Raw genomic sequence first — 55,948 nt, 5'->3', positions numbered from 1 at the left:
TCTCGCCCGGGGTGGCTTCGAACATTTCCAGCACTGCCCGGGCCTCGTGCTCGTTGACCACCAGCGGGTCGGCGGCCAGCAAAGCGTCGTGGTTGACAGGCACCACCGGCGCGAGGTTGACCACCACCCGCCCAGTTGCCGCGGCCACCGCGGCGCGAAAGCCCGAGGCGGGGATCTCGCCTTGCACAAGGACAATGTCCGCCGCGGCGATGGCCGCCGCGTTTTCACCCACGCGAACATCGTCGATGGCGGCATTGGCCCCAGGCACCACAATGATGGTGTTTTCCCCATCATCGGACACCGTGATCACAGCTAGGCCAGTCGCGCCTTTTTCCACCGCCACCGCAGCAAGATCCACCCCACAGCAGCGCAAGTGTTCGAGTGCGGCATCGGCATACGTGTCATCGCCGACAGCGCCGATCATGCGCACATCGGCGCCCAGTAAAGCGGCGGCGACGGCCTGATTCGCTCCCTTGCCGCCGGCGGACACCCCACCAGCGCGGCCGATGAGCGTTTCCCCGGGGATCGGGTGGCGTCCCACTAAAACAAACAGGTCCGCGTTGATAGATCCAACCACGGTAATGGATTGCATGTCAGATAATCTTTCTCTCCCGCGCCTTGTCCACCGCCGCGGTGCGGTTGTCCACACCCAGCTTGGAGTAGACGTGGATCAAATGGGTTTTCACCGTCGCCTCCGAGATGAATAAACGGTTGGCGATCTCCCGGTTCGACGCCCCCGTCTGCAGCGCCTGCAGGATCTCAATTTCGCGGGAGGACAACGCTTCCTCAGGGCGCATCACGCGCTCAGCCAACACACCCGCAACCTGGGCAGACAGTACCCTTTTGCCTTGGGCGGCGGAGAGGACGGCGTCATGTAGTTCGCTTTCGGGCGCGTCTTTGAGCAGGTAGCCCAACGCGCCGGCCTCCACGGCGGCGACAACATCGGCCTGCGTGTCGTAGGTGGTAAGGATGAGCACCGGTGGCCCACCGGCCTGACTCAAGCGCGCAGTCAGGGCGATACCGTCCGCGCCGGGCATCTGAATGTCGCTGACCACAACGTCTACATCTTCAGGCACCTCGACATCGCCGGAAGCGCCTTCAGCTACGACTTCAATGTCACCGAAGGAATCCAACACGGCGCGCAGACCGGCGCGCACGACCGGGTGGTCGTCGATAAGCATCACGCGAATCATTCAGCGCTCCTTGAGAGGAATCAACGTCTCCCAGCATATCCATCAGGCTGGTGATTGCTAAGCGGCAAAGATGCCGAAGTGAGCCCACAAAGCCGTCACCCAAGGTTTTCGGGTGCAACAACTAGCGCTCCATGAGCGGGATCGTCGCGGCGAGCACATTGCCTTCCACTGTCAGTTCGCCGCCCGCTTCCTCGACACGTGCGCGCAGGCCCTTAAGGCCGAAACCTTCAGGCCCGGTAATGCCACGCCCGTTGTCAAAAATGTCGACGGTGACTACCTCGCCAAGCTTATCTACCGTGACCACAGCCTCGGTGGCGCCCGCGTGCTGCACCACGTTGCTCAAACCTTCGCGCACGACGCGCTCGCTTATCGACGCCACCGGCTCCCCCACCTCCACCACACTAACGCGCACCCGCAGCGGCGCCCCAAGGGCACGCTGGCGCTCCTCCGCCGCCCGAGCCAACCTCTCAACACGCTGCGGTAGCGGCTCGCGGGGCCCCGCGTTGACGGCGACGAAGCGACGCGCCTCCGCCAAATTGTCAGCGGCGACTTGGCGGATAGTATCGAGGGTCCGCCGCGCAGCATCATCCGTAATCTGCTTGTCCAGCGCGCGGCCAAGCAACACGATAGAGCTCAACCCTTGGGCCATCGTGTCGTGTACCTCGCGCGACAGCCGCGCCCGCTCCTGGTTTACCCCCGCTTCATGCTCCGCAGCGGCAAGTTCGAGCTGTGCGGCCTGGAGCTGGTGGGCAACCTGCTTGTAGTGCTCAGCTTCGCCGCGCAACGCCTTGTACGACAGGACGATGAACACCGCCAGAATCGTGCCGATGCTCGGCCCGATCACCCCCGCCGTCGAGCTCAGCGGGAAGGTAATGGAGGCTGTGAAAGCCAAAATCGCCACCGAAACAAGCACACCGGGCACGAGAGGCAACAGGTAAATCGACACGATGACCAGGGGAAACTCCAGCCAGACGAAAGCCGGCGAAGCCACAGCCAGCGACACCCACAGCGCGCACACAACCGCCAGCCACAACCAGGCAGCGGCCCTGGTGTACGGACGGTTCTCGTTGTGCCACACCGTGCCCGCCAGGTACACCGCCGAAAAGACACCGGCGACGACGATCAACCACGGGGTGGTCCACGCCGAGTACAGACCCACCACAAGCAGAACCGCGACGAGCACGTGCAAACTGACCCGAAGGAAAATGAGGATGCGGCTGGTGTGTGTCATGGGTTCTACGGTAGTGCCCGCACAGTACACGGCTTCGTGGGAGCTTTCACCACCCCCGAATCAACCGAACGGTTGATCCGAACTTCAACCGCCCGCCCGATGCCTCAAACCCCAGTTCAGGGCCACAATTGAGGCATGTTCGTAGGAATCAGAGAAATCACATCCGCCAAGGGGCGCTTCAGCCTCATCGTTGGCGTCGTCGGGCTGATCACACTTCTCGTTGTCATGCTGACGGGGCTGACCGCTGGTTTGGCCAAGCAAAACACGTCCGCTCTCGAAGCACTCAACCCGCAGTCCGTGACCTTCCAGGACATGGACGAGCCTTCGTACACCACCTCACGTGTCGACGCCACCGCAGGTGCGACCCCGCTGGGCACTGGGCAAACACTCATGCGCAAGGCTAACGGTTCTGAGGAATCCGTTGCCGTGCTCGGCCTGCCGGAGGGAACCACACTGCCCGACGGGCAAACGCTGGGCAGCGCGGCTATCGCCTCGCGCGGCCTGGACCTTACGGAGGGTGACAAGGTGGAAATCGGTGGGGCGTCGACAAGCATTGATGCGCTTGCCGACGACCTCTACTACTCCCACTCCCCCGTCATCTGGGTGCCCACCGCAACCTGGCAACAGGCAATGCACACTGATGCCGACGGCACAGTGCTGCTAAACACCGATGATTCGGGGATGAAGCTGAACCAATCCTTCAACGCACTGCCGGCCTACGGCTCCGAGCAAGGATCCCTGCTGATGATCCAGGGCTTCCTCTACGTCATCGCCGCCCTCGTCACCGTCGCTTTCCTCACCGTCTGGACAATCCAACGCACCCGCGACCTGGCGATTTTGAAGGCCATCGGCGCCTCGAACTCCTACCTGCGCAAAGACGCGCTCGGCCAAGCTGGGCTGATCCTCGCCGTGGGTGTCATCGGAGGCGGGGTAATCGCCCTCGGCTTGGGTCTCGGCGCCGCCAACGTCGCACCGTTTAGCCTCAGCCTGCTTTCCATCATCGGGCCGCCGCTGGCCCTGTGGGTCCTCGGCATGGCTGGCGCCTGGCTGGCCACCCGCTCCATCACCAAAATCGAACCGCAGCTCGCACTCGGAGGTATCGCCTAAATGCTCACCATGAACAACGTCACCGTCACTTTTCAAGACGGCCAAGAGCGCCTCACGGCGCTGGATAACATTTCATTTACAGCCACACCAGGCCACCTGACCTTCATCCTCGGCGAGTCCGGTTCCGGCAAATCCACCCTGCTGTCCGCCGCGGCTGGCCTGCTCACCCCGGATTCCGGCGAGGTGCTAGTCGGTGGCACCGAAGTCAACGACCAAGTCCGGCTGGACAAAATCGGCATGATCTTTCAACAGGCCAACCTGATCGGCTCCCTCAACGTGCGCGATCAGCTCCTCGTCACCGACCACATCCGCGGAATCAAACCGCGCCGCAAGCGCGCCGACGAACTGCTGGCCACTGTCGGCCTCGACGGGCTGGGAGACCGCAAGATGCAGCAGCTATCCGGCGGCCAGCGTCAACGCGTCGGCATCGCCCGTGCGCTCATGGGTGATCCGGTGTTGATCCTGGCCGACGAGCCGACAGCGGCGCTTGACTCGGAGCGCTCCCACGAAATTGTCGCCCTGCTGCGCAACCTCGTCACCGAGCGCGGCATCGCCGGCGCCTTCGTCACCCACGACCGTTCCCTCATCGCCTCAGAGGACCACGTGGTGGGAGTGCGCGACGGTAAGGTAATGGAGCTAGAAACGGCCACCGTGTAACGCCACGCACAAGCAGCCGCGCCTGCCCCTTCAGCACCAGATACCAGCCGTCTCATCCGCCCCGGATCGTGGGTGCTGAGACGGCTGTTTTTCAGTGAGCAACGCGGTCGCCTCCCGGATGTGTGCGGCGATGCCGCTTGCACAGGTCGGCGCCGGCCCAAACTTTGTCTCCGCCGCCAGCTTCGCCGCCAGACCGTGGACCTGAACGGCGTGGAAGATGGCGTCGTCGGCATCCGCGCCCATGACTGCCGCACGAGCCAACCGCGCCCCGGCCACCCCAGCGAGCACATCGCCCGAACCAGGAGTTGCCGCCCAAGAATTGCCCGCATCCACGACATAAGAAGGCCGGTTGCCGGCCCGCGCAATGATGCTTGCACGACCCTTGCGCACAACAGTGCAGTGCAGAAGATCTGCGAGCTGTTTAGCTTCGGTGAAACGGTCGGAGGCAATCACACCCGCAGACTCCCCGAGACGTGCGGCCTCCCCGTCGTGAGGGGTTAACACCGTGTAACTCTCACGCTGGCGAAGCCTGAGCCGCAGGTGTTCGTGGCGGGCCAAAAGGCTAATCCCGTCGGCGTCGATAAGCAAAGGCTCACGGCGCGCCAAGAGCCACTCAAGCTCGCTGGCCCCATCCCCGGCGCCGGGGCCGTACACCCAAGCATGAACCCGGCCTGTGTCCTCAAGCCTCGACGCCACCACAATCTCGGGATGGGCGCGGACGACCTCAGCAGCCTGCGGCCCGGCGTAGCGCACCATGGCCGAAGTGGCAGCCACCGCTCCCGCAGCGCACAACACCGCGGCCCCCGGGTAGGTGCTGCTGCCAGCGCGGATGCCCACCACCCCTCCCGTGTATTTGTCATCGCGCGCGCCGGGCTCAAGCGAACCCGAAATCACTGGGCCCAGGGCAGTCAGCCCGAAAGACTCGGCGGGCGCGGTGGCGCGTGAAATCCAGGTCGGCTCGTAGCCATCCATCACCAAAGGGGGAATGTCAGCCAACAAAGCAGTGCCGCATTGCGCAGCCAGGGCGTGGGCCAAACGCCACCCGCCGAAGGTGACGGTGACATCCGCACTGATATGCACCGGCGCCGCCTCACCTGTGTCGGCGGCGATCCCGCTGGGCACATCCACGGCGAGCACCTTCTCGGCTAAATCGCCGATCCCAACGAGTGACTCAGGCAGGCTGCCCGCTGCGCCGAGGCCCACAACACCGTCGATGAGGAGGTCGGCGGGGAAACGGGGGGCGTCGACAAGCGTGCCGCCCGCGTCGGAAAAAGCCTCAAGCGCGCGGGAGTGCGCTGCGCCGAACACACACCACGCCTCCACACGGTGGCCAGCCAAGGCCAACTCCGCGCCCGCGTACAGCGCATCGCCGCCGTTGCCGCCTTTGCCCGCGAGCACAACAACGCGCGACGGGCCTTGAAGCATCGCCTCGGCCACGCGCGCCACCGCGTGGGCGGCGGATTTCATCAACGTGTCGGAGCCGTCAAGCAGGGGCTTCTCCGCCGCGCGGATCTGTTGAGCTGTGTACGCCTTATGCACCATGGGGCCATGCTACGTAGGCTGGCAGCGAGGACACCAGAACAAGTTGCGGCCCTCCATTTGACGCACGGCAATGGGACTAAAGCACACGTGGCACGGCTCTCCAGCGCGGCGATAGACGTAGACCTCACCGCCATGGTCGTCGGCGCGCGGGTCACGCCCCATCGCCTCCGGCAAATGTTCAGGGCGCACCGTGTCGATTCGGCCGTGCTCCACCCCGTAGTTCATCAACTCCACCAGATCCGCCCACAGCGCCTCGAACTGATCGCGCTGCAGGTCACAACCGGGTAGAAAAGGTGATATACCCAAGCGAAACAGCGGCTCGGCCCGGTAAATGTTGCCCACCCCGGCAAAAAGTCGCTGATCCATGAGCAGGGAGCCGATGGGGCGTCGAGAAGCGTGCACCTTGTCCCACACCCGCTGCGGGTCCGCGTCTGCGCGCAGCGGGTCCTCCCCGGTGCGCGCGAGGATTTCCTCCACCTGAAACGGCGAAAGATACCGACAAAACTGCGGCCCCCGCAAATTCGCGGCCTCACGCCCGTTGTTCACGCGCAACCGGATCTGCCCCCACACGTGATCGGTCGGCTCGAAACGCAGCGACCCGATTAAACCCAGGTGGACGTAGACAATGTCGCCCGTGCTGAAGGTGAGGAAAAGATGCTTACCTGCAGCCATTGCACCCTCAAGGCGGGAAGCGGCGATGGGAGAAGCGTCGAAACGTCCCTGAGGGGAGGAAACCTCCAGGTCGACGCCGCGGTAACGGGCGTTGAACTCGCGGGCAAGCCGGTGCAGAACGTGACCTTCGGGCATGCCCCCACCTTAGGTGTGGTCGATGGGCTCCGGAGTGACCACGATGCCGTCGGCATCAGCGTAGAGGAAGTGGCCCGGCAGGAAATCCACCCCGCCGATGGCGACGCGGGTGTTTTTGGAACCGGCCCCGTCCTTGGCAGACTTGCGCGGGTTGGTGCCTAGCGCCTTGCAACCAATGGGCATCTTCGCCACTTCTGCTGAGTCGCGGATTGCCCCGTTGATCACCACGCCCGCCCAGCCGTTGTCCACGCCCGCTTGGGCAATCATGTCGCCCATCAAGGCGGTGTGGACGCTGCCATGGCCATCAACGACGAGCACCCTGCCCTCACCTGGGGAGTTGAGGGTCTGCTTGACCAGGCCGTTGTCCTGGAAACACGTGATGGTGACAATCTCGCCGCAAAATGCGGTTTTGCCGCCGAAGTCGATGAATTGGGTGTCGCAGCTAGCTAGCTGCTCCTGGTCGCCGTACAGGTCGGCAATGTCTGCTGTTGCCATGCAGGAGGGCATTGTGTTTCTCCTTGTGGGGGTGGGAGTGGAACGCAAAAAGGGGAAACCCGCGGGGGCAGGTTTCCCCTTTTTGTGCTGAACGCGAGCTGTTAGAACTGGGCTTCTTCGGTGGAGCCCTTCAGCGCAGCGGTGGAGGTGTTCGGGTCCACGGTGGTGGCGATGGTGTCGAAGTAGCCGGCACCGACCTCACGCTGGTGCTTGACAGCGGTAAAGCCACGCTCCTCGGCGGCCTGGAACTCGCGGTTCTGCAGGTCGACGAAGGCAGTCATGCCGTCGTTGGCGTAGCCCTGGGCCAGGTCGAACATGCCGTAGTTGAGGGCGTGGAAGCCGGCCAGGGTGATGAACTGGAAGGTGAAGCCCATGGCGCCGAGCTCCTTCTGGAACTTCGCGATCTCCTCGGGGGAGAGGTGCTTGGACCAGTTGAAGGAGGGGGAGCAGTTGTAGGACAGCAGTTGGTCCGGGAACTCGGACTTGACGCCCTCGGCGAACTTCTTGGCCTGCTCGAGGTCCGGGGTGCCCGTCTCCATCCAGATCATGTCGGCGTAGGGGGCGTAGGACTTCGCGCGGGCGATGCAGGGCTCGATGCCGTTCTTGACGTAGTAGTAGCCCTCGGCGGACTTCTCGCCGGTGAGGTAGGGCTGGTCGCGCTCGTCGACGTCGGAGGTGATCAAGGTGGCGGCCTCGGCGTCGGTGCGGGCGATGACGACGGTCGGGGTGTTGGCGACGTCAGCGGCGAGGCGGGCGGAGGTCAGGGTGCGGATGTGCTGCTGGGTCGGAATGAGGACCTTGCCGCCCAGGTGGCCGCACTTCTTCTCGGAGGCCAACTGGTCTTCCCAGTGGGTGCCGGCGGCGCCGGCGGCGATCATGGCCTTTTGCAGTTCGTAGACGTTGAGGGCGCCGCCGAAGCCGGCTTCGCCGTCAGCGACGATCGGAACGAGCCAGTTGTCGACGGAGTCGTCGCCCTCGACGCGAGCGATTTCGTCGGCGCGCAGCAGTGCGTTGTTGATGCGGCGGACGACGTTGGGCACCGAGTTCGCCGGGTACAGGGACTGGTCTGGGTAGGTGTGGCCGGAGAGGTTTGCGTCACCTGCGACCTGCCAGCCGGAGAGGTAGACGGCCTTCAGGCCGCCGCGGACCTGCTGCACCGCCTGGTTACCGGTCAGGGCACCGAGGGCGTGGATGTAGGAGCCGTCTCCCTTGGAAACGCCCTCCCACAGGATCTCGGCGCCGCGCTTTGCGAGGGTGTGTTCCTCAACGACGGTGCCCTGCAACTTCTCGACCTGCTCGGCGGTGTAGTCGCGCTGGATGCCTTGCCAGCGAGGGTTCTCGTCCCAGTCCTTCTGGATCTCGGCTGCGGTACGTGCCTTACCGGTGTTCGTCGTCATAGTGCAGTAGCCCCTTTCGGTGGACTTCCGTGCCTGAATACACTTCAGGATCGTGCTTGTGATGTTCGCCACTTAGCTTTGGCGTTGGTAGCAAGTATCTCGGTTTGGGGTGTGGTAGTCAATGTCTGGTGCCTCTCGGGTGCCGGGCGGGGGTGGCTTCGGATATTGCTAGTTTTGCAAAACTATGCTATTCTACCTCTTTGTCCTACTTAGTATTTATGCTGGTCGACGCTCTTTTGAGGGCGCATCAGCCTAGCTCGTTTCGGCGCAAGGAGCGGTATCGGGGCGGGGGGCCCGGTTTTGAAGGGGGTAGTTTCGCGCGATTGATTCACAAAGCCGTTTACTTACGTGACGGTCATCACTAAGGTCTATCAGCTAGGACGCATTTAACAACACTTTGCGCGTAGCGACGTCCTTTACCCGCCGCGGCGACAACCTCCCCGAAAGGATCGAGTCACATGACGACACCTCAGTTTCAAGACCGCACCCAGCGAGTTGAGGTGGCAGGCCTTCAGGTGGCCCAGCCACTGTACGACTTCGTCACCAACGACCTCGTGCCCGTCATCGGCCTCAACGCCGATGAGTTCTGGACCAAGGCCGCCGCCTACTTCGCCGAGCTGACCCCGAAGAACAAAGCGCTGCTCGCCCGCCGCGACAAGCTGCAAAGCCAACTCGACGAGTATTACCGAGCCCACCCCGGCCAACCCGACCCGGCTCAGCACGAGGCTTTCCTCCGCCAGATCGGCTACCTCGTGGACCAGCCGCGCGAAGCGCAAATCCGCACCGCAAACATCGACGCTGAGTTCTCCGAGGTCGCCGGCCCGCAGCTCGTCGTGCCCATCACCAACGCCCGTTTCGCGATCAACGCCGCGAACGCCCGCTTCGGCTCGCTTTACGACGCCCTCTACGGAACCGACGTCATCTCCGAAGAAGGCGGTGCCGAACCAGGAGATAGCTACAACCCGGTGCGCGGCGACAAAGTAATCACTTGGGCGCGCGACTTTTTGGACAAGGCAGTCCCCTTGGACGGGGCAAGCCACAAAGACGTCGAGAAATACTCCGTCACCGGCGGTGCCTTCTCCGCGACCGTGGGCGGAAAGGAATTCGCCCTGGCCTCCCCCGAGGTCTACGTCGGCTACCAAGGCTCCGAGGACGCGCCCAAGGCAATCGTTTTGCGCCACAACGGGTTGCACATCATCATCCAAATCGACCCGGAGCACCCAGTCGGCGCCAGCGACAAAGCACACGTCAAAGACGTCGTGTTGGAGGCGGCCGTAAGCTCCATCATGGACTTCGAGGACTCCGCCGCCGCCGTCGACGGCGCTGACAAAGCCGCCGCCTACGCCACCTGGTTCGGCCTCAACAAAGGCGATATCTCCGAGACGGTGAGCAAGGGCACGAAAACTTTCGAGCGCAAGCAGTCCGACGACTTGATCTACACCGCCAAAAACGGCGACGAGGTGCGCCTGCATGGCCGCGCCATGATGCTGTGCCGCAATGTGGGACACCTCATGACCACCCCGGCGATCCTCGTCAACGGTGAGGAAGTGCCCGAGGGGCTGCTCGACGGCCTTATCACCGTCGCCGCCGCCATCCCCGGCCTGCGGGAGGACAATCCGCGCCGCAACTCGCGCACCGGCTCGATGTACATTGTGAAGCCGAAGCAGCACGGACCCGAAGAAGTCGCCTTCACCAACGAGATCTTCGACCGCGTCGAGGAAATCCTCGGCCTGCCGAAGCACACCGTCAAGGTCGGTGTCATGGACGAGGAGCTGCGCACCACCGTCAACCTGGACGCCTGCATCGTTGAAGCGGCTGACCGCCTGGTGTTTATCAACACGGGCTTCCTTGACCGCACCGGCGACGAGATCCACACCTCCATGTACGCAGGCCCCTTCCTGCGCAAAGCGGACCTGCAGACCGCCCCGTGGAAGCAGGCCTATGAAAACAACAACGTCGACGCTGGTATTGAGCACGGTCTGCCGGGCCGCGCACAGATCGGCAAGGGGATGTGGGCGGAGACCGAACACATGGCCTCCATGGTGGAAAAGAAGATCGGGCAGCCGAAAGAAGGCGCGAACACCGCATGGGTTCCTTCTCCGACCGGTGCAACGCTGCACGCTACCCACTACCACCAAGTTGACGTGAAGGAAGTGCAAGACAAGCTGCGCGCCGCCGGGCGCCGCGACTCGTTGAAAGACATCCTCACCGTGCCGGTTGCCGAAGGCGACATCTGGTCGGATGAAGAAAAGCGCGAGGAGGTGGACAACAACTGCCAGTCCATTCTCGGCTACGTCATCCGCTGGGTCGAACAGGGCGTCGGTTGCTCCAAGGTGCCTGACATCCACAACGTCGACCTCATGGAGGACCGCGCCACCCTGCGTATCTCCTCGCAACTCCTGGCGAACTGGCTGGTCCACGGCATTGTGACGCAAGAGCAGGTGCTGGAATCTCTGGAGCGGATGGCGAAGGTCGTCGATAAGCAAAACCACGGTGATGCCGCATACCTGCCGATGGCTGTGAGCTACGAGCAGTCCATCGGTTTCCAAGCCGCGAAGGACCTCATCTTCAAAGGCACCGTGTCGCCATCCGGTTACACCGAGCCGATCCTGCATGCTCGCCGCCGCGAGTTCAAGCAGGTTCACGGCTTGTAAACCGACGCGCTACACTGGCTTGGCGTTGTAAAACGCTAGGGCGAAAGGGAGCCGACATGCCGTACTCGATTGGATTCGACCGGGAAAAATACATCCAGATGCAGTCGGAGCACATCAGTGCACGGCGCGCAGAAATCGGCGGCACACTCTACCTCGAAATGGGTGGAAAGCTGTTCGATGACCACCATGCCTCCCGCATCCTGCCCGGTTTCACCCCGGACAACAAGATTGCGATGTTGGAGCGCATCAAGGATGAGGTCGAAATCATGGTGTGTGTCAACGCTGTTGACATTGTGCGCCAGAAGGTCCGCGCTGACCTCGGCATCACCTACGAAGACGACGTGCTACGGCTCATCGACGCCTTCCGTGACCTCGGCTTCCTCGTCGACAACGTTGTTGTCACCCAGGTTGAGGACGGAACGCCCCAAGTGGAGCAGTTCATGGACCGTCTGCGTCGCCTTGGCCTGAAGGTGTCCCGCCACCGCGTCATCCCGGGCTACCCGAATGACACATCGCGGATTGTTTCGGAGGAGGGCTTCGGGCTCAACGAGTACGCGGAGCCTTCCCGCGACGTAATTGTCATGACGGCGCCCGGGCCGGGCTCCGGCAAACTGGCGACGTGCTTGAGCCAGATCTACCACGCCCACAAGCGAGGTGTTCCGGCGGGCTACGCCAAGTTTGAGACTTTCCCCATCTGGAACCTGCCTCTTAGCCACCCCGTCAATCTGGCTTATGAGGCGGCCACCGCTGACCTCGACGACATCAATGTCATCGACCAGTACCACCTGGAGGCCTACGGGGAGAAAGTCACCAGTTATAACCGTGACATTGAGGTTTTTCCGCTGCTTAAATCGCTGCTCAAGGAGGTTACGGGCGAGGAGCCGTACCAGTCACCGACTGACATGGGTGTGAACATGGCCGGCTACTGCATTTCCGACGACGCTGCCTGCCGCCACGCCTCCAAGCAGGAGATTGTGCGCCGTTACTTCAAAGCGCTTGTCGACGAACGCCGCGCCGACGCCGACTCCACCATCTCTGACCGCGTCGCCACCGTCATGCGCAAGGCTGAGTGCAAGGTCGACGACCGCGTTGTGGTCGCCCCGGCCCGCGAGGTTTCTGCGTTTACCGGCAAGCCTGGCGTGGCACTAGAGCTGCCTAATGGGCGCATCGTTACCGGCAAGACCTCGGATCTGCTTGGCCCTTCAGCCGCGGTACTTCTCAATGCCCTGAAGGAGTTGGCGGGGATTTCCGACGAGGTCCATTTGCTCTCCCCTGAGGCCATCGAACCGATCCAATCCTTAAAGACCACCTACTTAGGCTCGCTCAACCCCCGTCTGCACACTGACGAGGTGCTGATCGCCTTGTCTGCTTCGGCCGCTGACAATGCGGAGGCGGAGAAGGCGCTTGAGCAGTTGCCGAAACTGCGTGGGTGCGATGCCCACGCAACAACAATTTTGGGTTCCGTGGACGAAGGGATTTTCCGCAGTCTGGGGGTCATGGTGACCTCGGAGCCCGAGTATTGGAAGAAGGCGCTGTATCACAAGCGTTAAGGCGCAACGAGAGCCATAGTGATGAATCTCACTCAGGGGTTCGTGCGGCTCAGTTAAAGGTATAACCACTGGTGGGGCAGGGGTGCGCCCCGCTGCCGGGGCGCGGCCGACTTGCCTCAACTGCACCGCCATAGCGTTGCCCTTATAGTCGGCCATATGGCTATCACAAATGTCACAGTTCTCGGCGCTGGTGTTCTCGGCGCCCAAATCGCTCTCGTCACCGCCAACCGCGGGTTCAACGTCATCTCCTGGGACATCAATGAAGAAGCCCTTCAAGCCGCGACCAAACGCTTCGACACCTTCGGCACGCGCATGGTTGCAGACTTGGAGGACACCACTGAAGAGTCCATGGCCCAGGCCCGTGGCCGTCTGACCCAAACCACTGACCTAGGAGAGGCAGTACGGGAAGCTGACCTCATCATCGAAGCCGTCCCAGAACAGATCGAGATTAAAAAGGACGTATGGCAGCGCGTCGGCAAAGCAGCCCCAGCCGAAGCCATCTTCGCCACCAACACCTCTACCCTGCTGCCCAGCAACTTCGCTGATTCCACAGGCTCGCCCGAACGCTTCCTCGCCCTGCACTTCGCCAACCACATTTGGGTACAAAACACCGCCGAGATCATGCCGCACGCCGGCACAGATATGAAGTATGTAGACATCCTCAGCGAGTTTGCGGAGCAGATCGGCATGGTGCCCGTGAAGCTGAAGAAGGAACAACCCGGCTACATCCTCAACACCATCCTCGTGCCCTTCCTCACTGCCGGCCAGTACTTGCTCGCCAACGAGGTCGCAGACCCAGAGGACATTGACCTTGACTGGCGCAACTCGACCGGCTCGCCGCGAGGCCCCTTCGAAGTTATGGACATCGTTGGGTTGCGCACCGTTTTGGCGGTGGGCAAGCTCAAGCCCAACCCGGAGGAGTGGGAGAAGAAGTTCCAAGGACTACTCGAAGAAATGATTGCCGAAGGGCGCATTGGCGTCGAAGCCGGCCGCGGTTTCTTCACCTACAACGAGCACGGCCAACGAGTCTCCTAGGGCCACCGCTTTCCCGGGCGGCGCGCTTCTCACGCGCTGAGCCCGGCAGCTTGAGCCGCTTAAGCCCGCAGCCAATTCGAGCACCAACGTGATTTTTCCCGCTATGACTATCCTGGGGTCAGTTGACGAAGGAGCAGGGGCACAACCGCTAAGAAGTAAAAGCTATGCAACCCATCGAATTGACAGCCCAAGACCGCGTACTTGCAGTGGTGGCTCACCCGGACGACATGGAGTACGGCGCGTCCGCGGCCGTGGCCAAGTGGGTCGACGACGGAGTTGAAGTCCACTATCTGCTGCTGACCCACGGCGAGCACGGCATCGCCGGCGCAAAGCCCGAGGACACCGCGCATACCCGCGCGCAGGAGCAGCGTGAGGCGTGCCGCCAAGTGGGAGTAAGCGAGCTAAACATCCTTGATTTCCCCGACGGGAACCTGGTCTACGGCCTTGAAATGCGCAAGGCGATCGCCCGGGAGATCCGCAAAGTCAAGCCCACAGTTGTGCTGACCCAAAACTTTGACGTGGTGGCGCCGTGGGGCCTGAACCAGGCAGACCACCGCGCCACCGGCTTAGCGGCCGTCGACGCGGCGCGCGACGCCGGCAACGAGTTCGTCTTCCCCGACGCAGGCGAGCGCCACCAAGCCAAACTCCTGTTGATCGCGAACCCCAGCGAACCTGACCGAGGAGTCATCATCGAGCGCAAGCACGTCGACCAGGGCATCGCTTCCCTGGAATCGCACAAGCTCTACCTCGAGGCGCTACCTGACCACCCCAGTGGCGAAGACCTTGTCGGAGGCAACGCCCGCGCAGGCGGGGAGGCGATGGGCACCGACTACGCCATCATGTTCAAGGGATACGACCTGTAGCGCTTAAGATTGTTGGCATGACCAGCAAGATCCTCCTGTACTACAAATTCCAGCCTATCGCCGACCCGGAGGCTGTCCGCCTCTGGCAGCGCGACCTGTGCGAAGGACTTGGTTTGCACGGGAGGATCATCATTTCGGAGCACGGCATCAACGGCACCGTCGGCGGCGCCATCGACGCCTGCAAAGCCTACGCCCGCAAAACACGTGAGTACTTCCGTGGTATCGAATTTAAGTGGTCCGAAGGCGGCAAGGAAGACTTCCCCAAGCTGAGCGTTAAAGCGCGTGAGGAAATTGTTTCTTTCGGGGCGGCGGGCGAGATCAAAGTCGACGAGCGCGGCGTTATCGGCGGCGGCACCCACCTCACCCCTGAGCAGGTCAATGAGCTTGTCCACACCAAGCCCGAGACCGTTTTCTTCGATGGGCGCAACGCCCGCGAAGCCGAGATCGGCCGGTTCAAAAACGCCGTCGTTCCTGATGTGGAAACCACCCACGACTTCATCGCTGAGCTTGACAGCGGCAAGTATGACTGGATGAAAGACAAACCTGTCATCTCATACTGCACCGGCGGTATCCGCTGCGAAGTGCTGTCCAGCCTGATGAAGAATCGGGGCTTCAAGGAGGTCTACCAGATTGACGGCGGGATCGTGCGCTACGGGGAGAAATACGGCAACGATGGCCTTTGGGAGGGCTCCCTCTACGTTTTTGACAAACGCATGCATACCGAGTTTGGTGCGCCCGACGACCCGAACTACGTACAGCTCGGGCACTGCGTGCACTGCGGAGAGGGGACGAACCAGTTCTACAATTGCGCCAACGAACCCGAGTGCCGCACCCAATACTTGAGCTGCGAGAACTGCCGTCAGGTGCAGCATTTGTGTGGTGAATGTGCTGCTAGTGCCTAGTCACGGTGCGTCCCTTCGTTGAACTCCTGCAGGGTCAGTGCGGCATCGTTGCGTTCAGCCAACCCGTGGGCGTAACTGACGTAACGGCTCCCGTCGGGGAACAGGAAGTGCACATCACCGCCGTCTTTCAAGATCCGGATGTAGCGGTCGCTGACTAGGCTGTGGCACGCGGAGCACAACGGCAAGAGGTTGTCCAAGTCCGTCGGCCCGCCGTCTGCCCAGTCGGTGATGTGGTGCATTTCCATGAAGCGTGAATGTTTGCAACCGGGCATGGCGCATTTGCCGCGCCACATGAGCATCAAGGCGTTGATCTGAGCGTCGGTGGCTAAGCGGAATTTGCGTCCCGTGTTGAGCACCAGGCCAGTGTCATCGACCTGGTTGATGCGAAATTGGGCGTTGCTGAGGAGGTTTTTTACCGCATCCGAGGGGGCGCCAGGGTTGTGCGGCAGGTAGGCCCGCCCGTCTGTGGTCATCACGACGTTGACGTGCGCTCCAGGTGCGCGGAGCGGGTTCTTTGGTTTGGTCAACGCTATATTGACCAGCCCCATAAACGAGGTCAGGAGGGCTTCGTCGAGAGGCAGCCCGAAGGCAGAGACGCTTGTCGACGCCCCCTCCAACCCGTCAAGCTTGCCATCAAGTGCAGCTTCATCGATTGTGCCATCAGCCGCGCGGAGACGGTTCAGGTCACAGTCATGCCAGGCGACCTCACCAACTTTCATTGCAGCCATCACCTTCGCACCCTCGGAGGCGTTGAAGTTTCCCCACAGTTTGATTCGCCCGTCATCGCAGGTTTTCATGCGTATGTAGGACTTGCGTGCCGGCGCAGATTCCTTCTTTCGATACTTCATCAACGCTAACTCGAGCTCGTGGTATGTCATTTTCTCGGCCAAGGAGACCAACTCCTCCTCATTGTCCGAGTTCAACAAGGACAAAAGGAGCCGCACTTTCGAATAATTGATCCGACCGGCGGAAAAGGACTCGCCCAGAATGGAAAACGCCAGAAGCGAACGGGCAACGTGGACGTACTCGTGAGCCGAAGAACTAGGCACTGACAGACTGCGGATGAGCCAACTAGCGGTCGTCCGTGCCCCTACCTGCGGAGCGAGAGCGAGGGCGTCGAAAAGCGCGATGGCGTGGAGGATGGTGGCTTTCTGCCGCGTCAACGAGCCGAAACCCTTTTCAATCAAGCTGATGAGCTCGCTCGGTGTCGCGGAGCTGAGGTTAGTTTCAATGGTTGCTGTGGTCATGTTTCCCCCTGCGAAGAACTATTCGAATTAACGTTCTAAGTGGACAATAACAAGGGGTTCGGACATGGAGGGCAAAAGCGCTATTTAGCTGCGCAAATGATGATCTATAGCGTCCTTTATGGCAAAGGTTGCAGGGGGGAGAAAAACTCCGCATTGCGGACTTTTTTCGAGTCGGAAGGAAGGCGAAAAACTCCGCATTGCGGACTTTTCCTCAAAAAATGTCTACATGCTGTCGATCGCCAAGATTCCGATGGTCACGGTGAGCCACCACATGGTGAAAGGCACGATAGGCAGCCAAAAAACGCCCATCCATGGCATCCAGCGTTCGTAGTGTTTGAGTTTGCGCACCATGATGATGGCACACCCGAGCAGGCTGATGACGGGCGGGAAGCTGTTGATTAAGGCCCACCACCAGCGGGCGGTGCTGGTGCATAGCCAGGTGGCGGTGCCGGCGTCGCATAGTGGTCCGCCTTGTATGCGGAAATAGGCACCAGATATAAGCCCGATGAGTGCCGTCAAGGCGACGGTTGCAGCGGCGTAGAGGAGTGCTTCGCGGGTGGAGCGCTGGTTGCGCTGCGCTTGGGCAACTGGGTCAGGCATGTCGGCCAGCTCGTCGAAATTCCGGGGCTCGGGGCGCAACAGGTTGGGGCGGTCGGCAGCTGAGTCGGGGAGGTTTTCTGGATGGTCGCGCATAGTGTCCACCCTAGGCTTCAAGTCGCGGAAAAATCATGACGGGGGCTGGGGCGTGGCGCAGTAGTTCGCTGGCGCGGGAGCCGATGAAGACTTGATGGCCTTGGGCTTTTGGTCGGGAGCCGAGGCACATAAGGTCGCCGCGTTTCCATTTCAAGGAGTCGACCGCCTTGTCCCAGCCACCGCCGTAGGCGAGTGCGGTTTCGACTTCGAGGTTTTCGGCGGCTGTGGGGCTCAATTCGGCGGCGTAGCGCAAAGCTTCATCGCGGGCGCGGTCGAGTAATGCCAGGGAGGATTCGTACCAGTCGCGGGCGGCGCCGACGGTGTGGACGAAGGTGTCGAATTCTTCGGCGTCGGGAAGTTCAGGAAACATTGACACGAGCCGTAGAGGCACGCTTATCGACGTCGCCGTGCGCACCGCATCACGCAAACCTGAGGAATCCCGGTCCCGGTCGGCGTAGAGAAAGAGGTAGTTGACGCGGGTGACGCCCTTCTTTGACAGTTTCAGACCCTTCGGCGCGAGGCCGAGGGAGATGGGGGAGGAGTGCAGCAGTTCGGAGGAGTAGGGCGATGCCATGAACCGTGCCTTCTTCGGCTTTACGGAGGTGCCGAGGATGATCAGGTCGGCGTCGCGGTCCTGGGCTGCGTTCATGAGTGCGGCGGGCTCATCGAAGGCGTCGATAAGCGTAAACGGCGGCGCGCCGAACTGCGCAGGCGAGAGGTGCTCGTTGAGCACTGCGCTAGCTTTGTCCGCGTACCTGCTGGCTTCGGCTTTCAGCCACTTTTTGTACTTCTTCGAGGACAGCGATTTAGTCCAGGAACGCGGCACAGTGGAGATCACACTGACCTCGACGGGCATGGACCTGCCGAGCCAGGCGGCCAGGGCAACTCCGTCGGAGCTGTTTTTGTCCCAGCCGACCACGATCCGCAAGGGTTGTCCGTCGCGGGAGGCAGCGACCGCGTCGAGGCGGTGATCATCAGAAGACATGCGCAATCAAAGGTTTGGGAAAAGTTAACCCAGATATTATTGCGCCTTAACCTAAGTTTTGGCTAAATGCCTTCACCTTTTTCGCTGTGGCCGTAAGTATCAGCAAGAGAAATGATGATCTCGGTGAGGTCGACGGCCGTGCGAAGCTGCTCCTCGCTAAGCGTACTGATCATGTCCGCGAGGTACTTCGTGCGCTCCTCGCCCACACGGGTGAGTTCCTCGTCGCCCTTCTCCGTCAGCTCGACGCTGACGCCGCGACGGTCCGTTTCATCCCGGGTGCGTCGGACCAGCCCGCGCTTTTCTAGCTGGTTAATGGTATTGGACGCCGTCGGCATGCGCACGCCTTCTGTCTCAGCGATCTGGCTAATACGCGACGGGCCCCCCTCTTTCAGTCGAGCCAAGATGGACAGTTGCGGACCCGTTAAGGCCGATTGCTCAGCGGTGCGGAAGTACGTCACGTAGAGACTCGTCATCGCGGGGCGGATCTTCTTCGCGATTTCGAGCGGATCGGGCGTTGTGCCCTCCTTGAATTCCTCGGTCATTTCCTACCTTCTTACCATTGCAAAACTAGTTTTCCATGCTACCACCGCATAAGCTGGCGCCAATGTTCGCTTACAGCCAAGAGATTTCCCACGAATGGCAGCGACGTGTCACGCTCAGGGATTATCGCCGGGGCAACATCTCGCGAGAGGAAATTTGCGACGCCGATTTCCTCCTCTGCGCCGCTGCCGAGCACCACGGGGCTGAATCGGCACGGCCCTGCCCGATCTGCGGGAAAACGATGCGTGTAGTGACGTGGGTCTACAGCGAGAAGCTGGGGCGGCGCTCCGGGACTGCGCGCCACGACGAGGAGATCGACGCGCTGGTCACGGAAGTGGGACCCATCACTGTCCATTTCGTTGAGGTGTGCAGCCATTGCAGGTGGAACCACCTATTAAAGGAAGTCACAGCCTCACCAGTAGTGTGATTTGGCGTTTAAGGAAGTAGGGTGTCACCTAGTAATCCAGCGTGCTTGCCTCGAGAATCGAGGCAAGCACGGGGACGGGAAGCTTTCCGCCTAGCGGCAAGCGCCCTGTACCGCGCAGATAACTATCCAAGGGAAAACTCGTGACAAACAAGGACGACCGACCCCAGAAGGGCACACAAAGCGGCGAAAGCAGCACTGTGGAGAAACAGGGCCGCAAGCCCCGCAGCCGCGCGGCTCAATGGATCCTCGCATTCTTGCTTGGCATCTTCCTGGTGGCACTGGTTCCCTTAGCTTGGTTCGGCATCCAGTACGCACGTGCTGACATTCCCGAGCCGGGCGAGATTGAGACCGCCCAGATTTCCAAACTGTATTTCAACGACGGCCAAGCGGAGCTTGCCCGCGTGGTTCCCCCGGAGGGAAACCGTGTGCAGATCCCACTAGAACAAGTCCCTCTGGAGGTCCAGGACGCGGTCCTCGCCGCTGAAGACCGCGAATTCTGGTCCAACTCCGGCTTTTCCTTCACCGGTTTCGGACGCGCCGCGATCGGCCAGTTGACCGGCAACTCCTCCGCTGGAGGCGGTTCCACGATCACCCAGCAGTACGTTAAAAACGCCTTAGTGGGAAACGAACATTCCTACGAGCGCAAGGCCAAGGAGTTGGTTTACTCCATTAAGATGACCAACTCTTGGAGCAAAGAGGAGATCCTCAAGGCCTACCTAAACACGGTGTACTTCGGCCGTAACGCTTATGGCATTGAGGCAGCGGCACACGCCTTTTTTAATAAGCCGGCCAGCCAACTGACCCCAGAGGAAGGCGGTGTCCTCGCGGCCTCGATTCAACTGCCCAGCCAGCTTGACCCGTGGAACAACCCGCAAGGGGCGCGTGAGCGCTGGAATTACGTCATGGACGGTCTTGTCGAAATGGGCAAGATTTCGCCGCAGGAACGCGTGAACCTTGTCTACCCCGAAACCCGGGACCCGAAGGGCTACTCCGCATACACCGAGGCCACCGGCCCCAACGGGTTGATTAAGAACCAGGTAATGGAGGAGCTCAAGCGCATCGGAATTACCGAAGATGACCTGACCAATCGCGGTCTGCAGATCACCACCACGGTCGACGCGAGGGCACAGGGTGAAGTTGAGCGCATCTCTAAGCAGCGCCTGCAAGCATTGCAGGAAGACGCCCGCTCAGCTGTAGTCGCGGTTGAGCCGAGCACCGGTGCGGTGCGGGCCTACTACGGCGGTGATGAAGCTAGCGGTTGGGACTACGCCAATGCTGGTTTGCAGACCGGTTCGACCTTTAAGATCTTCGCCCTCGCGGCCGCGTTGCAGCAGGGCATCCCCTTGACCGCAGTTTTCGATTCTTCGCCGGTGCGACTGCCGGGAGGTATCACTGTGACCAACTGGGACGGGGGCGGCGGCGGCATGATGTCAATGTCTGAGGCGACCCGGGTGTCTTCCAACACTGCATACATGCGCATCCAACATGAGCTAAATAACACCACTCAGGACACCGCCGACATGGCGCACGCTCTGGGGGTGGCCCGCTCCATTCCGGGTATCCCGGTAACGCTGCGTGAAAATGGCGGCCAGCCTTACGAAGGTATCGTGCTGGGCCAGTACCAGTCCCGCGTCCTCGACATGGCCGCAGCTACCGGTACCTTGATCAACCGAGGTGTGTATAAGCCGACCCACTTCGTGGAAAGGGTCGTGGATGGAGCTGGCAACGTGCTGTACGAAAACGACCCGGAATACAAGGAGCGCCGCGTCGCAGAGCAGGTGGCCGACAATGTGATCCAGGCGATGCAGGGTGTTGTGCCTTATTCCAACGCCGTGCTGGCCGGTGGGCGTCCCTCAGCGGCCAAGACCGGTACCGCGCAGCTTGGCAATACCGGCAATAACAAGGACGCCTGGATGGTCGGCGGGACTCCGCAGCTATCCGTGGCCGTGTGGGTGGGCACCGCCGACAACACCACCGCCATCTTTAACGAGTGGGGCGGCAACATGTTCGGCGCGAACACGCCCACCAGCATTTGGAAGGACGTGCTTAACTCCGTGCTCGACGGGCAGGAGTTCCAAGCCTTCCCGCAAGCTGCCCCGGTGAATTGGGGCGTCAACGCCTACAAGGGCGGCATTGGCCTGGGTGGCAGCTACAGCGCGCCGTCGTATAGCACCGCGCCTTCCACCAGGCCCACCGAGAGCCCCGAGGAGGGGCAAGCTCCAGGAAATGAGCTGGTGCCAGGACTGCCAGCGCCGGCTGAGCCGCCCGTGCCAGTTCCACCGCAACCTCCGGCCCTGCCGCAGCAGCCGCCGCCGCAGATTCAGGACGCCATCGACGCGATCGGCGATCTCTTTGGGCAGTAAGCGCATGACGACGACAAATCGTGTCTCCCCTGCTTTGACGGAGCCTTCGGCCCGGGGCTGGATTGAGTTTCTTGGCGGGCCGATGGGCCGCTTCGCCCAGATTGGGCGTGCCCGGTTTTGGACACCCTTGCGCACCATCTTCGCTGTGGCTTGGACTTTCTTGTTCTTCGGCGCCCTGTCGAAGGCGAACTGTGCCAGGGGAGTGCTTGACGACGCCGGTGTGCTCCAGCTCAACTGGTCAGGCGGGCGGCAGTACACCTCGTTTTGCTACAACGACATTGTCCCGCTCTACGGCGGGCGCGGCTTGGACCAGCCCGGATTCGTCTACGACTTTTCTTGGGTAGAAGACGGCGTGACTCGCTACATGGAGTACCCGGTTTTGGCTGGGCTGTTTCAGTCGCTGTTAGGTTTCATCGCCCGCAACACTTACTTTCTCGCGGAGCGTGTGCTTCCGGAAGTCGGTTGGTACTTCTACCTCACCGCCCTTGTGATGTCGGTGATCTGGGTGGTCACCGCCCGAATGGTCGCGGAGCTGGCCGGTAACCGTATCTGGGATACGTTGCTGGTCGTGGGCAGCCCGCTTTTGATCATGCATGCCTTTACCAACTGGGACATTCCTTCGATATTCTTCCTCGTTGCGGCGCTGCTCGCGGCCCGCAACGAAAAGTTCTGGCTGGCGGGAGCCATGATCGGTTTAGGTGCTGCCTTCAAGATGTGGCCGATCTTTGCGCTCGGTGCTTATCTCACTGTGGCGCTGCGCAAGCGGAAGATGGTGCCTTTTGCGAAGATGGCTGCTGCTGCGGCCTTGTCGTGGATTGTGGTCAACGCACCCATTTACCTGCACAATCCCGCCGCCTGGGGCGAGTTTAACCGCCTCAACACGGAGCGTTCCTGGGAGTGGACAACCATCTATGCGGTGTTTTCGCGCGCTACCGGCTGGGGCGGTTTCGACGGTGAGGGCACTCCCGTTATCTTGAATGCTCTTACGCTCTTTTTGTTCCTCTCCGGGTGCGTGTTTGTGTTGGTGCTTGGTTTGAAGGCGCCGAACATGCCGCGGGTGGCGCAGTTGTTGTTTCTCATCGTTGCGTTCTTCCTGCTGTTTAACAAGGTGTGGAGCCCCCAGTATTCGATTTGGTTGATTACTCCGGCGGTGCTTGCGTTGCCGCATTGGCGGCTGCTGATGGCATGGATGACAGTGGACATGTTGGTGTGGCCGGTGCTGATGTGGCACATGCTCGGTGAGGACAACAAGGGTGTGCCGGGCGAGTTCCTCAACCTTGTTATTCTCGGCCGCGATGCGCTCATCGTTTTCATGATGGTGCTGGTTGTGCGTCAGATGCTGGGCAAGGGCCGAGATAAAGTGGCCGAAGCTCACGGTGGACGCGACCCGCTTATCGACGCCCCCTTGAAGCTGTAAATGGATACCGCAACGATCGTCGGGATCGTCTCCGTCGTCATCGGCTTCGCCTTGTTCGGTTTGGCCTTTTGGGTCACCGCGAAGCTCCGAAAGATTTCGCTGGCGGTGGGCTTGGGTATAGCGGCCTTTTTGTTCATCACCGTGATACCGGTGTCTTTGGCTGTCTTTGTTGCGGTGCCGAACCCGCAGTAGGGCGTCGACAAGCATTTTGCCTCCTAAGACACCTGGGGTACGCTGGAGGGGTTGCTTGACGCAACGACCCTCCTGCCATCGCATGGTGCGGTGGCCGAAACTACAATTTTTCAGACCATAGGAGGTGATGAGGTCCGTGCGTCACTACGAAGTAATGATCATCCTCGATCCGCAGCAGGATGAGCGCACTGTCGCCCCGTCCCTGGATAAGTTCCTTGAGACAGTCCGCAAGGACAACGGCACAGTGGAAAAGGTTGATGTCTGGGGCAAGCGCCGTTTGGCCTACCCGATCAACAAGAAGGAAGAAGGCGTTTACGCTGTGGTCAACCTCGAGTGTGAGGCTGACACCGTGGCTGAGCTCGACCGCGTTTTGAGCCTGAACGACAACATCTTGCGCACCAAGGTTCTGCGCACCGACAAGTAAGAGCGGATAGGCTCGTTTCCAGTTAATCGAGCAGCTTGCGAGGAAGGTAGAAGAACATGGCACAAGGCGACACCCCGATCACCGTGATCGGCAACCTGGTTGCTGATCCCGAACTGCGTTTCACCCCCAGCGGTGCCGCAGTGGCGAATTTCCGCGTCGCCTCCACTCCCCGAGTTTTCAATCGTGACTCGGGACAGTGGGAGGACGGCGAAGCTTTGTTCTTGACCTGCAACGCGTGGCGCCAAGCAGCCGAAAACGTGGCGGAGTCCCTGAGCAAGGGCATGCGCGTGATTGTCAATGGTCGCTTGAAGCAGCGTTCCTTCCAAACCCGTGAGGGCGATAACCGTACCGTCTTCGAAATCGACGTCGACGAAGTCGGCCCGTCTTTGAAGTATGCGACCGCTTCCGTGACCCGCACGCCGCGTGAGGGCGGCCAGGGCGGCTACGGCGGCGGACAGCAAAACCGCAACTCTGGTGCCGGCAACTTCGGTGGCCAGCAGCAGAACTCGCAAGGAAGCAACCAACAAGCTGACCCGTGGAACTCCGCCCCGCCAGCGGGTGGATTCGGCGGGATGGATGACGAGCCCCCGTTCTAAAACCCCAAGTATTTTCAAGCACAAGGAAGGTTAGGATTTATGAAGCTGATCCTCACCGCTGCCGTTGATAACCTTGGCGAACCCGGCGATGTTGTCGAGGTCAAGGGCGGCTACGGACGTAACTTCCTGCTCCCGCGCGGCCTGGCTATCCCGGCCACCCGCGGCGCAGAGAAGCAGATCGAAGACATTAAGCGTGCCCAGGCTGAGCGCCAGGTCCGCGACCTGGATCACGCTAAGGAGCTGCGCGACCAACTCGACCAGCTCAATGGTGTTCAGGTTAAGGTTCGCACCTCCAACTCGGGCAAGCTGTTCGGTTCCGTCAAACCGGCCGACATTGCTGAGGCGGTTCGTGCCGCAGGCGGCCCGAACCTGGATAAGCGCCGCATTGTTGTGCCCAAGGGTCACATCACCAAGACTGGCGGTTTCCAGGTTAAGGTCAACCTCCACGACGACGTGGAGGGCAAGGTGAACTTCGAGGTTGTGGGCGTTTAAGCACTCCACAACGATCTAGATTCTAGGTCCAACGACAACAGCTTTGGCGCGGGTCCCACTGTGAGGGGTGGGGCCCGCGCTTCGTTTTTGCCTGTGGATAACTAGCGTTCGCGGGGCTTGCTGTCAAACCCCCTGGTGGGCAACTTATTCACCTTTATGCACTTCAGTTGGAATGTGAATATAAACCGATTGAACTGGGGGTACGCTAAGTAATGCAATGGGTTGTCCACAAATTGTCCACAGCCCACCTGCGGGGTTGTCGCCGCATTTCACAGCCCCTGTGGATAACTGCTGTAGTGCGGGAAGATCGCAGGGTACGATGAGCCGAGGGAGGCAGATATGGCAACAAATTTGGGCGCAACAAGCTTCGACGACGGTGACTACACACCCCCGGAAGAGCCGCCTGCAAGCGGGTACAGCACATTCGACAACAAGCGGGCGGACCTCAAGGAGTACCGCAAACCACCGCACGACGAAAGGGCAGAACGCGGCGTGCTCGGAGCTATGCTGCTTAGCCCAGACACCGTCGTCGACGTGGTAGAAAACCTCCAGCCGGATGACTTCTATTACCCCTCGCACCAAACGATCTACCGCGCGATACTCGACCTGTTCGCGCAAGGCAGCGACATCGACGTGCTCATCGTCGCCGGGCGTTTGGACCGTTTGAACGAACTAGAGCGGGCAGGCGGCGCGCCGTATCTGCATACTTTGATCTCCGAGGTGCCCACCGCGGCCAATGCGCGTTACTACGCGCAGATCGTTGAGGAGAAGTCGCTGCTGCGCCAGCTTGTCAACGCAGGCACCCGCGTGGTGCAGTACGGATACGAAGGTGATGAAGGCTCCGAGGTCGAGCAGATCGTCGATCGGGCTCAGCAAGAAGTCTTTAAAGTTGCCAAACGCCAGGCTGGTGAGGACTACAAGCCACTCAAAGACCTCCTTAAACCCACCGTCGACGAGCTTGCCTCCATTGAGCAGGGAGGCGGGCTCGAACAGGGCGTGCCCACGGGTTTTATCGATCTAGACAGGCTCACCAATGGCCTGCACGGCGGGCAGATGGTCATTATCGCCGCCCGACCCGGAGTGGGCAAATCCACACTCGCGCTGGATTTTATCCGTTCGTGTTCAATTACTCACGGCAAAACCTCCGTCATCTTCTCCTTAGAGATGAGCGCCTCCGAAATCATCATGCGCATGCTCTCGGCGGAAACCGAGATTAAGCTGTCCGCGATGCGCTCCGGGCACATGGACGAAGGAGACTGGGAAAAACTCACCTATCGGCTGACGGAAATCCAGGAAGCGCCGCTGTTTATCGACGACTCCCCGAACCTGACCATGATGGAGATTCGTTCCAAGGCGCGGCGCCTCAAGCAGACACACGGGCTGGACTTAATCGTGCTCGACTACCTGCAGTTGATGAGCTCCGGGCGCAGAGTTGAATCGCGCCAGCAAGAAGTGTCGGAGTTTTCCCGTCACCTGAAACTGCTGGCAAAAGAACTTGATGTGCCGGTCATTGCGATCTCGCAGCTCAACCGTGGCCCCGAGTCCCGCACCGACAAGAAGCCGCAGTTAGCGGACCTGCGCGAGTCCGGCTCCCTGGAGCAAGACGCCGACATGGTGTTTTTGCTTTACCGGCCCGACTCGCAGGATCGTGATGACGTGCGTGCGGGCGAGGCTGACATCATCGTGGCCAAGCACCGCGGTGGCCCGATAGATACGATTTCGGTGGCGCACCAACTCCACTACTCGCGCTTCGTCAACATGGCGCACGACAAGTAAGGGTAGCCTTGGCAACGATGAAAACTCTCTCAGCTGCCTTTATCATGGCAGGCACATGAGAGGAGGAGCCGTGACGGTACGATCCATTAAAGCGTCCGAGCCGTGCGCTAGCACTTTCGCCCGGCTTGACGGCGCCATCACAGTAGCCAGGACCGACAACGCGACGGTCCTATACAACCTGCCCCGCGATATCGGGGACATCGACAGCAGCGCTGGCCGCCCCGGCGGAATCGCCGAGCGACTACGTTCACTTTTCCGCTAGTAGCTTCAGGGCAATGCGACGCCGCGCTGCTCAGGAAGTGTAAACGCGGCGACGCACGCGATAGCAAACGACGCCGCAAATATCCCGAACACCATGCTCGTTCCCCCAAAACTCAGCGCCAGTGGGACGGCGATCGGAGCAAGGATTGAGCCGATGCGCCCGAACGCTGCGCCAGCGCCCGTGCCGGTGGCGCGGATGTCAGTGGGGTAGAGCTCTGGGCCAATGGCGTAAAGAGCGCCCCACGCGCCCAAGTTGAAGAAGGACAAGCAACAGCCAGCGGCGATAATTTGCCATTGCGAGCCAGCCAGCCCGAAAAGCAAAGCGGAGATCGCCGAACCAGCCAAAAACACCGACAAGGTAATGCGGCGGCCCCAAACCTCAATGAGCCAGGCAGCAGCGGCGTAACCAGGCAACTGCGCCAAGGTGATGATCAGCGTGAAGGCAAACGAGCGCACCAAGGTGTATCCCTCCTGGACCAGCAGCGAAGGAATCCAAATGAAAGCCCCGTAGTAGGCCAGGGAGACACAAAACCACACCACCCAGAAAGCCAACGTGCGGGGAGCTAGCTCTGCACCCCAAATTCCGCCGGTGACGGCGGGTTGTTTGGGCGCGGGGGTGTCGTCGTAAAGCGAAGGATCAGCGGCGGCCTCGAAGGAGCGCACGACAGCTTCAGCTTCCTCCTCACGGCCCTTCGCCTCGAGGAAGCGAACCGACTCCGGCAAACCGAGACGGACGTAAATGGCGTAGAGAGCCGGCACTGCACCCAAGGCGAGCCCCCAGCGCCAACCGTTTTCTCCTTGCGAGACAACAAAGGTGCCGATCAGGGCCGCCAGAATCCAACCAATCGCCCAAAAAGCCTCAAGAAGCACAACCATCCGGCCGCGCACCCGCCGCGGCGAGAACTCACTGACCAGGGTCGAAGCCACGGGTAGTTCAGCGCCGAGACCCAAACCGATCAGAAAACGCAAAACCATCAGGACGGCGACCGAACTGGCCAAAGCACTGGCCCCCGTGGCCAGGCCATACACCAGCAGTGTTGCGGCGAAAACCTGACGACGCCCAATCTTGTCCGCGAGCAAGCCGCCGAGCGAAGCGCCGATCGCCATGCCGACGAAACCCACCGACGCGATCAAAGACGAGGTCGCCGGGGTTAAATGCCAGTGGACGGCGAGCGCGGCGATGACAAAAGAAACCAGACCAATGTCCATCGCATCAAGTGCCCACCCAATGCCCGAACCGACAAGCAGTTTGCGGTGCTTTGGAGTAACGGGGAGCCGGTCGAGCCGTTCAGAGCGAGTCAGGTCATTCATGACGGAGAAGTTTACGCAAAACGCGGGCGAAACCCGCGCAGGCGCAGAGAATTCGACACCACAAAAACCGAGGAAAACGCCATGGCGATGCCGGCAAGCATCGGGTTGAGAAGACCTATCGCGGCAACCGGAACGAGGACGACATTGTAGGCGAAGGCCCAAAACAGGTTGCCCTTGATGGTGGCGAGTGTTTGACGTGACAGGCGTATTGCATCAACCGCCGAACCCAACGTACTGCGCATCAAAGTAATGTCGGAAGCCTCAATGGCCACGTCGGTGCCCGCGCCCATCGCCATCCCGAGGTCTGCTTGGGCAAGGGCGGCGGCGTCGTTGACACCATCGCCGACCATGGCGACGATTCTGCCCTCGCCCTGCAAGCGCTTGATTGCCTCCACCTTATCTTCCGGAAGCACCCCTGCCGTGACGTTGTCCTCCGAAATACCCACCGCGAAAGCGACCGCTTGAGCAGCCCTGGCGTTATCACCCGTCACAAGGTGCGGGTTTAGCCCCAGCTCCTTGAAAGCGGCGATAGCCTCCACCGAGTCTGCCTTGATGGTGTCACGCACCGAGATCACCCCAGCGAGCTGCCCGTCAACCTCGACAGCCACGGCGGTGCCACCCTTGTCTTCGGCAGCGCGGAAAGCGCCGGCGAGAGAACCGAGCTTTGCGTTCGGGCGCCCCACGTAAACGCGGTGGCCCTCAACATTGGCTGTCACACCCCAGCCGGCGCGGCTGCTGAACTCGCTGGCTGTGGGGTGAGATGCAACGGCGCCGGAGATGGCCTGCGCAATCGGATGCACCGAACCTGTCTCCGCGGCCGCCGCGAAAGCAAGAACCTCCTCCTCGTTGAAACCCGCGGCTGCGCGGACATGGTCGACGCTCATCTCGCCGCTGGTGATAGTGCCAGTCTTGTCAAGCACCACTGTGTCGGTACGGCGGGTGTTTTCGAGGATCTCCGGGCCTTTAATCAGCAGTCCGAGTTGAGCGCCGCGGCCAGTACCCACCAGGATCGCGGTGGGCGTGGCCAATCCAAGTGCGCAGGGGCAGGCGATGATGAGCACTGACACCGCGGCGGTAAACGACGGCGCCACACCGAAGCCCAAAGCAAGGTGGACACCAAGCGACATCAGGGAGATTGCAATGACCAACGGCACGAAGATCCGCGAAATGCGGTCGACGAGCCGCTCGACCGGAGCTTTGCCGGCCTGAGCGTTGCGCATCAGTTGGCCCATTTGAGCCAAGGTCGTCTCGGAGCCGACGCGAGTGGCTTCCACTAGGATGCGGCCCGTCAGGTTTAAGGTCGCGCCCGTGACCAAAGAGCCTTGTGTCACCTCGACGGGGACGGACTCGCCGGTCATCATGGATTCGTCGACTGCCGTAGAACCGCTGACCACCCGGCCGTCGGTGGCGATCTTCTCGCCAGGGCGGGAGACGAAAACATCACCGACGGCGACGCGCTCAATAGGTACGCGCACTTCTCGGCCATCGCGGATCACGGCGGCGTCTTTGGCTCCCATGTTGAAAAGCTCGCGCAAGGCTTGGGAGCTGTGCCCCTTGGCGCGTACCTCAAACCACCGGCCCACCAGGAGAAAGGTGATGACCACGCACACGGTTTCCAGGTAGATCTCGTCCATGCCGGCGCGCGATGGCAAAAGGTGCATCTCCATGCGCATGCCGGGTGCGCCGGCAGCGCCGAAGAACAAAGCCCAGATAGACCACAGGTACGCCGCGGTCGTGCCCAGGCTGATCAGGGTGTCCATAGTCACCCCGCCGTGGCGTAGGTTGGTCAAGGTGGCGCGGTGGAAAACGGAACCTGCGGAGAAGAAAACCAGCGTTGTGGCGGCCAATGCTGCCCACTGCCAGTTCGGGAATTGCCAGGCCGGGATCATAGACACCAACACCACCGGCGCGGACACACACGCCGCCCAGGTGGTCGTGTATTTCAGATGTTCGGCTTCGCGGTCGCGCGCCTCGTCAAGGCGGGAGGTCGTTGGCGGGGCGGCCGGTTCGTTCGCGGTGGCGTCGGCAAGCTTAAAGGCGTCGTATCCCGCGCCACGGATTGTCTCGATGAGTGATTCCGGGGTGGTTTGCGCCGGGTCGTAGTTGACGGTGGCTGTTTCGGTGGAGAAATTCACCGTGGCATCCACACCGTCGAGCTTGTTGAGCTTTCTTTGGACGCGTGAGGAGCACGACGTGCAGGTCATGCCGGTCACGCCGAGCTCAAGGTGCTCCAAGGATGGTGTAGTCATACACCCAACTATACCCCTTGGGGGTATAGGAATCTAGGCTAAGGAGTAGCCGGCTTCCGCGATGGCCTTCGCGACGTCTGCGGTGGTAAATCCTTCGCCGGTGACCTCGACCAAACCGGTGATGTGGTCGGCGGTGACACTTTCAACCCCGGTGATTTCGGAAATCTCCTCTTTCACACTCATCTCACAGTGGCCGCAGGTCATCCCCTCGACCGTGAATTGACGTGTTGCCATGATGATCCTTTCCTAGGGGGCCAGGTCGTCGTCGAGCGTGAAACCAGCCGCTTTGACGGCTGCAAGGATGTGTGCATCGGAAAAATCCACGCCGGTGACGGCCATGACGCCCTTCTCGGCCTCTACTTCGACACCTTGGGTGCCTTCGACAAGATTAACCTCGTCGATCAGGGAGTCAACGGCGGCCTCGTGCGTTGGGCCGCTGATGTGGTAGTTCTTTCGCATTTACATTCACCTGTGCGCTGTTGTCCAAGGCTTTAAGCCGGGTCTTTGCGCCGCTTGGAATGAACAGACGCTCGCTATTGTTGTTACCCACAGACAAGCTAACAGACATATTAAGGAGAATCCCCAATGAATACCATCGACGTGACCGATGACACCTTTCAGGAAACTGTTGAGGCCGACGGCATTGTTTTCGTTGACGCGTGGGCCGATTGGTGCGGTCCGTGCAAGGCTTTCGCTCCAACCTATGAGAAGGCCTCCGCGGACCACCCCGATGTTACCTTTGCCAAGCTTGACACCGAGGCCAACCAGATGACCGCTCAGATGCTTGAGATCCAGGCAATCCCGACCTTGATGGCTTTCCGTGATGGCATCTTGCTCTACCGCAACGCGGGCGCTCTGCCCCCGGCCGCTTTAGATGATTTAGTCAAGCAGGTAAAGGCGCTGGACATGGAGGAGGTACGTCGCCAGGTCGAGGAGCAGAACAAGGGCCAATAAGCTTTTCGACGCCTCCCTGTAGCGCTCACCAGTTGGTGGGCGCTTTTTGCGTACACTCACGCGTTAAGACACCCACATGAATTCCGAAGGAAGGTCTTAACCCATGCCGAACCCGTTCAATAAGGGCTGGAAGTATCTCATGCAGTCCCTCGACGCGAAAATCGAAGAAAATGCCGACCCGAAGGTTCAGGTCCAGCAGGCAATTGCAGAGGCCAAACGACGCCACAACGAAATTACTCATCACGCTGCCCACATCATCGGCAACCGCAACCAGCTCCAGATGAAGCTTGAGCGTCTGCTGAAGTCGCAGGAAGACCTGCAGGGCAAAGCCCGCGCCGCCCTGCAAGCCGCCGACAAGGCAACGGTAGAAGGTGACACCCACAAGGCTGGGGAGTTCAATCAGACTGCCGAGATGTTTGCCTCCCAACTTGTCTCCGTCGAGCAGGAGATCGAGCAGACCAAAGGCGCCTTCCATGCCGCTGAGCAGGCCGCCGCCGAAGCTCAGCAGAAGCAAAAGCAGTCGGAAGCGCGCCTGCAGGAGCAACTCGGCCAGGTCGCTGAGCTGGAAAGCCAGATCGAACAAGCACAGATGCAGGAGCAGACGGCCGCCACCATGGATTCAATTAACCAGTTCGGCGGCAATGACAACGTGCCTACTCTTGATGCGGTGCGTCAAAAGATTGAGCGCCGTCACGCCACCGCGCTCGGCGCGCAGGAACTGGCGCAAAGCTCGCTGACTCCGCGCATCTCAGAGATTGAAAGCGGCAGCAACGACTTCGCCGCCTCCGCCCGCCTCGCCGAAATTCGCGCCTCGATGGATAACGCAGGCGAGCTTGAGGCGGGGAAGTCCGCTGCCGAAAACGCACACGACACCGTGAGTGTTGACGCTGACGACGAGGCCCCGAACAACCTCGAGGAAGACAACCTCGAGGAAGACAACTAAGCCCTGTCCTTAGGTGTTCGATTTGCGGATGTTGATGAGCACTCCGCGAATACCCGAGTGGAAGCCGTCGCGCAGGTTGACGCGCTGGGTTTCGCTCAGGGTGTATTCGTGGAGAGTTTCGCAGGCGAATTGCAGAAGTGGCCGGTCGATCTCCGGTGGCAGCCCGCCACCGGAGAGCATGTGAGCTTTGTCGCGCTGCTCTGAGGAGGCGGCGTTTTCATACCACCAGGTGGCGTATTGCTGGCCGACGTCGTAAGGCGTTTGGAATCCTGCCGAGGTCCACACCTCCTCCGGCAGGGGCACGTAGCGGGAACGAAGCTTGCGCCGTGGCGCCATCATTGACGGTTTCGGCGCGGGCTTCGGGCCCGCATTGTTTTGCCGGTTGACCTCGGCCTCCGCCTCGGTTGGCTCGACGTCTTCACAATCATCGTCTTTCGGCGGTTGTTGCGCGGCTGCGGCGAGTGTCGCCGGTGAGGGAGTGGCCGGATCGGGTTCCTCAGTGAGCTTTTGCTCAGTGAGCTTTTGCTCCGCCGTGGGCCTTTCCTCTTCGGCGGTGTCGGCCTGGAGGGGGTTGCCCAGCGGAATGGGGGCTGGTCCCGTGTCGGCCTCGAGCGGTTCGGCGTCGTTAAGCGGCCGCTCACGGATCGACGGTGGCAACGGGCCTTCTAAAACCTGTAGCTGCATGGCGTCGGCGAAGTCCTCGCGCGGGTCGAGCACCGTGGTGGTATCGCACGCGTGGCGCAGCGCCGAGGACATTGAATCCCAGCCGAAGCCGTAGAGGTGGACGCGGACGCCGTGGTTGCTGGCCTCCTCGACGCCGGGGATCATGTCTGCGTCTCCGGTGACGATGACGAAGTCGCTGAACTGGCCGCGCGTGGCGTTGAGGACCACGTCGGCGACGAGGCGGGTGTCCACTCCTTTTTGGGTGCGGCGCTCGCCCAATTCGATGAGTTGTCCGGTGCGTAGCTGCACACCGTCGCAGCGACGTAGTGTGCGTTGGTAACGGTGTGGACCCGATTCGGGGATGCCGTCGTACCAGTATTGGCGGTGGACGGGTTGGTTGAGTTGCTGGCCGATCATGGTGTGGAGGGTCGCCACAACTTCCGGAAGGTCAATTTCTAACTGTGAACGTGCTCCGATCTCCCACGAGTTGTAAAAGCTCGCAAGCAGGTATGAGGTATCGACGAATACAACTGTGCGCTCAAGCATGGCTCCTAAATTCCGTATCTATTGTTTCTAAAAATTGTTCGTTGGACGTTTCCCAGTGTGCACTACGTTTCCTCGTTGAGTCACGGTGTGCTGGGGAATCGTTACAACAACTGTACGTAAAAGGTCAACAAGAAACCTTGCTGGTTTCTTCCACCTCTTATACGGTTGGTTACACAAGTAACTAACCAGAAATTTTCAAAACAATGAACTCGGAAGTTGAGCCGCTCTTCAGTCAGGTGGCGACGTATGTCGAAGACCTCATCCTCGAAGGCCACCTCGCACAAGGTGCCCGCGTGCCCTCCACCAACGAGTTGGCAAGTTTCCACGGAATAAACCCCGCCACCGCCCGAAAGGGCCTCGCCATACTTGTCGGGGCCGGGATCATTGAAACTCGCCGGGGTATCGGCAACTTCGTGGCAAGCGGCGCGCGCGAGGAGGTTCAGCGTCGCCGCCGGCAGCATTTTCCTGCGGCCTTCATCGCACCGCTTATCGACGAAGCCCTCAGACTCGGCTACGACAAAGGCCGCCTCCAAAACCTCATAGACCGCGTCGCAGCAAGCCGCGGCATGTATAAATAGCATCTAGAATACCCGCTTTGAGCTGGGGATTTGGTGTTGTTGGTGGGGGTGTGTAGCTTTATGTCGTGTCAGCAAGACCGACAGCGCCCCGCTAGCTGTTTAGGGTTGGTGTGTTAGGCGGTTAGGAAAACGATTGTTGGCGTGACATGAAGCAATCGAGTTTTGATGCACTTGTGCCGGGTTTTGACTTGGTGGGTGTGGTTGTGTAGTGTTGTTCAAGCCGCTTTTCATGCTTGGCCTGTGTGTGGGTTGGGTGTGGGGGTGTGCGTGTGTTGTTTGAGAACTCGATAGTGTGCCAATTCAAGCATTTTTTGTTTGTGTTCATGGTTGTGTTTGTTTGGTTGTGTGCCGTGTGTGCCTGGCTGCTCTTTGTGGGTGGTGGGGTGCGTGCCGGTGGGTGGTGTCTGAACCAATGATTGGATGCTGCTTCACGTGACGTTTTTGCGTGGTGCATGGTGGATGAATGTTTCGCTGTGAACTATTTTTTGCCAATCTCCTGTTGTGCCCCGTCGGGTGTGGGGGTTGGTTGCAGTAATTTTTGGATTGCCAGTTCATCGCATGTTGTGTGTGGTGGTTGGTTTGTTTTTTGTTGGGTTTTGGGCTTTTCACGGCCTGTTTCGCTTTTGTGTTGAAACTTTTTTGTGGAGAGTTTGATCCTGGCTCAGGATGAACGCTGGCGGCGTGCTTAACACATGCAAGTCGAACGGAAAGGCCAGTGCTTGCGCTGGTACTCGAGTGGCGAACGGGTGAGTAACACGTGGGTGATCTGCCCTGTACTTCGGGATAAGCCTGGGAAACTGGGTCTAATACTGGATAGGACCGGCATGTAGGTGTGTTGGTGGAAAGCTTTTGCGGTATGGGATGAGCTCGCGGCCTATCAGCTTGTTGGTGGGGTAATGGCCTACCAAGGCGTCGACGGGTAGCCGGCCTGAGAGGGTGTACGGCCACATTGGGACTGAGATACGGCCCAGACTCCTACGGGAGGCAGCAGTGGGGAATATTGCACAATGGGCGCAAGCCTGATGCAGCGACGCCGCGTGGGGGATGAAGGCCTTCGGGTTGTAAACTCCTTTCGTCAGGGACGAAGCTTTTGTAAGTGACGGTACCTGGATAAGAAGCACCGGCTAACTACGTGCCAGCAGCCGCGGTAATACGTAGGGTGCGAGCGTTGTCCGGAATTACTGGGCGTAAAGAGCTCGTAGGTGGTTTGTCGCGTCGTTTGTGTAAGTCCATGGCTTAACTGTGGGACTGCAGGCGATACGGGCATAACTTGAGTGCTGTAGGGGAGACTGGAATTCCTGGTGTAGCGGTGAAATGCGCAGATATCAGGAGGAACACCGATGGCGAAGGCAGGTCTCTGGGCAGTAACTGACGCTGAGGAGCGAAAGCATGGGTAGCGAACAGGATTAGATACCCTGGTAGTCCATGCCGTAAACGGTGGGCGCTAGGTGTGAGTCCCTTCCACGGGGTTCGTGCCGTAGCTAACGCATTAAGCGCCCCGCCTGGGGAGTACGGCCGCAAGGCTAAAACTCAAAGGAATTGACGGGGGCCCGCACAAGCGGCGGAGCATGTGGATTAATTCGATGCAACGCGAAGAACCTTACCTGGGCTTGACATACACCGGTTCGGGCCAGAGATGGTCTTTCCCTTTGTGGCTGGTGTACAGGTGGTGCATGGTTGTCGTCAGCTCGTGTCGTGAGATGTTGGGTTAAGTCCCGCAACGAGCGCAACCCTTGTCTTATGTTGCCAGCATGTTGTGGTGGGGACTCATGAGAGACTGCCGGGGTTAACTCGGAGGAAGGTGGGGACGACGTCAAATCATCATGCCCCTTATGTCCAGGGCTTCACACATGCTACAATGGTCGGTACAGCGCGTGCGCGAGTTCGTGAGGATGAGCTAATCGCTGAAAGCCGGTCGTAGTTCGGATTGGGGTCTGCAACTCGACCCCATGAAGTCGGAGTCGCTAGTAATCGCAGATCAGCAACGCTGCGGTGAATACGTTCCCGGGCCTTGTACACACCGCCCGTCACGTCATGAAAGTTGGTAACACCCGAAGCCAGTGGCCTAAACTTGTTAGGGAGCTGTCGAAGGTGGGATCGGCGATTGGGACGAAGTCGTAACAAGGTAGCCGTACCGGAAGGTGCGGCTGGATCACCTCCTTTCTAAGGAGTTTTTTTGTGCCTCGCAGTTGTGGGGTGTTGGTGGTTGAGTGTCCGTGTGTGGTGCTGCCATCGTTGTGTGTAAATGGTTGCGTGTGTCCGGGTGGATGCGCATTCCCTGCATGTTGGTGTGTGTGGGTGTGGTTGCAGCTAGGTGGGCGTGATTGTGGATGCAGGCTTTTGTGTTTGGGTTGGTGCGCTGTTGGGTGTCTGGGATGGCATGCGTGTTGTTCCTTGTGGCTTCGTCTGTGTGCATGGTCGTTGTGGTTGTGTGTGTGGGTGTGGGTGTGGTGTGTGAGAACTGTATAGTGGACGCGAGCATCTTTATTCTTTGTTTGTGTGCATGCCTGCTTTGTGTGGGTGTGTGTTTTGTGTGTGTAAGGGCGTACGGTGGATGCCTTGGTATGCTGGGCCGATGAAGGACGTGAAAGGCTGCGTTAAGCCTCGGGGAGTTGCCAATTGAGCGTTGATCCGAGGATGTCCGAATGGGGAAACCCCGCACCGGTTATGTGGTGTGACCCGCAGATGAATTCATAGTCTGTGTGGGGGTTGACGCGGGGAAGTGAAACATCTCAGTACCCGTAGGAGAAGAAAACAATTGTGATTCCGTGAGTAGTGGCGAGCGAAAGTGGATGAGGCTAAACCATGTGTGTGTGATACCTGACAGGGGTTGCGCATGTGGGGTTGTGGGGATGTGTTGTGTGGGTTCTGTCAGGCCTGCGCATGGCAGTGTGCGTTAGCGGAAGTTGCCTGGGATGGTGCGCCGTAGTGGGTGAGAGCCCCTGTACGTGAAGGCGTTGTGCTGTTGTGTTGACATGTTGCCCCGAGTAGCAGCGGGCTCGTGGAATCTGCTGTGAATCTGCCGGGACCACCCGGTAAGCCTAAATACTCAGTGTGACCGATAGTGGATGTAGTACCGTGAGGGAATGGTGAAAAGTACCCCGGGAGGGGAGTGAAATAGTTCCTGAAACCGTGCGCTTACAATCCGTCAGAGCACTTCTTGTGTGTGATGGCGTGCCTTTTGAAGAATGAGCCTGCGAGTCAGCGGCATGTCGCGAGGTTAACCCGTTTGTGAAGGGGTAGTCGTAGCGAAAGCGAATCCTCATGGGGTGTTGTAGTGGCATGTCCTGGACCCGAAGCGGGGTGATCTACCCATGGCCAGTGTGAAGCAGCTGTAAGAGGTTGTGGAGGCGCGAACCCACTTAGGTTGAAAACTGAGGGGATGAGCTGTGGGTAGGGGTGAAAGGCCAATCAAACTCCGTGATAGCTGGTTCTCCCCGAAATGCATTTAGGTGCAGCGTTATGTTAGCTTGCCGGAGGTAGAGCTACTGGTTGGTTGAGCGGGACTATCATCTTAGCAACATCAGCCAAACTCCGAATGCCGGTGTAAGTGATGCATGGCAGTGAGACTGTGGGGGATAAGCTTCATAGTCGAGAGGGAAACAGCCCAGATCGCCGGTTAAGGCCCCTAAGGGTGTACTAAGTGGAAAAGGATGTGGGATCGCGAAGACAGCCAGGAGGTTGGCTTAGAAGCAGCCATCCTTGAAAGAGTGCGTAATAGCTCACTGGTCGAGTGGTTTCGCGCCGACAATGTAGTGGGGCTCAAGTACACCGCCGAAGCCGCGGCAAGCATGCTTTTTGTGTGTTTGGGTAGGGGAGCGTCGTGTGTGGGGTGAAGCAGTATCGTAAGGGGCTGTGGACTGCACGCGAGTGAGAATGCAGGCATGAGTAACGAGTGATAAGTGAGAATCTTATCCGCCGGATGACTAAGGGTTCCTGGGTCAAGTTCGTCTTCCCAGGGTGAGTCGGGTCCTAAGGCGAGGCCGACAGGCGTAGTCGATGGTTAACGGGTTGATATTCCCGTACCCGTTGTCACGCGACCAAGACTGAATGGTTGATACTAACCACCCTGATCTGTTGCTGTCATGCTCTTTGAGTGTGTGGTGATGGTGATGCGTGGGGCCTGATGCTTAGTAGGTCAGTGATGGGGTGACGCAGTGAGGTAGCCACGCCGTTTATTGGATTGCGGTGCAAGCGTGTGGCACGAACCTTTGTTAAATGCGGGGTTCATTGTGTGTGAGGCGTGATGCGTAGCCCCTTTGGTGGGGTGATGGTGGTGATCCTGGACTGTCGAGAAAAGCCTCTAGCGATGTGTGGCAATGGCCCGTACCCGAAACCGACACAGGTAGTCAGGTAGAGAATACTAAGGCGGTCGGGTGAACTGTGGTTAAGGAACTCGGCAAATTGCCCCCGTAACTTCGGGAGAAGGGGGACCTGTGCTGGTGATCATGCTTTACGTGTGTGAGCTGGTGTGGGGCGCAGAGAATAGAGGGGAGCGACTGTTTATCAAAAACACAGGTCCGTGCGAAGACTTTTACGTTGATGTATACGGACTGACGCCTGCCCGGTGCTGGAAGGTTAAGAGGACCTGTTAGATCACTTTTGTGTTCGAAGCGGAGAATTTAAGCCCCAGTAAACGGCGGTGGTAACTATAACCATCCTAAGGTAGCGAAATTCCTTGTCGGGTAAGTTCCGACCTGCACGAATGGCGTAACGACTCCCCTGCTGTCTCAACCACAGGCCCGGTGAAATTGCAGTACGAGTAAAGATGCTCGTTTCGCGCGGCAGGACGAGAAGACCCCGGGACCTTCACTATAGCTTGGTATTGGTGTTCGGTGCGGTTTGTGTAGGATAGGTGGGAGACTGTGAAGCGGCCACGCTAGTGGTTGTGGAGTCGTTGTTGAAATACCACTCTGACCGTAGTGGATACCTTAACCTTGGCCCATGATCTGGGTTGGGGACAGTGCCTGGTGGGTAGTTTAACTGGGGCGGTTGCCTCCTAAAGAGTAACGGAGGCGCCCAAAGGTTCCCTCAGCCTGGTTGGCAATCAGGTGGCGAGTGTAAGTGCACAAGGGAGCTTGACTGCGAGACCTACAAGTCGAGCAGGGACGAAAGTCGGGACTAGTGATCCGGCACCTACTTGTGGATGTGGTGTCGCTCAACGGATAAAAGGTACCCCGGGGATAACAGGCTGATCTTCCCCAAGAGTCCATATCGACGGGATGGTTTGGCACCTCGATGTCGGCTCGTCGCATCCTGGGGCTGGAGTAGGTCCCAAGGGTTGGGCTGTTCGCCCATTAAAGCGGCACGCGAGCTGGGTTCAGAACGTCGTGAGACAGTTCGGTCTCTATCCGCCGCGCGCGCAGAAACTTGAGAAAGGCTGTCCCTAGTACGAGAGGACCGGGACGGACGTACCTCTGGTGTGCCAGTTGTTCCGCCAGGAGCACGGCTGGTTGGCTACGTACGGAAGGGATAACCGCTGAAAGCATCTAAGCGGGAAGCCCGTTTCAAGATGAGGTTTCTTTTGAGGTTCCCACGAGATCAGTGGGTTGATAGGCCAGATCTGGACACACAGCAATGTGCATGAGGTGACTGGTACTAATACACCAACAACGCAAAACTCAACAACACAACCGAAGAAGAGTTCTGTATGCAACAAACGCGTCCACTATGCAGTATCTGACACACCACGTCTGCTACATAAGCCACAACAATAAATCAATTAAGGTCCACTGCCCGACAAAGGCACGGACACATCCCCAAAATGTGTCGGTGGTTGATGGCGGCGGGGAAACGCCCGGACACCATTCCGAACCCGGAAGCTAAGCCCGCCCGCGCTGATGGTACTGCATCCGGAAGGATGTGGGAGAGTAAGTTACCGCCGACCCAACAACTTCACAACAACCCAACCCCCCTTCACACCAAAAGGGGGGTTGAGGCATTTTTACTACAATCCCGGTGCGATGAACTCACGCTCGGTGGCGCTTAAAGGATCAACAAACCTCAATGAGGTACTAGCAAGCTGCAAAGGCCGAGAGAAGTCGTCTTCGCCCCACCGACTTATCTCGGGATAGATCGCGTCATGAAGAATTGGCACGCCTGCGTGATGCATCTGCACACGAAGTTGGTGGGTACGCCCCGTGACCGGCGCGAGGACGTAGCGGGCGAGGCCGGAGCCGTCGTTAAGCGGGCTGACAGCAAGCAGCTCAGTGTGCGCGTTGGGTTGTTCGTTGTCAACGATAGTTGCCGCGATATCGCCGTGCTTTTTTACAATGTGATGCTGCCATGTGGCGGGTGCACGAAGCCCGCGATCCGCCGCGATAGCCTCGTAGCGTTTTTCTACCGCACGATTGGCGAAAAGCTGTTGGTAAGCGCCGCGTATTTCACGGCGTTTGGTCAACATCAACAGTCCTTGGGTTTCCCGGTCGAGTCGGTGGGCAGGAGTGAGCTCCTCGTTTCCAGTTGCTCGCCTTAAACGCACCGTCGCCGTTTCCGTGATGTGGGCCGCCCGTGGCATGGTTGCCAAGAAAGGCGGTTTGATCACCACCATGATGTTTTCGTCCTCGTAGAGCGTCTCAATGTTAAAGGGCACGGGAGTCTCGGGCGCTGGGCGGCGGTAGAAGAAAACGTCTGTTCCAGGCGCTATGAGGGTCGTTGGGCTCAGCGGGGTGCCGTCGCGAAGCACGACTTCGCCGTCTTGGAAGCGTTTGGACAGCGCTGAGGAGTTGTCATCCGGGTGTTTGTGCCGCTGTGTGGCGATAACGCGCTCAATGAACTCCCATGCTGTGACCGCTTCGGTTCCGGGCAGGCGTACCCTGCTGGCGGAGAGCCCGCCGCGTGGGGGAAGCGGGTGAGCGGATTTCTTTCGTGCCATCGGGTGTAAAGTTTAGACCCATGGATTTTGCTGCAATTTTGGAACCGGTAATGAAGTTCTTTTCCGCGGGGATCGGCGCCATTATCGCGGACGTCATCCAGGCGCTTTACGGCGTGCTGTACCCGTCGAACTCGGATGCTGCTGCGCCGATTGAGATTCCTAAATAGTGCTTTCATCCTTTTCTCGTGGCGTTGCTAGAGACGGTAGAGTGAAGGTGTACGCAGTGAGCCCCGTTTATAAGCGGCACGTCACGCCACCGGCGGGCGCGCACTGAACTTCGATGGGGTTTCCGGTGGGGAACCCGGGAAAGGGGCGAGTATGTCACGCGAAGATATCGTCGTAGTTGCCGTCGATGGAAGCCCTGCGTCTGATAATGCAGTTCGTTGGGCCGCGAACACCGCCACCAAGCGCGGCATCCCGTTGCGCCTGGCCGCCAGCTACACCATGCCGCAGTTCCTCTATGCAGAGGGTATGGTTCCGCCGCAGGAGCTTTACGACGACCTCCAGCGCGAAACCATCGAGAAGATCGATTCCGCTCGGCGGATCGCTCTTGAGGTTGCGCCCGATTTGATGATCGGGCACGCCGTGGCGGAGGGCTCCCCCATTGACATGCTGTTGGAGATGTCGAAGGAAGCCACAATTATCGTGATGGGATCGCGCGGCTTGGGTGGTTTGTCGGGCATGGTTTTGGGTTCCGTGTCCAACGCAGTTGTTTCGCACGCGGACTGTCCCGTGGTGGTTGTGCGGGAGGACAACGCGATTAACGAGGACAACAAGTACGGGCCTGTCGTTGTGGGAGTGGATGGTTCCGAGGTTTCTCGTAAGGCCACCGCTGTGGCTTTCGACGAGGCGCAAGCGCGCGGCGCTGAGCTGGTCGCGGTTCACACGTGGATTGACACGCAGGTGCAAAGCCCGGGCGCTGGTTTTGTCATCACAGATGATTACTGGGATGAAATCCAGAAGGAAAAGAAGGTGCTGCTCGATGACTACCTGAAAGAAAGCGTCGAGGCTCACCCGGACGTGCAGGTCAGAACTATTATTGCCCGGGAACGTCCGGCCCATGCGCTGGCGGAAGCCGCTGTGGGTGCCCAGTTGCTTGTCACCGGTTCACATGGGCGTGGCGGTTTCAAAGGGATGCTGCTTGGGTCGACTTCGCGGGCGCTGCTGCAGATTACACCGTGCCCGATTATGGTGGTGCGACCCGTGGAGTAGGGAAATTGTTGTGCATTGTTTATCTCGTTGATGTGTAAATGTGTTCGACATAGCCTCCTTTATGGGGGATAATCGAAGTGTAAATAACTAGACATATATCGAAGGGATAATAAACATGCCAACTCTGGGTTTCATCGGTTGGATCGTCATTGGCGGCATTGCTGGCTGGGTTGCTTCAATGATCATGAACCGCGACGCTTCTATGGGCATCTTTGCCAACATTGTCGTTGGCATTATCGGCGGTTTCTTGGGCGGTTTCGTCCTCGGCCTGTTCAATGTGGACGTTGAAGGCGGCGGAATGTTCTTCAGCTTCCTGACCTGTCTGCTCGGCGCGGTGCTCCTGCTGTGGATCGTCAACTTGATTACCTCTCGCAGGCGCTAAGACCAGCTTTTAGCTCGACCCGGTGCTCATGCACCGGGTTTTTTATGTCCCCAAAACTGGTATATACGGACTGGTTTGTCTACATTGTAAGTAACGCGAAAGTCCGACATCGCAGCAAGGGAGAGAAACATCCGTGGCTAACCCAGGCGCACAATCGACGGCAGCGAACGCCCGTAAGACGACCACGCGGCGACGCAACCGCCCGAGCCCACGGCAGCGGCTTCTCGACGCCGCCACGAAACTGTTTACCGAAGAAGGCATCCGTGTGATCGGCATCGACCGCATCCTGCGTGAGGCAGACGTCGCCAAAGCCTCCCTATACTCCCTACTCGGTTCCAAGGATAACCTCGTCATCGCCTACCTGAAGCGCCAAGACCAGGAGTTCCGCGAACGCTGGGAACAACGCAGCGCCGTGGCGAACGAAGTGGATGAGAAGATTCTTGCGTTTTTCGATATGGCGATCGAGGAAGAACCAGGCAAAGGGTACCGCGGCAGCCCATTTTTCAACGCGGCCAGCGAATACCCGCGCCCGGAAACGGAATCGGAGGAGCGGATCGTGGCCACCTGCCACGAGCACCGCGAGTGGATGCGCACCACCATGGCGGAGCTTCTACGCACCAAAAACGGATACAACTCCGAAGGCGAAGCCAGCCAACTGCTGATCTTCCTCGACGGCGGACTGGCGGGCGCGCGTTTCGTGCGCAACACCTCCCCGCTGACCACAGCCCGTGAGCTCGCCGTGCAGCTCCTTGGCGAACCACCCGCCGACTACTCCATTTGATCAACGTCTGCATTCTTCGCGAGCCGCTGCGCCTCTTTCTTTGCCGCACGGCGTTTGCGGGCCAGCTCGCTTTTTTCCGCTTTCGAATCCTTCGCCGCCTGCCTCTCGGCGGCCTTCTCTGCAGCAAGTTCGCGCCGCACCTGCCCCAGGCTGGAGGGATGGGCCACGACAGAAAGTTTGCGGCGGCGCCGGGAACGCTTCTTTTCTCGCTGCTCGCGAACCTCGCAACGCATATTCTCGCGGGAAGTGGCGATGAGGGCTCGGGTGTCGTCGTCAAGCGGAAGCTTGCGCACCAGCATTTGCCACAACACGACCGTCTGGCACAGTGTCCAGAGGTTACCCACAAACCAATAAATCAAAAGCGCAATGGGGATGCGCCCAGACAGACCCGCCAAGGCGATCATCAGGGGAACGAAGAAAACGAACACCCAAATGATCTCGTAGACGCGCCGCGAGCTCTTGTTGTCCCACTCCAGCGTCGAGCGGGTACGCAACTGCGACAGGACCAGGTTGAAGGTGGTAAAGAAAACCGCGCTGGCCAGCATCGGGATCGAAAGGGCGCGGACATCGGAAAACGTGGTCCCCAAGTGCGCGAACTGTTCCTGCGACATCGCCATATAGGCCGGGAGGGGAACACCCCGGAAAGAAGCTTCCTGAAAAGCGGCCACATCGGCGGGAGACAAAACCCCCAGCGAATGACCGCCTCGGCGCTCCGGCACAGCCATCCACAAAAGCAGGCGATACAAACCCAGGAAGAAAGGGATCTGGAGCAGCGCCGGTAAACAACCCGCAAAAGGGTTGTAGCGGTGCTCTTTATGGATTCGTTTGGTTTCCTGCTCATGCAGGTGCACCCCTTCAGGAGTGATGTCCTTGCCGTACTGCTCATCAAGCGCGGCGAGCTTGGGGCGCATCACCACGGTCAGGCGGGCCGTTTTATAGCTGATCCACGTCAGCGGCGAAACCAAGGCACGCACCGTGATCACCAGCAGCACCACCGAGGCCACCCAGGCGGTCGAGCTGGGCACGTGCAGGATTGTCTCCAAAAGCCAGTGCCACATCTTCATCACCGCAGAGACGGGATAGACGAACGCCTGGATCACGCGTGAACCACCATTTCTTGCGAGCGTTGGACTAAAGATTCGATTGGGTTAATGTTAAGCCATGCCATCAGTCGCGCCCACAGTCCCGGCGGCGCAACCACACCGCCGGCGCATCACCTCAGGTGAAATCCTTGGCGAGCTGTTTTTGACAATTGGGGCGCTGCTGCTCCTGTTCGCCTTCTACGAGTCCTTTTGGACCAACGTGCACTCCGGGCAACTGCAAAAAGCCGCGCAGGAACAGCTTGAACAGCAGTGGGTCAACCCCCGCGCTGCGAAATCCATTGAGTTGGGCGACGCCTTCGCCCGCATGTATATCCCAGCCTTCGGGCCGGACTTCCAATTCGCCATCATCGAAGGTGTCGAAGAAAAGGAGCTACTCGCCGGGCCGGGCCGCTACCCAGATTCCCAAATGCCGGGCGAACCGGGCAATTTCGCAGTCGCCGGACACCGGGTGGGAAAGGGCGCGCCCTTCAACGACCTCGGCCGTCTCAACTCCTGCGACTCCATCGTCGTGGAGACGCGGCAGGAGTGGGTGACCTACCGGGTAATGCCCATGTCGTCCGACCCGGCTGAGCGCGCCGCCGAAGCCGCATCCTGCTTGGATAAAGACCAAACGCAACGCGTCGCCCATGGTGATTACTCCCATGTCAAAGGCCGACACATCACAGTGCCCAGCAACGTCTCCGTCATTGATCCCTTGCCGGAAAACAACGCCGTGGAAGTCAGCGAGGCCCTTGAGGGAGTGATCACCTTGACCACGTGCCACCCGCAGTTTTCCAACGCGGAGCGCATGATCATCCACGCGGTGCAAACCGAGGTTGTGGAAAAACCGGCTCCGGCACCTGAAGCTTTGACGGAGGTGAGCTAGATGTATTCACTTTTGTGGCGTTGCCTGCCCGGCGGGACGGCAGTCAAGACCTTGATCGTCCTTGCGCTGCTGGTCGGGGTTTTCTTCCTGCTTATGGAGGTAGTTTTCCCCTGGGTTTCGGCGCAGATGCCCTACAACGATGTGGTTGTCTAAACCCAGCGGTTACAACCCTAAGTTTGCAATCACCTGCTCAGCAACCGCCTGGGCTTTGATCGATTCTTGTTGATTGCTCCACACAGACACCGCTACAGAGCCTTTCGCCACGGAATAAATCGCGCCGGGGAAACCGGGGACATCCCCACCGCCGGCGCGGCCCCCGTTCCACCCCGCGGGTTTATCGGCGGGCCCGGTGGCGTCGATAGGCGCAGCCCAGTCCACCACGGACATGGCCTCCTCCGGGCTGGTCATGTGGCGCACCACCACGGTCAGCTGCGGCTCCTCCGGGTAGGACCAGAACTGGCAGGCGGGGGTGTCGAAGCGTTCGTCAATGCCGGATCCGGTGACGCGTTGGCCATTGGTCTGTGCCACCCACTCCGCGTCTAAGTAGGGGCAGTTGCTGAGGTCGTTTCGGTCGGCGGTGGGCATCGCGTCGATAGGCAAGCCCTGATCCGGTGCAGTGGCTTGCGGCGCTGGCGTTGCCGCAGGAGGCGGTGTTTGCGGCGGCGTGTGCGAGGAACAGCCGGTGAGCAAGATAGCCACAGCTAAGGCTGTGGGTAGGGTAATGCGCATGAGTTCAAGACTAGTGCTGGCGGAGGATAACTCGGCGCAGGTCCCGGACAATAAGGCCCTTGACACAGGCATCACGGTTTTGAGCGTGTCACTGTTGGTGATTTCGCTGCTTGAGCTTATGCGTCTGCCTTTGGATTATGTGCTTTTGCACATTGTGTTGGTTTCCGTGTTTTCTTTCCTCCTGTTCTACGGAATGGTGGAGTTGCACCGGTGGGGCCAAATCGGACGTTGCCTATGGTTAATGGCGCTGACCAGCGTATGGATCAGCGATGCACTGTTTTCGGCGGTGGCCCTGTATTGGGTGTTTACTTTGTTTTTTGTCTACCTGCGCGCCTTCAACAACTGGATCGGCGTGGTGTGGGTCACGCTCGGCTTGGGGGTGGCAATCGGCTTGCAGTGGCCGGCCGGGCTTACCCTTGGTGGAATCGTCGGTCCGGTTTTGTCGGCGTTGGTGGTGGTGGCCTCCAATTATGCTTTCACGACGATTGCACGGGTGAGCAAGGAAAGGCAGCAGCTTATCGACGAGCTCCTCGCTACCCGCGAACAACTCTCCGAGACGGAGCGTGAGGCCGGGGTGGCCCAGGAGCGCGAGCGCCTGGCTCACGAGATCCACGACACTGTCGCTCAGGGCTTATCAAGTATCCAAATGTTGTTGCACGCCGCTGAGCGGGACTTAGGTGCCACCGCACTAGATCCCGCGGAGCTGGAAGCACCGCTGCGGCGGATGGAAACGGCGCGCCGGGCGGCGTCGAATAGCTTGGCGGAGACGAGGGCGATCATCGCGGCACTGACGCCTGCCTCTTTGAAGGAGACGTCGCTAAGCCAGGCTTTGGGGCGCATCGCCACTGACTTCGGCGCCGCGGGGGAGATGGACATTGAGGTGGAAACTGACGGGGAGGCGGTGCAGTTGCCGATGCGCACAGAGGCTGGTCTGCTGCGCATCGCTCAGGGGGCGGTGTCAAACGCAGCAAAGCACTCCGGCGCTTCGCTGGTCCGTCTCACGCTGACCTACGAAAGCGACGAGGTGCGACTGGACGTGGTGGACAACGGGTGTGGCTTCGACCCGGATAACCAGGTCGCCTCGCAGACCGGGATGGGTCACCTCGGGTTGGATGCGATGCGCACTCGCGCTGCGGAACTCGGTGGGCAGTTGGTGGTTGAGTCTGCACCAGGTGGCCCGACAGCCGTCTCGGTGGCAGTTCCCGGTAATGTCAACCGAAAGGAGGGCAGCGACTAATGATTCGTGTTTTGCTTGCGGACGACCACGAAATCGTCCGCTTGGGCCTGCGCGCCGTGCTCGACGAGGCCGATGACATCGTAGTCGTCGGTGAGGTAGCCACGGCCGAAGGTGCAATTTCAACTGCCCGCGCCGGCGGCATAGACGTAATCCTCATGGATTTGCGTTTCCGCGCGGGCCCAGAGGGCAGCCGCGTCACTTCGGGTGCGGAAGCCACCGCGGAGATTCGGCGCACGATGGAAAACCCACCCAAGGTGTTGGTGGTGACCAACTACGACACCGACGCTGATATTCTCGGCGCGATCGAGGCCGGGGCGGTGGGTTACTTGCTGAAAGATTCGCCACCGGAGGAGCTGCTGGCGGCGGTGCGCTCATGCGCAAAGGGTGACCAGGCGATGAGCCCAGTGGTCAAGACGCGGCTTGAAACGAGAGAGCGCGCGCCCCGGTCCTCCCTGACCCCGCGGGAGCTGCAAGTTTTGCAGTTGGTGGCGCAGGGATCGTCGAACCGTGAGATTGGCCACGATCTGATGCTGTCGGAGGCGACGGTGAAATCCCACCTCGTCCACATTTACGACAAGCTGGGCGTGCGCTCGCGGACCTCAGCGGTGGCCGCGGCCCGTGAACAGGGTGTCCTTTAGGAGTTCGACTTTTCCTGAATCTCGCGGGTCAGCTCCGTGATCTCGCGGTCGATGGAGTCGTGCGCGAGGCGCTGCTGCTGGGGGTTCATGTGCTCGGCGTTGCGCACGGCAAGGTCAAGCTCGGACAGGCGCACCTCGAGGTCGTTGCGGAAGCTGTTGCTCAACTCCTCGTTGTGTTTGACATTGTCGCGGATTGCTTCGATACGCGCCTTGAGCTCGGCACCGAGACCGGAGTAGCGGGCTAAATCCTGGGTGGTCAGACCCATGGAGTTGGCGCGGCTTTGAATGCGCTTTTGCTGGTAGGAGGTCAATGCGCGGTAGGCCAAAGGGGCGAGCACGGGGATGAGGATACGGGCGGCACCGATACCGTTTTTCGCTTTCTTTTTGGTCAGCCCGGATTCCTGGATGCGCTTGAGGTGGGCTTTGGCTAGCTCTTTTTCGTGTTTACGCTTGGCTTTCAGGCCCTTCTGTTCGGCATTGAGGAGGCGTTTTTCCGCTTTATCTAAAAGCTGCGCGGTGCGGCGGTCGGTTTTCGCCTGCTCTTTCGCGGTTTGCCGGGCGCGGGCTTGGGCAGCTTTAATCTCGGCCTTGGTGGCTGCCCGGTATTTGCGGATGGTATTGAAAATTCCCATGGGGGAGGAGCTCCTTGAAAATTATGCGTAGCTTATTGGTGTTCCACTTTACCTACTTGGAGGCGGTAGGCTTGGGGATGTTGTGAGCTGCGCTGAAATGGGACCTGTCGTGGTGCGCGCCTCGGATTTGGTGGGGTGTCGCTACCGGCTTCGGCAGCGCTTGAAGTATCCGGAGGTGCCGCCGCTGCCGGATGCGGTGGAGCGCCAGCCGCTGATCGACGCCGCCCGCGCCGCCGTCTTTTCCGCCTTGCCCGTCAAACGTGCGCTTGGCGACGGTTCCTCGCGCCGCTTTACTCGCATTGACCTGGACCCCTCGTGGCCTGCCGAATCGGAAAAGGCAACCCGCCTGGCGATGCATCGCGGTGCCGACTTGATCACCCACGCCCTGCTCACGGGCACGATCGACGGTGTAGATGTGGTGGCCGAGATTGACATATTGGCCCGGCAAGGGTCGCACTATCTGCCGGTGATGATTTCCAGTCACCGCGTGGCGCGTACCACCGAGGCAGGGCAGGAGATTTCTTTCATCCCGACGGGGCGGTTGAGTTTGGGCCAGCCGATTGCGGTGCAGGGCAGAGCACGCAACCACACGGTGGATGGTTACCGTTTGGCGTTGGCGCATGCGTTGTTGGGGGAGGCGTCGGCAGGCGAGGGCGCGCTGATCGGGCAGGATCGCGGCCGCGCCTACTTGGTGGATGTCGAACGCAAACTCGCGCCGCTGCGGGAGGCGCTGGCGGCACCGGTCCCCACAGAGCCGCTGCGGTTGAAGCAGTGCGCTTCGTGCCGTTTCTGGCCGCTGTGCTCTCCACGACTGCGAGAACTTGATGAAGTCTCCCTGGTCTACCCCGGCGGGCGTGCCGACGCGCTGCGCGAGCGTGGCATTAACACCGTCGCTGACCTCATCGAGGCAGATCTTGGAGAGCCTTCGACGGTGGCGCGGGCCTGGCGCGAAGGCATCCCCGTGTTGAAACGGGCAGGAGGGCCGGACATTCCGCGCGCGGATGTAGAAATTGATGTGGACATGGAGGCTTACCTGGACCAAGGGGCGTACCTGTGGGGCGCTTTCGACGGCGAGGTCTACCACGCTTTCGTCACCTGGGAGGAGGTAGGCACGCAGGCGGAGGAAGCAAATTTCCGCGCGTTTTGGACCTGGCTGATGGACGTTCGCGCTTCCGCCCACGACATGGGCAAGACTTTCGCGGCCTACTGCTACGCAGCGGGAGGGGAAAACCACTGGTTGAAGTCCTCGGCGGAGCGCTTCGGGTCCGTCGACTTGGAGGATGTGCAGCGTTTCATAGCCTCCGATGAGTGGGTCGATGTTTTCGCCTACTGTCGCCGCAACCTGGTGGGCACGGAAGGGTTGGGATTGAAAGTGTTAGGCCCTGTCGCTGGTTTTCTTTGGGAAGATGACAACGTCGACGGGGAGCGCTCCGTCGCGTTGCGTTTGGCGGCGCGCGGCGGGGACCACAACGCCCGGGAGATGCTGTTGCGCTACAACGAGGACGATTGCCGCGCCACCCGCGCGGTGCGGGATTTTATCGCTGCCGGTGCGCCGGGAGTACCCGAGATTTAGCGCATAAGCGCTGCCGCCACCGCGACGAGGGCTGTGAGGAGGGCGGCGAGCACTGCGATGAACCCGGCCCATGGCAAACCGGAAAAGGCAGCGCCTGTGGCCGCGCCCACGATCGAAGAACCCATGTAGTAGCTGAACACGTACAGGGAGGAAGCCTCGGCGCGGTCGTGCTCGGCGAGCACACCGACCCACCCGGAGGCGGTGGAGTGCATGGCGAAAAAGCTCGCTGTGAACACCAACATGCCGAACAGCGCTACCCACAGGTTCGACACCATCACCACCAGCACCCCGAAAAGCATGAGCGCGGCCGAGGCCAGCACCACCCAGCCGCGGCCGTAGCGGGTGACAAACACCCCGGCGCGGGCGGAGGAAAACGTGCCGGAAAGATACATCACGAAGGCTAGGCCGGCCAGCGCCGGCGGGAGGCCGAAGTGCGCGATAGCTCGGTAGCCGAAGTAATTGTAGAGGGAGACGAATACGCCCATGCCGATGAAGGCAGTGGCGTACAGGCCTACAAGACGGGGATTGGTCAGGTGCTGCAACACAGCACGGACCTCCACGCCAGGGCGGATGCTGTCTTTGGGTACGAAGTTGCGTTGCCGGGGCAAAAGCACCATCACCAACAAGGAAAGGAAAAGGGCGAAAGCGGAGGTGGCAAACAGCGCCCACCGCCAGGAAGCGAACACCAAGGTGGCGGCGGGGATGAGCCTGCCGGTCAGGCCCCCGATGGAGGTACCGGCAATATAAAGGCCCATGGCGCCGGCGAGGTCGCGCCGGTCAAGTTCCTCAGAAAGCCAGGTCATGGCTACCGCGGGTGTACCGGCGATCAGCGCGCCCTGCAGTGCGCGCAGGGCGATGAGCTGGGCTGCGGTTTGGCTGAGCGGCAGGCACATGCCGACTATTGCCGCGGCGGGAGCGGAGATTAAGATGATCCGCCCGCGGCCGTATTTTTCCGACAAGATAGAAAAGGGGATGACGAAAAGAGCGAGCGCACCGGTGGCGGCGGAGACTGTCAAGGCGGCGGTGCCGGGCGGCACGCCGAGCTCTGTGGTAAATACCGGCAGCAGCGCCTGGGTGGAATAGAGGGAGTTAAAGATGGCCAGCCCCACTGCGAGCAACGCTAGCTGCGCGCGCCGGAACTCGGGCGTGCCTGAGCGGATCTTCAACTCTTTGTCCTTCCCTCTCGCGCAGGTCATTGTAGCCCCCGGGCCCAAGGCCGAAAAAGTGGGTTAGGGCCCGTTGAGGGACCCTAACCCACTTGTCAAAAATGCGAGGCGTTTACTTGGATGCGGCGGCGAGGCGCTCGTTGACGTCCTGCCAGTTCACGACGTTCCAAAAGGCCTTGGCGTAGTCAGCCTTGACGTTTTTGTACTGCAGGTAGTAGGCGTGCTCCCACATGTCCAGCATGAGCAGCGGGGTGAAATCGACGGAGATGTTGCCCTGCTGGTCGGTCATCTGCTGGATGATGAGGCGGCCGGCAATGTGGTCGTAGCCCAAAACAGCCCAGCCGGAGCCCTGGAGGGAAGTTGCCACGCCCTCGAACTGGGCCTGGAACTTCTCAAAAGAGCCGAAGTCGCGTTCGATGGCGGAAGCGATCTCGCCGGTCGGGGCGCCGCCACCATTCGGGGTCATGTTCTTCCAGAAAATGGAGTGGTTGGTGTGGCCGCCCAAGTTGAAGGCTAGGTTCTTGGACAGGGCGCGCAGCTTGTCCGGGTTGGCTTCGCCGTTGCGCTCGGCTTCGAGGGCTTCGAGGGCGCTGTTGGCGCCCTTGACATAAGTGGCGTGGTGCTTGGAGTGGTGCAGCTCCATGATCTCCGCGGAGATATGGGGCTCAAGCGCGTTGTAGTCGTAGTCGAGTTCGGGAAGTGTGTAAACAGACATTTTGGTGTTCCTTTCGTTGTGGAATTGCTAACGAGGCCCATCATAGACACTTTTGTTTCCGCCGCAATGATTTTTGTTTAATTATCAACATTTCTGTGTTGCGGGAATTATTACCCGCTCTGAGGCGTTTGTTCGGACATGGGATTTCTTTACGGACTTGGACCGAAGCCTCAGCTTGTCGACGCCTCCCAGGCCTTGCCCGGACGCAACGAACCTGTCCTTGCGCAGCCCCGCCCACACGCAGTGCTGGGCACCCCGCTCACTGGGCCCTGGCGCGAAGGCCAAAAGCGACTGCTCATCGGGCTTGGCTGCTTCTGGGGCGTGGAGAAGATGTACTGGCAAATGGACGGTGTTGAATCAACCTCCGTCGGCTATGGCGGCGGTCTCACCCCGAACCCGACCTACCGCGAAGTCTGCTCCGGGGCCACCAACCACGTCGAACTGGTGGAAGTGGTCTACGACCCGGAGACGATCAGCATGAAAGACCTGGTGCGCGCCGGGTTGGAGGCTCACGACCCAACCCAAGGCTTCCGGCAGGGCAACGACACCGGCACCCAGTACCGCTCCGCGTTTTATACCGATAGCGAGGAAGAAGCCGAACTAATCCGCCAATGGGTTGCCGAGTACGGCCGGCAACTGCAAGCCGCCGGGTACGGTGAGATCACCACGGAGGTCGGCGCCGATGTGAGCTACTACCTGGCCGAAGACGAGCACCAGCAGTACCTGCATAAGGTGCCCAACGGCTACTGCCCACACCACTCCACCGGAATTGCCTGCGGCATTTAGTTCAGTAGTTGAACTTCACCCGCTTCATCACCGCGGGGCGGCGCAGCTTCGTCGCGTCGCGGTGGATCCACAGGCTGATGCGGTGCAGCGTGGACGCCGGCAAATCAGCGCCCATCACCGCAGCCCAGTAGGAGACGGTCTCGTCGTGGTAATTGTGCCCGTGAGGCGAGGGGCAACTTTGGGAAGAAAGCTGGTCGATGCCGACCTGCCAGAAGGTAATAAAAGGAAACCAGCGCAGTGTATAGGGGACGTCGAGAAGCTGCGCGCGCGGCGCAGGCACCCCGCGCGAGCCTGGTTCCTTGAGCCAATCGGGGGCGCGCCACGCCAGCGACCAGTCCCACCACACAACCGGATCGGAGGCGTGCTGGGCAAACACAGCGCGCGGCTGCTCCCACTCATGGGCGTAGGCGGCCCCGGAATAGTCGTGGTTTAGGTGGCTGGGGTGGGCGCAGAAGCGGATGTGGCGGCCGCCGTCGATAAGCGGCAAGCGCTGCGGGCTGCCCTCGTCGCGTGAACGGGTCAGCGCGCTGTGGATCCGCGCGAAGCCGGGCACGCCGGTAAACACCCCACCAGCAACACTTTGAAGAAAATCGTCGACGCTGTCGAAAGCGTCTGAAACTCCATAAGCGCCCAAGGACTCGCCACCAACATAGAGACGCGGGCGATCCTTTTCCGGCATCTCCGACAGACGATCCCGGATTGCCTCCAGCAGCATACGCGCCGAACGGGTCGGCGACTCGCGATCCGCCAGGTACGAGTAAGCGGAAGGCAAATATGAATACTGCATAGCCACAATCGCCGTATCCCCCCGGCCGATGAACTCAAAGCCGGAAGTGTGAAAGTCGTTAATCCACCCTGAACCCGCCGAGGACATCACCGCCAGGTGCGAGCGCGACCAAGCGCCGGTCCGATCCATCTCCTCCAAAGCCCGCTTAACCATCATCTCGGTAGTGCGCCTTTTGCCCAGCCCGATAAAAATACGGATCGGCTCGCCCGCCTCACCGGGAATGCCCAGCACCTGCTCTATGTCGCGGGCGCGAGGCCCACCCGCCACCACAGCGCGGCCCTGCCGCCCCATCCGCCGCCACGACTCCAGCGACGCCAGCGACCCCGAACGCTCCGGCTCGAAAGGGCGCGGCGCGCCGGGCAAAAACTCACGGTCCAACTCCTCGGCATTGCGATAAACCCGCGACAGGAAATTTCGCAGCACCACCCGGTCGGTAAATAAAAAGGCCAGGCCAGCCCCGCCGAGAACCGCCAAAGGTAGCGAGGTCACCGGCGGCAACCGCTTGCCCAACAAAAAATTCAAAAGGTCTACCAACACCTGCAACGCCTCACCGACGGCCAGCAACGCCCCGTAGCCCAAAGTGCCTACAGACACGCCCGTGAGCAGGGAACTCAAGCGGTAGTCGAAGGCGAATCCCACCATCTCCACCTGGTTGATGTGACGACGCCGAGAAAGCGCAAAAGTGGTCACAGACACCACGCTCATTCCCAGGTGAAACACGGTGTTGGCGCTTTTCGGCAACTGCGGACGCACATGGATGCCCGGCACCAACACCGCCAAGCGGCGCACCTCTCCGAGCACCGAGCCGACGAAGTGCCCCACCCCCTGGCAGATCGCCACGTTCGCCGCCACCACCCACCAAGGATGCGGCAAAAGCGAAGGCGAGATAGCGCCCCAGGTCGCCGCCTCAGCGCCCAACACACCCGCACCAAAATTATCGGGAAGCCGGCGCAGCCCCCGCATCCGCACAACCGGAGTCAAATCCGCCCACACCTCCACCGCCATCAGCGGCACGGTAAGCAAACCATGCCGATTGAAGGAGTAGCGGCGGCGGGCGCGTCGTAAAGCACGCGAAGGCAAAAGGTCGGCGGGACGGGTGGCGGCGACTAGCTCTCGCGCCACCGCGCCAAGCCGTGCGACGCCACCGCGGGAAACCATGGAAACCATTGTGGCAAAACCTTCCCGCTCACGCAGGGCACACAGCTCCACTCGCCAAACTCACAGAAGGGTTGTAGGTTGACAGGCGTGACAACACTGCTGGGCAAAACAGGGACCAACCGCACCAACACTTCAAAAAACCCCAAAATCGTCGCCCACCGCGGGGCAACGGGGACCCACCCGGAACTGACCTTCAGCGCCTTCAAAGAAGCACTCGAGATGGACATCCACGGCATTGAATGTGATGTCCGCCTCACCCGCGACGGCCGGGTCATCGTCTTCCACGACCCCGTGCTCGGCCGCACCAGCGACGGACGTGGACGCATCTCCGCCCACGACTTCGACTACCTCCGCACCCTGAACCTGGGCACCCACGAAAACCCGGAACGGATCATGCTGCTCGAAGAACTGCTCGAGCTCATGCAGGACTACCCCGACAAACACATCTACATCGAAACCAAACACCCCACCCGCTACGGCCCGGAGATCGACGAACAGACCCTGCGCCTGCTGGCGTACGCAGGAATGCGCGACTGTGAACGCGTCCACTTAATTTCCTTTTCCCACCGCGCGATGCGCTACTTCACCGAGTTCGCGCCCGAGCTTGAAACCTTCTACCTGTTTCGCCTGCGCGAGAAGAAATGGAACCGCAAAAACTACATGTTCTCCCGGCCCTACGGCGTGGGCCCGGCGATCAGCCACCTGCAGGCACGCCGGGAGCTGCTCGGCTACAGGGGGATGAAGACCTACACCTGGACGGTGAACAAGGCGAAGGACATGCTGTGGTGCCGCGACAACGGCGTCGACGTGATGGCCACGGACGAACCCGGACTCGCCCTTGAAACCTTCGCCAGGGCCGCACTTGCGCAGCAAAGCGTCCGGTAGCATAAGGCCCCATGGCCAAGAAGAACCGCAAGAAGCAGGAGAACCTGCCCGAAGGCATGAGCCGCCGCCAGGCGAAACTTGCCGCCCGCGCCGCCGAGCGCGAGAAGTTTCAAAAAGACCCCCGCCCGTACGGCGGTCTTGCCGCCGAAGCCGACCTCATCGCGCTGCAGGAGTTCGTCCCCTCAGCAACCGCCGAGCTGGAGGTCAAGGAAACAACGGTCAACCTGGTCACTGTTTTGCCCGGCGCGGGTGCCGCATTGGTCCGCACCGAGGAACAGGGAGGGGGGCGCTTCGTCGCCCTGCAAGTCGCTTCGCGCTCCCGCAACCCCGGACGT

The 55,948-nt window shown here is 60.3% G+C and carries 54 protein-coding genes and 3 rRNA genes (2 of these 57 running past the window's edge); 34 read left to right on the top strand and 23 right to left on the bottom strand.

Features of this window, described 5'->3' with window-relative positions; all coding sequences use genetic code 11:
• The 3 genes from VLL26_RS08515 to VLL26_RS08505 form a co-directional block, all read right to left on the bottom strand.
• Nucleotides 1-592, bottom strand: partial view of a ribokinase gene (locus tag VLL26_RS08515; RefSeq protein ID WP_342318669.1) — the 5' portion only. The gene continues 305 nt to the left of window position 1, outside the view; only the first 592 of its 897 coding nucleotides appear in the window; it begins with the start codon at nt 590-592; the stop codon falls past the left edge of the window.
• Nucleotide 593: 1 nt separating this feature from the next.
• Nucleotides 594-1,193, bottom strand: coding sequence for a response regulator transcription factor (locus VLL26_RS08510; protein WP_342318668.1), 600 nt, complete (start codon nt 1,191-1,193; stop codon nt 594-596).
• Between the two features lie 121 nt (nt 1,194-1,314).
• Entirely contained in the window at nt 1,315-2,424 is a 1,110-nt protein-coding gene (locus VLL26_RS08505; RefSeq protein ID WP_342318667.1) for a sensor histidine kinase, read from the bottom strand.
• A gap of 135 nt (nt 2,425-2,559) precedes the next feature.
• Here VLL26_RS08505 and VLL26_RS08500 point away from each other — a divergent pair, with 135 nt between their 5' ends.
• Nucleotides 2,560-3,531, top strand: coding sequence for an ABC transporter permease (locus VLL26_RS08500; RefSeq protein WP_342318666.1), 972 nt, complete (start codon nt 2,560-2,562; stop codon nt 3,529-3,531).
• Nucleotides 3,532-4,188, top strand: a complete 657-nt coding sequence (locus VLL26_RS08495) for an ABC transporter ATP-binding protein (RefSeq protein WP_342318665.1) — start codon at nt 3,532-3,534, stop codon at nt 4,186-4,188.
• Between the two features lie 30 nt (nt 4,189-4,218).
• On the opposite strand, the gene VLL26_RS08490 is transcribed toward VLL26_RS08495, so the two are convergent.
• The 4 genes from VLL26_RS08490 to aceA all read right to left on the bottom strand — a co-directional run bounded on the left by VLL26_RS08490 (nt 4,219) and on the right by aceA (nt 8,429).
• Nucleotides 4,219-5,730: a bifunctional ADP-dependent NAD(P)H-hydrate dehydratase/NAD(P)H-hydrate epimerase gene (locus VLL26_RS08490; RefSeq protein ID WP_342318664.1), complete on the bottom strand. Its 1,512-nt coding sequence runs from the start codon at nt 5,728-5,730 to the stop codon at nt 4,219-4,221.
• Between the two features lie 9 nt (nt 5,731-5,739).
• Nucleotides 5,740-6,537, bottom strand: coding sequence for an Fpg/Nei family DNA glycosylase (locus VLL26_RS08485; protein WP_342318663.1), 798 nt, complete (start codon nt 6,535-6,537; stop codon nt 5,740-5,742).
• Between the two features lie 9 nt (nt 6,538-6,546).
• The gene (rraA, locus tag VLL26_RS08480) at nt 6,547-7,032 is read right to left on the bottom strand and encodes a ribonuclease E activity regulator RraA (protein WP_342318662.1); all 486 of its coding nucleotides are present in this window, start codon (nt 7,030-7,032) and stop codon (nt 6,547-6,549) included.
• Nucleotides 7,033-7,133: 101 nt separating this feature from the next.
• On the bottom strand, nt 7,134-8,429 hold the full coding sequence (gene aceA / locus VLL26_RS08475) for an isocitrate lyase (RefSeq protein WP_342318661.1): 1,296 nt from the start codon (nt 8,427-8,429) through the stop codon (nt 7,134-7,136).
• Nucleotides 8,430-8,887: 458 nt separating this feature from the next.
• Here aceA and glcB point away from each other — a divergent pair, with 458 nt between their 5' ends.
• The 5 genes from glcB to VLL26_RS08450 all read left to right on the top strand — a co-directional run bounded on the left by glcB (nt 8,888) and on the right by VLL26_RS08450 (nt 15,433).
• Nucleotides 8,888-11,083 (top strand): malate synthase G, encoded by a 2,196-nt coding sequence (gene glcB / locus VLL26_RS08470; protein WP_342318660.1) that lies wholly within the window; start codon nt 8,888-8,890, stop codon nt 11,081-11,083.
• A 56-nt stretch (nt 11,084-11,139) separates the two neighbouring features.
• Nucleotides 11,140-12,633: a DUF1846 domain-containing protein gene (locus VLL26_RS08465; RefSeq protein WP_342318659.1), complete on the top strand. Its 1,494-nt coding sequence runs from the start codon at nt 11,140-11,142 to the stop codon at nt 12,631-12,633.
• 156 nt (nt 12,634-12,789) lie between these two features.
• Complete coding sequence (locus tag VLL26_RS08460) at nt 12,790-13,668, top strand: 3-hydroxyacyl-CoA dehydrogenase (RefSeq protein WP_342318658.1); 879 nt, start codon at nt 12,790-12,792, stop codon at nt 13,666-13,668.
• A gap of 164 nt (nt 13,669-13,832) precedes the next feature.
• Entirely contained in the window at nt 13,833-14,531 is a 699-nt protein-coding gene (locus VLL26_RS08455; protein ID WP_342318657.1) for a PIG-L deacetylase family protein, read from the top strand.
• Between the two features lie 17 nt (nt 14,532-14,548).
• The gene (locus tag VLL26_RS08450) at nt 14,549-15,433 is read left to right on the top strand and encodes a rhodanese-related sulfurtransferase (protein WP_425292262.1); all 885 of its coding nucleotides are present in this window, start codon (nt 14,549-14,551) and stop codon (nt 15,431-15,433) included.
• Here VLL26_RS08450 and VLL26_RS08445 read toward each other — a convergent pair.
• From VLL26_RS08445 to VLL26_RS08430, 4 genes are all read right to left on the bottom strand, one after another.
• The gene (locus VLL26_RS08445) at nt 15,430-16,680 is read right to left on the bottom strand and encodes an HNH endonuclease signature motif containing protein (protein WP_342318656.1); all 1,251 of its coding nucleotides are present in this window, start codon (nt 16,678-16,680) and stop codon (nt 15,430-15,432) included. The two genes, VLL26_RS08450 and VLL26_RS08445, sit on opposite strands and share 4 nt — an antisense overlap.
• A gap of 222 nt (nt 16,681-16,902) precedes the next feature.
• Nucleotides 16,903-17,373, bottom strand: coding sequence for a hypothetical protein (locus VLL26_RS08440; RefSeq protein ID WP_342318655.1), 471 nt, complete (start codon nt 17,371-17,373; stop codon nt 16,903-16,905).
• A 10-nt stretch (nt 17,374-17,383) separates the two neighbouring features.
• Nucleotides 17,384-18,358, bottom strand: coding sequence for a universal stress protein (locus tag VLL26_RS08435; protein WP_342318654.1), 975 nt, complete (start codon nt 18,356-18,358; stop codon nt 17,384-17,386).
• Between the two features lie 62 nt (nt 18,359-18,420).
• Nucleotides 18,421-18,900, bottom strand: a complete 480-nt coding sequence (locus tag VLL26_RS08430; RefSeq protein WP_342318653.1) for a MarR family winged helix-turn-helix transcriptional regulator — start codon at nt 18,898-18,900, stop codon at nt 18,421-18,423.
• A gap of 35 nt (nt 18,901-18,935) precedes the next feature.
• Between VLL26_RS08430 and VLL26_RS08425 the strand changes: the two genes are divergently transcribed.
• From VLL26_RS08425 to VLL26_RS08385, 9 genes are all read left to right on the top strand, one after another.
• Nucleotides 18,936-19,325: a DUF5318 family protein gene (locus tag VLL26_RS08425; protein ID WP_342318652.1), complete on the top strand. Its 390-nt coding sequence runs from the start codon at nt 18,936-18,938 to the stop codon at nt 19,323-19,325.
• A gap of 140 nt (nt 19,326-19,465) precedes the next feature.
• A complete protein-coding gene (locus VLL26_RS08420; protein ID WP_425292261.1) occupies nt 19,466-21,688 on the top strand; it encodes a transglycosylase domain-containing protein in 2,223 nt (740 codons plus the stop codon).
• A 4-nt stretch (nt 21,689-21,692) separates the two neighbouring features.
• Complete coding sequence (locus VLL26_RS08415) at nt 21,693-23,105, top strand: glycosyltransferase family 87 protein (protein WP_342318651.1); 1,413 nt, start codon at nt 21,693-21,695, stop codon at nt 23,103-23,105.
• Nucleotides 23,106-23,297 (top strand): hypothetical protein, encoded by a 192-nt coding sequence (locus VLL26_RS08410; RefSeq protein WP_342318650.1) that lies wholly within the window; start codon nt 23,106-23,108, stop codon nt 23,295-23,297.
• 127 nt (nt 23,298-23,424) lie between these two features.
• Entirely contained in the window at nt 23,425-23,721 is a 297-nt protein-coding gene (rpsF, locus tag VLL26_RS08405; protein ID WP_342318649.1) for a 30S ribosomal protein S6, read from the top strand.
• Between the two features lie 56 nt (nt 23,722-23,777).
• Nucleotides 23,778-24,317, top strand: coding sequence for a single-stranded DNA-binding protein (locus VLL26_RS08400; RefSeq protein WP_342318648.1), 540 nt, complete (start codon nt 23,778-23,780; stop codon nt 24,315-24,317).
• A gap of 39 nt (nt 24,318-24,356) precedes the next feature.
• On the top strand, nt 24,357-24,809 hold the full coding sequence (gene rplI / locus VLL26_RS08395) for a 50S ribosomal protein L9 (RefSeq protein ID WP_342318647.1): 453 nt from the start codon (nt 24,357-24,359) through the stop codon (nt 24,807-24,809).
• A 339-nt stretch (nt 24,810-25,148) separates the two neighbouring features.
• Nucleotides 25,149-26,585: a replicative DNA helicase gene (gene dnaB / locus VLL26_RS08390; protein ID WP_342318646.1), complete on the top strand. Its 1,437-nt coding sequence runs from the start codon at nt 25,149-25,151 to the stop codon at nt 26,583-26,585.
• Between the two features lie 70 nt (nt 26,586-26,655).
• A complete protein-coding gene (locus tag VLL26_RS08385; protein WP_342318645.1) occupies nt 26,656-26,847 on the top strand; it encodes a hypothetical protein in 192 nt (63 codons plus the stop codon).
• A 5-nt stretch (nt 26,848-26,852) separates the two neighbouring features.
• Here VLL26_RS08385 and VLL26_RS08380 read toward each other — a convergent pair whose 3' ends face one another.
• From VLL26_RS08380 to VLL26_RS08365, 4 genes are read right to left on the bottom strand one after another with little or no spacing between them, the layout of a single operon-like run.
• Entirely contained in the window at nt 26,853-28,157 is a 1,305-nt protein-coding gene (locus VLL26_RS08380; protein WP_342318644.1) for an MFS transporter, read from the bottom strand.
• 11 nt (nt 28,158-28,168) lie between these two features.
• The gene (locus tag VLL26_RS08375) at nt 28,169-30,406 is read right to left on the bottom strand and encodes a heavy metal translocating P-type ATPase (RefSeq protein WP_342318643.1); all 2,238 of its coding nucleotides are present in this window, start codon (nt 30,404-30,406) and stop codon (nt 28,169-28,171) included.
• Nucleotides 30,407-30,439: 33 nt separating this feature from the next.
• Nucleotides 30,440-30,640 (bottom strand): heavy-metal-associated domain-containing protein, encoded by a 201-nt coding sequence (locus tag VLL26_RS08370; protein ID WP_342318642.1) that lies wholly within the window; start codon nt 30,638-30,640, stop codon nt 30,440-30,442.
• 12 nt (nt 30,641-30,652) lie between these two features.
• A complete protein-coding gene (locus VLL26_RS08365; protein ID WP_342318641.1) occupies nt 30,653-30,865 on the bottom strand; it encodes a transporter in 213 nt (70 codons plus the stop codon).
• A 126-nt stretch (nt 30,866-30,991) separates the two neighbouring features.
• On the opposite strand from VLL26_RS08365, the gene VLL26_RS08360 reads away from it, so the two are divergent.
• Both VLL26_RS08360 and VLL26_RS08355 read left to right on the top strand, forming a co-directional pair.
• Nucleotides 30,992-31,360 carry a thioredoxin family protein gene (locus VLL26_RS08360; RefSeq protein ID WP_342318640.1) on the top strand — a complete coding sequence of 123 codons (369 nt, stop codon included), beginning with the start codon at nt 30,992-30,994 and terminating at the stop codon, nt 31,358-31,360.
• Between the two features lie 103 nt (nt 31,361-31,463).
• On the top strand, nt 31,464-32,303 hold the full coding sequence (locus VLL26_RS08355; RefSeq protein WP_342318639.1) for a PspA/IM30 family protein: 840 nt from the start codon (nt 31,464-31,466) through the stop codon (nt 32,301-32,303).
• A gap of 9 nt (nt 32,304-32,312) precedes the next feature.
• On the opposite strand, the gene VLL26_RS08350 is transcribed toward VLL26_RS08355, so the two are convergent.
• Nucleotides 32,313-33,512, bottom strand: a complete 1,200-nt coding sequence (locus tag VLL26_RS08350; protein ID WP_342318637.1) for an NYN domain-containing protein — start codon at nt 33,510-33,512, stop codon at nt 32,313-32,315.
• A gap of 203 nt (nt 33,513-33,715) precedes the next feature.
• On the opposite strand from VLL26_RS08350, the gene VLL26_RS08345 reads away from it, so the two are divergent.
• From VLL26_RS08345 to rrf, 4 genes are all read left to right on the top strand, one after another.
• Nucleotides 33,716-34,090, top strand: a complete 375-nt coding sequence (locus tag VLL26_RS08345; protein ID WP_342318636.1) for a GntR family transcriptional regulator — start codon at nt 33,716-33,718, stop codon at nt 34,088-34,090.
• A 638-nt stretch (nt 34,091-34,728) separates the two neighbouring features.
• Nucleotides 34,729-36,253, top strand: a 16S ribosomal RNA gene (locus tag VLL26_RS08340).
• 364 nt (nt 36,254-36,617) lie between these two features.
• Nucleotides 36,618-39,712, top strand: a 23S ribosomal RNA gene (locus VLL26_RS08335).
• Nucleotides 39,713-39,858: 146 nt separating this feature from the next.
• Nucleotides 39,859-39,977, top strand: a 5S ribosomal RNA gene (gene rrf / locus VLL26_RS08330).
• Together the 16S, 23S and 5S rRNA genes form the textbook arrangement of a ribosomal RNA operon.
• A gap of 60 nt (nt 39,978-40,037) precedes the next feature.
• Here the strand turns inward: rrf and VLL26_RS08325 are convergent.
• Nucleotides 40,038-40,964, bottom strand: a complete 927-nt coding sequence (locus VLL26_RS08325; RefSeq protein WP_342318635.1) for a pseudouridine synthase — start codon at nt 40,962-40,964, stop codon at nt 40,038-40,040.
• A 20-nt stretch (nt 40,965-40,984) separates the two neighbouring features.
• Here VLL26_RS08325 and VLL26_RS08320 point away from each other — a divergent pair, with 20 nt between their 5' ends.
• The 4 genes from VLL26_RS08320 to VLL26_RS08305 all read left to right on the top strand — a co-directional run bounded on the left by VLL26_RS08320 (nt 40,985) and on the right by VLL26_RS08305 (nt 43,339).
• Nucleotides 40,985-41,131: a hypothetical protein gene (locus VLL26_RS08320; protein WP_342318634.1), complete on the top strand. Its 147-nt coding sequence runs from the start codon at nt 40,985-40,987 to the stop codon at nt 41,129-41,131.
• Between the two features lie 151 nt (nt 41,132-41,282).
• On the top strand, nt 41,283-42,176 hold the full coding sequence (locus VLL26_RS08315) for a universal stress protein (RefSeq protein WP_342318633.1): 894 nt from the start codon (nt 41,283-41,285) through the stop codon (nt 42,174-42,176).
• A gap of 115 nt (nt 42,177-42,291) precedes the next feature.
• Entirely contained in the window at nt 42,292-42,558 is a 267-nt protein-coding gene (locus tag VLL26_RS08310; protein ID WP_342318632.1) for a GlsB/YeaQ/YmgE family stress response membrane protein, read from the top strand.
• Nucleotides 42,559-42,691: 133 nt separating this feature from the next.
• Nucleotides 42,692-43,339: a TetR/AcrR family transcriptional regulator gene (locus VLL26_RS08305; protein ID WP_342318631.1), complete on the top strand. Its 648-nt coding sequence runs from the start codon at nt 42,692-42,694 to the stop codon at nt 43,337-43,339.
• On the opposite strand, the gene yidC is transcribed toward VLL26_RS08305, so the two are convergent.
• Nucleotides 43,327-44,439, bottom strand: a complete 1,113-nt coding sequence (gene yidC, locus VLL26_RS08300) for a membrane protein insertase YidC (RefSeq protein WP_342318630.1) — start codon at nt 44,437-44,439, stop codon at nt 43,327-43,329. The two genes, VLL26_RS08305 and yidC, sit on opposite strands and share 13 nt — an antisense overlap.
• 61 nt (nt 44,440-44,500) lie before the next feature.
• Between yidC and VLL26_RS08295 the strand changes: the two genes are divergently transcribed.
• A complete protein-coding gene (locus VLL26_RS08295; protein ID WP_342318629.1) occupies nt 44,501-45,307 on the top strand; it encodes a class E sortase in 807 nt (268 codons plus the stop codon).
• On the top strand, nt 45,308-45,460 hold the full coding sequence (locus tag VLL26_RS08290; RefSeq protein WP_342318628.1) for a hypothetical protein: 153 nt from the start codon (nt 45,308-45,310) through the stop codon (nt 45,458-45,460). It begins immediately after the preceding gene.
• A gap of 9 nt (nt 45,461-45,469) precedes the next feature.
• Here VLL26_RS08290 and VLL26_RS08285 read toward each other — a convergent pair whose 3' ends face one another.
• Nucleotides 45,470-46,036, bottom strand: coding sequence for a DUF2020 domain-containing protein (locus VLL26_RS08285; protein WP_342318627.1), 567 nt, complete (start codon nt 46,034-46,036; stop codon nt 45,470-45,472).
• Between VLL26_RS08285 and VLL26_RS08280 the strand changes: the two genes are divergently transcribed.
• Both VLL26_RS08280 and VLL26_RS08275 read left to right on the top strand, forming a co-directional pair.
• Complete coding sequence (locus tag VLL26_RS08280) at nt 46,035-47,273, top strand: sensor histidine kinase (protein WP_342318626.1); 1,239 nt, start codon at nt 46,035-46,037, stop codon at nt 47,271-47,273. The two genes, VLL26_RS08285 and VLL26_RS08280, sit on opposite strands and share 2 nt — an antisense overlap.
• Complete coding sequence (locus tag VLL26_RS08275; RefSeq protein WP_342318625.1) at nt 47,273-47,911, top strand: response regulator transcription factor; 639 nt, start codon at nt 47,273-47,275, stop codon at nt 47,909-47,911. Before VLL26_RS08280 ends, VLL26_RS08275 begins: the two co-directional genes overlap by 1 nt.
• On the opposite strand, the gene VLL26_RS08270 is transcribed toward VLL26_RS08275, so the two are convergent.
• Nucleotides 47,908-48,543 (bottom strand): DUF6474 family protein, encoded by a 636-nt coding sequence (locus VLL26_RS08270; protein WP_342318624.1) that lies wholly within the window; start codon nt 48,541-48,543, stop codon nt 47,908-47,910. The two genes, VLL26_RS08275 and VLL26_RS08270, sit on opposite strands and share 4 nt — an antisense overlap.
• Nucleotides 48,544-48,640: 97 nt before the next feature.
• On the opposite strand from VLL26_RS08270, the gene VLL26_RS08265 reads away from it, so the two are divergent.
• The gene (locus VLL26_RS08265; RefSeq protein WP_425292312.1) at nt 48,641-50,116 is read left to right on the top strand and encodes a TM0106 family RecB-like putative nuclease; all 1,476 of its coding nucleotides are present in this window, start codon (nt 48,641-48,643) and stop codon (nt 50,114-50,116) included.
• Here the strand turns inward: VLL26_RS08265 and VLL26_RS08260 are convergent.
• Nucleotides 50,113-51,276 (bottom strand): MFS transporter, encoded by a 1,164-nt coding sequence (locus VLL26_RS08260; RefSeq protein WP_425292311.1) that lies wholly within the window; start codon nt 51,274-51,276, stop codon nt 50,113-50,115. The two genes, VLL26_RS08265 and VLL26_RS08260, sit on opposite strands and share 4 nt — an antisense overlap.
• Before the next feature lie 118 nt (nt 51,277-51,394).
• Nucleotides 51,395-51,997, bottom strand: a complete 603-nt coding sequence (locus tag VLL26_RS08255; protein WP_342318621.1) for a superoxide dismutase — start codon at nt 51,995-51,997, stop codon at nt 51,395-51,397.
• A gap of 138 nt (nt 51,998-52,135) precedes the next feature.
• On the opposite strand from VLL26_RS08255, the gene msrA reads away from it, so the two are divergent.
• Complete coding sequence (gene msrA, locus VLL26_RS08250) at nt 52,136-52,783, top strand: peptide-methionine (S)-S-oxide reductase MsrA (protein WP_342318620.1); 648 nt, start codon at nt 52,136-52,138, stop codon at nt 52,781-52,783.
• A gap of 1 nt (nt 52,784) precedes the next feature.
• Here msrA and VLL26_RS08245 read toward each other — a convergent pair whose 3' ends face one another.
• Entirely contained in the window at nt 52,785-54,737 is a 1,953-nt protein-coding gene (locus VLL26_RS08245; protein WP_342318619.1) for an alpha/beta-hydrolase family protein, read from the bottom strand.
• A gap of 78 nt (nt 54,738-54,815) precedes the next feature.
• Between VLL26_RS08245 and VLL26_RS08240 the strand changes: the two genes are divergently transcribed.
• Together VLL26_RS08240 and VLL26_RS08235 are read left to right on the top strand one after the other, a co-directional pair.
• Nucleotides 54,816-55,613, top strand: coding sequence for a glycerophosphodiester phosphodiesterase family protein (locus VLL26_RS08240; protein ID WP_342318618.1), 798 nt, complete (start codon nt 54,816-54,818; stop codon nt 55,611-55,613).
• Nucleotides 55,614-55,624: 11 nt separating this feature from the next.
• Nucleotides 55,625-55,948, top strand: partial view of a DUF5926 family protein gene (locus VLL26_RS08235; protein ID WP_342318617.1) — the 5' end (the start) only. Its footprint extends 591 nt past the window's final position; 324 of the gene's 915 nt are visible here — the first part of the coding sequence; its start codon is at nt 55,625-55,627; its stop codon lies off the right edge, out of view.

Origin of the sequence: Corynebacterium sp. BD556 (genome assembly GCF_038452275.1) — a bacterium.
GTDB lineage: Bacteria > Actinomycetota > Actinomycetes > Mycobacteriales > Mycobacteriaceae > Corynebacterium > Corynebacterium mayonis.
This window is presented reverse-complemented; position numbering and strand designations above follow the sequence as displayed.

Bases quoted from the DNA above. Each gene is read 5' to 3' on its own strand.
- VLL26_RS08510 (WP_342318668.1), bottom strand. From the start codon at position 1,193: ATGATTCGCGTGATGCTTATCGACGACCACCCGGTCGTGCGCGCCGGT.
- VLL26_RS08505 (WP_342318667.1), bottom strand. From the start codon at position 2,424: ATGACACACACCAGCCGCATCCTCATTTTCCTTCGGGTCAGTTTGCAC.
- VLL26_RS08500 (WP_342318666.1), top strand. From the start codon at position 2,560: ATGTTCGTAGGAATCAGAGAAATCACATCCGCCAAGGGGCGCTTCAGC.
- VLL26_RS08495 (WP_342318665.1), top strand. From the start codon at position 3,532: ATGCTCACCATGAACAACGTCACCGTCACTTTTCAAGACGGCCAAGAG.
- VLL26_RS08490 (WP_342318664.1), bottom strand. From the start codon at position 5,730: ATGGTGCATAAGGCGTACACAGCTCAACAGATCCGCGCGGCGGAGAAG.
- VLL26_RS08485 (WP_342318663.1), bottom strand. From the start codon at position 6,537: ATGCCCGAAGGTCACGTTCTGCACCGGCTTGCCCGCGAGTTCAACGCC.
- rraA (WP_342318662.1), bottom strand. From the start codon at position 7,032: ATGGCAACAGCAGACATTGCCGACCTGTACGGCGACCAGGAGCAGCTA.
- aceA (WP_342318661.1), bottom strand. From the start codon at position 8,429: ATGACGACGAACACCGGTAAGGCACGTACCGCAGCCGAGATCCAGAAG.
- glcB (WP_342318660.1), top strand. From the start codon at position 8,888: ATGACGACACCTCAGTTTCAAGACCGCACCCAGCGAGTTGAGGTGGCA.
- VLL26_RS08465 (WP_342318659.1), top strand. From the start codon at position 11,140: ATGCCGTACTCGATTGGATTCGACCGGGAAAAATACATCCAGATGCAG.
- VLL26_RS08460 (WP_342318658.1), top strand. From the start codon at position 12,790: ATGGCTATCACAAATGTCACAGTTCTCGGCGCTGGTGTTCTCGGCGCC.
- VLL26_RS08455 (WP_342318657.1), top strand. From the start codon at position 13,833: ATGCAACCCATCGAATTGACAGCCCAAGACCGCGTACTTGCAGTGGTG.
- VLL26_RS08450 (WP_425292262.1), top strand. From the start codon at position 14,549: ATGACCAGCAAGATCCTCCTGTACTACAAATTCCAGCCTATCGCCGAC.
- VLL26_RS08445 (WP_342318656.1), bottom strand. From the start codon at position 16,680: ATGACCACAGCAACCATTGAAACTAACCTCAGCTCCGCGACACCGAGC.
- VLL26_RS08440 (WP_342318655.1), bottom strand. From the start codon at position 17,373: ATGCGCGACCATCCAGAAAACCTCCCCGACTCAGCTGCCGACCGCCCC.
- VLL26_RS08435 (WP_342318654.1), bottom strand. From the start codon at position 18,358: ATGTCTTCTGATGATCACCGCCTCGACGCGGTCGCTGCCTCCCGCGAC.
- VLL26_RS08430 (WP_342318653.1), bottom strand. From the start codon at position 18,900: ATGACCGAGGAATTCAAGGAGGGCACAACGCCCGATCCGCTCGAAATC.
- VLL26_RS08425 (WP_342318652.1), top strand. From the start codon at position 18,936: ATGCTACCACCGCATAAGCTGGCGCCAATGTTCGCTTACAGCCAAGAG.
- VLL26_RS08415 (WP_342318651.1), top strand. From the start codon at position 21,693: ATGACGACGACAAATCGTGTCTCCCCTGCTTTGACGGAGCCTTCGGCC.
- VLL26_RS08410 (WP_342318650.1), top strand. From the start codon at position 23,106: ATGGATACCGCAACGATCGTCGGGATCGTCTCCGTCGTCATCGGCTTC.
- rpsF (WP_342318649.1), top strand. From the start codon at position 23,425: ATGAGGTCCGTGCGTCACTACGAAGTAATGATCATCCTCGATCCGCAG.
- VLL26_RS08400 (WP_342318648.1), top strand. From the start codon at position 23,778: ATGGCACAAGGCGACACCCCGATCACCGTGATCGGCAACCTGGTTGCT.
- rplI (WP_342318647.1), top strand. From the start codon at position 24,357: ATGAAGCTGATCCTCACCGCTGCCGTTGATAACCTTGGCGAACCCGGC.
- dnaB (WP_342318646.1), top strand. From the start codon at position 25,149: ATGGCAACAAATTTGGGCGCAACAAGCTTCGACGACGGTGACTACACA.
- VLL26_RS08380 (WP_342318644.1), bottom strand. From the start codon at position 28,157: ATGAATGACCTGACTCGCTCTGAACGGCTCGACCGGCTCCCCGTTACT.
- VLL26_RS08375 (WP_342318643.1), bottom strand. From the start codon at position 30,406: ATGACTACACCATCCTTGGAGCACCTTGAGCTCGGCGTGACCGGCATG.
- VLL26_RS08370 (WP_342318642.1), bottom strand. From the start codon at position 30,640: ATGGCAACACGTCAATTCACGGTCGAGGGGATGACCTGCGGCCACTGT.
- VLL26_RS08365 (WP_342318641.1), bottom strand. From the start codon at position 30,865: ATGCGAAAGAACTACCACATCAGCGGCCCAACGCACGAGGCCGCCGTT.
- VLL26_RS08360 (WP_342318640.1), top strand. From the start codon at position 30,992: ATGAATACCATCGACGTGACCGATGACACCTTTCAGGAAACTGTTGAG.
- VLL26_RS08355 (WP_342318639.1), top strand. From the start codon at position 31,464: ATGCCGAACCCGTTCAATAAGGGCTGGAAGTATCTCATGCAGTCCCTC.
- VLL26_RS08350 (WP_342318637.1), bottom strand. From the start codon at position 33,512: ATGCTTGAGCGCACAGTTGTATTCGTCGATACCTCATACCTGCTTGCG.
- VLL26_RS08345 (WP_342318636.1), top strand. From the start codon at position 33,716: ATGAACTCGGAAGTTGAGCCGCTCTTCAGTCAGGTGGCGACGTATGTC.
- VLL26_RS08325 (WP_342318635.1), bottom strand. From the start codon at position 40,964: ATGGCACGAAAGAAATCCGCTCACCCGCTTCCCCCACGCGGCGGGCTC.
- VLL26_RS08320 (WP_342318634.1), top strand. From the start codon at position 40,985: ATGGATTTTGCTGCAATTTTGGAACCGGTAATGAAGTTCTTTTCCGCG.
- VLL26_RS08315 (WP_342318633.1), top strand. From the start codon at position 41,283: ATGTCACGCGAAGATATCGTCGTAGTTGCCGTCGATGGAAGCCCTGCG.
- VLL26_RS08310 (WP_342318632.1), top strand. From the start codon at position 42,292: ATGCCAACTCTGGGTTTCATCGGTTGGATCGTCATTGGCGGCATTGCT.
- VLL26_RS08295 (WP_342318629.1), top strand. From the start codon at position 44,501: ATGCCATCAGTCGCGCCCACAGTCCCGGCGGCGCAACCACACCGCCGG.
- VLL26_RS08290 (WP_342318628.1), top strand. From the start codon at position 45,308: ATGTATTCACTTTTGTGGCGTTGCCTGCCCGGCGGGACGGCAGTCAAG.
- VLL26_RS08280 (WP_342318626.1), top strand. From the start codon at position 46,035: ATGAGTTCAAGACTAGTGCTGGCGGAGGATAACTCGGCGCAGGTCCCG.
- VLL26_RS08285 (WP_342318627.1), bottom strand. From the start codon at position 46,036: ATGCGCATTACCCTACCCACAGCCTTAGCTGTGGCTATCTTGCTCACC.
- VLL26_RS08275 (WP_342318625.1), top strand. From the start codon at position 47,273: ATGATTCGTGTTTTGCTTGCGGACGACCACGAAATCGTCCGCTTGGGC.
- VLL26_RS08270 (WP_342318624.1), bottom strand. From the start codon at position 48,543: ATGGGAATTTTCAATACCATCCGCAAATACCGGGCAGCCACCAAGGCC.
- VLL26_RS08265 (WP_425292312.1), top strand. From the start codon at position 48,641: ATGGGACCTGTCGTGGTGCGCGCCTCGGATTTGGTGGGGTGTCGCTAC.
- VLL26_RS08255 (WP_342318621.1), bottom strand. From the start codon at position 51,997: ATGTCTGTTTACACACTTCCCGAACTCGACTACGACTACAACGCGCTT.
- msrA (WP_342318620.1), top strand. From the start codon at position 52,136: ATGGGATTTCTTTACGGACTTGGACCGAAGCCTCAGCTTGTCGACGCC.
- VLL26_RS08245 (WP_342318619.1), bottom strand. From the start codon at position 54,737: ATGGTTTCCATGGTTTCCCGCGGTGGCGTCGCACGGCTTGGCGCGGTG.